49 protein-coding genes and 2 pseudogenes (2 of these 51 only partly in view) are annotated in these 57,133 nt (G+C 62.0%); 19 read left to right on the forward strand and 32 right to left on the reverse strand.

All coding sequences use genetic code 11. From position 1 onward, the window contains the following. From IFT44_RS03680 to IFT44_RS03725, 10 genes are all read right to left on the reverse strand, one after another. A protein-coding gene (locus tag IFT44_RS03680) for an ABC transporter ATP-binding protein (RefSeq protein WP_244652075.1) crosses the window boundary here: on the reverse strand, positions 1 to 653 show its 5' portion. The gene continues 1,171 nt to the left of window position 1, outside the view; only the first 653 of its 1,824 coding nucleotides appear in the window; the start codon lies at positions 651 to 653; its stop codon lies beyond the left edge, outside the window. A 261-nt stretch (positions 654 to 914) separates the two neighbouring features. Then, positions 915 to 2,573: a dipeptide ABC transporter ATP-binding protein gene (locus IFT44_RS03685; RefSeq protein ID WP_192059762.1), complete on the reverse strand. Its 1,659-nt coding sequence runs from the start codon at positions 2,571 to 2,573 to the stop codon at positions 915 to 917. Then, positions 2,570 to 3,460 (reverse strand): ABC transporter permease, encoded by an 891-nt coding sequence (locus IFT44_RS03690; protein WP_192059764.1) that lies wholly within the window; start codon positions 3,458 to 3,460, stop codon positions 2,570 to 2,572. The genes IFT44_RS03685 and IFT44_RS03690 overlap by 4 nt, the downstream gene beginning before the upstream one ends. 27 nt (positions 3,461 to 3,487) lie before the next feature. Then, positions 3,488 to 4,540 (reverse strand): NADP(H)-dependent aldo-keto reductase, encoded by a 1,053-nt coding sequence (locus IFT44_RS03695; RefSeq protein WP_122799810.1) that lies wholly within the window; start codon positions 4,538 to 4,540, stop codon positions 3,488 to 3,490. A gap of 33 nt (positions 4,541 to 4,573) precedes the next feature. Then, complete coding sequence (locus tag IFT44_RS03700; protein WP_122477628.1) at positions 4,574 to 5,905, reverse strand: LLM class flavin-dependent oxidoreductase; 1,332 nt, start codon at positions 5,903 to 5,905, stop codon at positions 4,574 to 4,576. A 20-nt stretch (positions 5,906 to 5,925) separates the two neighbouring features. Continuing rightward, a complete protein-coding gene (locus IFT44_RS03705; protein ID WP_192175425.1) occupies positions 5,926 to 7,212 on the reverse strand; it encodes an acyl-CoA dehydrogenase family protein in 1,287 nt (428 codons plus the stop codon). 49 nt (positions 7,213 to 7,261) lie between these two features. Continuing rightward, positions 7,262 to 8,197, reverse strand: a complete 936-nt coding sequence (locus IFT44_RS03710) for an ABC transporter permease (RefSeq protein ID WP_122477624.1) — start codon at positions 8,195 to 8,197, stop codon at positions 7,262 to 7,264. Next, positions 8,194 to 9,912, reverse strand: coding sequence for an ABC transporter substrate-binding protein (locus tag IFT44_RS03715; RefSeq protein WP_192175426.1), 1,719 nt, complete (start codon positions 9,910 to 9,912; stop codon positions 8,194 to 8,196). The genes IFT44_RS03710 and IFT44_RS03715 overlap by 4 nt, the downstream gene beginning before the upstream one ends. A gap of 14 nt (positions 9,913 to 9,926) precedes the next feature. Beyond that, positions 9,927 to 12,074, reverse strand: a complete 2,148-nt coding sequence (locus IFT44_RS03720; protein WP_244652076.1) for a TonB-dependent receptor family protein — start codon at positions 12,072 to 12,074, stop codon at positions 9,927 to 9,929. A gap of 429 nt (positions 12,075 to 12,503) precedes the next feature. Beyond that, positions 12,504 to 14,699 (reverse strand): TonB-dependent receptor family protein, encoded by a 2,196-nt coding sequence (locus IFT44_RS03725; protein WP_192175428.1) that lies wholly within the window; start codon positions 14,697 to 14,699, stop codon positions 12,504 to 12,506. Positions 14,700 to 15,298: 599 nt separating this feature from the next. Between IFT44_RS03725 and IFT44_RS03730 the strand changes: the two genes are divergently transcribed. Continuing rightward, positions 15,299 to 15,973 carry an MgtC/SapB family protein gene (locus tag IFT44_RS03730; protein WP_043190299.1) on the forward strand — a complete coding sequence of 225 codons (675 nt, stop codon included), beginning with the start codon at positions 15,299 to 15,301 and terminating at the stop codon, positions 15,971 to 15,973. Between the two features lie 111 nt (positions 15,974 to 16,084). Here IFT44_RS03730 and IFT44_RS03735 read toward each other — a convergent pair whose 3' ends face one another. The 5 genes and pseudogenes from IFT44_RS03735 to IFT44_RS03755 form a co-directional block, all read right to left on the reverse strand. Further along, positions 16,085 to 16,612, reverse strand: a complete 528-nt coding sequence (locus IFT44_RS03735) for a GNAT family N-acetyltransferase (RefSeq protein WP_240998783.1) — start codon at positions 16,610 to 16,612, stop codon at positions 16,085 to 16,087. Positions 16,613 to 16,684: 72 nt separating this feature from the next. Further along, positions 16,685 to 17,638, reverse strand: a pseudogene (locus IFT44_RS03740) (GNAT family N-acetyltransferase); the annotation flags it as partial. Between the two features lie 18 nt (positions 17,639 to 17,656). After that, a pseudogene (locus IFT44_RS03745) lies at positions 17,657 to 18,094 on the reverse strand (NUDIX hydrolase); the annotation flags it as partial. Positions 18,095 to 18,167: 73 nt separating this feature from the next. Then, complete coding sequence (locus IFT44_RS03750) at positions 18,168 to 18,581, reverse strand: NUDIX hydrolase (protein WP_192055403.1); 414 nt, start codon at positions 18,579 to 18,581, stop codon at positions 18,168 to 18,170. A gap of 35 nt (positions 18,582 to 18,616) precedes the next feature. Next, on the reverse strand, positions 18,617 to 20,656 hold the full coding sequence (locus tag IFT44_RS03755) for a TonB-dependent receptor family protein (RefSeq protein WP_342214253.1): 2,040 nt from the start codon (positions 20,654 to 20,656) through the stop codon (positions 18,617 to 18,619). Between the two features lie 345 nt (positions 20,657 to 21,001). On the opposite strand from IFT44_RS03755, the gene IFT44_RS03760 reads away from it, so the two are divergent. Further along, positions 21,002 to 21,301 (forward strand): type II toxin-antitoxin system HigB family toxin, encoded by a 300-nt coding sequence (locus IFT44_RS03760; protein WP_185793154.1) that lies wholly within the window; start codon positions 21,002 to 21,004, stop codon positions 21,299 to 21,301. Beyond that, positions 21,301 to 21,651, forward strand: coding sequence for a helix-turn-helix domain-containing protein (locus IFT44_RS03765; RefSeq protein WP_122477607.1), 351 nt, complete (start codon positions 21,301 to 21,303; stop codon positions 21,649 to 21,651). Before IFT44_RS03760 ends, IFT44_RS03765 begins: the two co-directional genes overlap by 1 nt. Before the next feature lie 116 nt (positions 21,652 to 21,767). Here the strand turns inward: IFT44_RS03765 and IFT44_RS03770 are convergent, their stop codons facing one another. Continuing rightward, positions 21,768 to 22,796 (reverse strand): hypothetical protein, encoded by a 1,029-nt coding sequence (locus tag IFT44_RS03770; protein WP_122715619.1) that lies wholly within the window; start codon positions 22,794 to 22,796, stop codon positions 21,768 to 21,770. A 214-nt stretch (positions 22,797 to 23,010) separates the two neighbouring features. Here IFT44_RS03770 and IFT44_RS03775 point away from each other — a divergent pair, with 214 nt between their 5' ends. Then, complete coding sequence (locus tag IFT44_RS03775) at positions 23,011 to 24,165, forward strand: MalY/PatB family protein (protein WP_192175430.1); 1,155 nt, start codon at positions 23,011 to 23,013, stop codon at positions 24,163 to 24,165. 1,025 nt (positions 24,166 to 25,190) lie between these two features. On the opposite strand, the gene IFT44_RS03780 is transcribed toward IFT44_RS03775, so the two are convergent. Then, positions 25,191 to 25,934, reverse strand: a complete 744-nt coding sequence (locus tag IFT44_RS03780) for a DUF72 domain-containing protein (RefSeq protein ID WP_192175431.1) — start codon at positions 25,932 to 25,934, stop codon at positions 25,191 to 25,193. Continuing rightward, positions 25,931 to 26,356: a DNA methylase gene (locus tag IFT44_RS03785; protein WP_192175432.1), complete on the reverse strand. Its 426-nt coding sequence runs from the start codon at positions 26,354 to 26,356 to the stop codon at positions 25,931 to 25,933. The genes IFT44_RS03780 and IFT44_RS03785 overlap by 4 nt, the downstream gene beginning before the upstream one ends. A gap of 195 nt (positions 26,357 to 26,551) precedes the next feature. On the opposite strand from IFT44_RS03785, the gene IFT44_RS03790 reads away from it, so the two are divergent. Then, on the forward strand, positions 26,552 to 28,549 hold the full coding sequence (locus tag IFT44_RS03790) for a peptidase U32 family protein (protein ID WP_192175433.1): 1,998 nt from the start codon (positions 26,552 to 26,554) through the stop codon (positions 28,547 to 28,549). A 2-nt stretch (positions 28,550 to 28,551) separates the two neighbouring features. Further along, positions 28,552 to 29,670, forward strand: a complete 1,119-nt coding sequence (locus IFT44_RS03795) for an HPP family protein (RefSeq protein ID WP_342214257.1) — start codon at positions 28,552 to 28,554, stop codon at positions 29,668 to 29,670. Here the strand turns inward: IFT44_RS03795 and IFT44_RS03800 are convergent. Further along, positions 29,667 to 29,903 (reverse strand): hypothetical protein, encoded by a 237-nt coding sequence (locus IFT44_RS03800; RefSeq protein ID WP_192103346.1) that lies wholly within the window; start codon positions 29,901 to 29,903, stop codon positions 29,667 to 29,669. The two genes, IFT44_RS03795 and IFT44_RS03800, sit on opposite strands and share 4 nt — an antisense overlap. 214 nt (positions 29,904 to 30,117) lie before the next feature. On the opposite strand from IFT44_RS03800, the gene IFT44_RS03805 reads away from it, so the two are divergent. From IFT44_RS03805 to IFT44_RS03820, 4 genes are all read left to right on the forward strand, one after another. Further along, positions 30,118 to 30,810 (forward strand): type 1 glutamine amidotransferase domain-containing protein, encoded by a 693-nt coding sequence (locus tag IFT44_RS03805; RefSeq protein WP_192103345.1) that lies wholly within the window; start codon positions 30,118 to 30,120, stop codon positions 30,808 to 30,810. 228 nt (positions 30,811 to 31,038) lie between these two features. Further along, positions 31,039 to 32,244, forward strand: coding sequence for a DUF1624 domain-containing protein (locus tag IFT44_RS03810; RefSeq protein WP_446730935.1), 1,206 nt, complete (start codon positions 31,039 to 31,041; stop codon positions 32,242 to 32,244). Between the two features lie 214 nt (positions 32,245 to 32,458). Then, on the forward strand, positions 32,459 to 34,702 hold the full coding sequence (locus IFT44_RS03815) for a putative bifunctional diguanylate cyclase/phosphodiesterase (protein WP_122477592.1): 2,244 nt from the start codon (positions 32,459 to 32,461) through the stop codon (positions 34,700 to 34,702). Positions 34,703 to 34,817: 115 nt separating this feature from the next. After that, positions 34,818 to 35,036, forward strand: a complete 219-nt coding sequence (locus IFT44_RS03820; protein WP_192175435.1) for a hypothetical protein — start codon at positions 34,818 to 34,820, stop codon at positions 35,034 to 35,036. A 19-nt stretch (positions 35,037 to 35,055) separates the two neighbouring features. Here IFT44_RS03820 and IFT44_RS03825 read toward each other — a convergent pair whose 3' ends face one another. Genes IFT44_RS03825 through IFT44_RS03840 form a run of 4 tightly spaced genes read right to left on the reverse strand, consistent with a single transcriptional unit; the run spans position 35,056 to position 37,991 of the window. Next, a complete protein-coding gene (locus IFT44_RS03825) occupies positions 35,056 to 35,931 on the reverse strand; it encodes a transporter substrate-binding domain-containing protein (protein ID WP_192103338.1) in 876 nt (291 codons plus the stop codon). Beyond that, entirely contained in the window at positions 35,928 to 36,689 is a 762-nt protein-coding gene (locus IFT44_RS03830; protein ID WP_122477586.1) for an amino acid ABC transporter ATP-binding protein, read from the reverse strand. The genes IFT44_RS03825 and IFT44_RS03830 overlap by 4 nt, the downstream gene beginning before the upstream one ends. After that, positions 36,686 to 37,345, reverse strand: coding sequence for an amino acid ABC transporter permease (locus IFT44_RS03835; protein ID WP_122477585.1), 660 nt, complete (start codon positions 37,343 to 37,345; stop codon positions 36,686 to 36,688). The genes IFT44_RS03830 and IFT44_RS03835 overlap by 4 nt, the downstream gene beginning before the upstream one ends. Then, positions 37,326 to 37,991: an amino acid ABC transporter permease gene (locus tag IFT44_RS03840; protein ID WP_122477583.1), complete on the reverse strand. Its 666-nt coding sequence runs from the start codon at positions 37,989 to 37,991 to the stop codon at positions 37,326 to 37,328. Before IFT44_RS03840 ends, IFT44_RS03835 begins: the two co-directional genes overlap by 20 nt. A gap of 394 nt (positions 37,992 to 38,385) precedes the next feature. Here IFT44_RS03840 and IFT44_RS03845 point away from each other — a divergent pair, with 394 nt between their 5' ends. The 3 genes from IFT44_RS03845 (at position 38,386) to tal (ending at position 43,147) form a co-directional block, all read left to right on the forward strand. Further along, complete coding sequence (locus IFT44_RS03845; RefSeq protein WP_192175436.1) at positions 38,386 to 40,557, forward strand: TonB-dependent siderophore receptor; 2,172 nt, start codon at positions 38,386 to 38,388, stop codon at positions 40,555 to 40,557. A 469-nt stretch (positions 40,558 to 41,026) separates the two neighbouring features. After that, complete coding sequence (dusA, locus tag IFT44_RS03850) at positions 41,027 to 42,037, forward strand: tRNA dihydrouridine(20/20a) synthase DusA (RefSeq protein ID WP_192175437.1); 1,011 nt, start codon at positions 41,027 to 41,029, stop codon at positions 42,035 to 42,037. Positions 42,038 to 42,217: 180 nt separating this feature from the next. After that, positions 42,218 to 43,147 carry a transaldolase gene (gene tal / locus IFT44_RS03855; RefSeq protein WP_192059795.1) on the forward strand — a complete coding sequence of 310 codons (930 nt, stop codon included), beginning with the start codon at positions 42,218 to 42,220 and terminating at the stop codon, positions 43,145 to 43,147. A 76-nt stretch (positions 43,148 to 43,223) separates the two neighbouring features. Here tal and rssC read toward each other — a convergent pair whose 3' ends face one another. Both rssC and rssB read right to left on the reverse strand, forming a co-directional pair. After that, positions 43,224 to 43,706 (reverse strand): anti-sigma factor antagonist RssC, encoded by a 483-nt coding sequence (gene rssC, locus IFT44_RS03860; RefSeq protein WP_122477478.1) that lies wholly within the window; start codon positions 43,704 to 43,706, stop codon positions 43,224 to 43,226. Beyond that, positions 43,703 to 44,887, reverse strand: a complete 1,185-nt coding sequence (rssB, locus tag IFT44_RS03865; protein WP_122477476.1) for a two-component system response regulator RssB — start codon at positions 44,885 to 44,887, stop codon at positions 43,703 to 43,705. The genes rssC and rssB overlap by 4 nt, the downstream gene beginning before the upstream one ends. Before the next feature lie 287 nt (positions 44,888 to 45,174). On the opposite strand from rssB, the gene IFT44_RS03870 reads away from it, so the two are divergent. Further along, positions 45,175 to 45,477 (forward strand): PilZ domain-containing protein, encoded by a 303-nt coding sequence (locus IFT44_RS03870; protein WP_122477474.1) that lies wholly within the window; start codon positions 45,175 to 45,177, stop codon positions 45,475 to 45,477. Positions 45,478 to 45,533: 56 nt separating this feature from the next. Here the strand turns inward: IFT44_RS03870 and IFT44_RS03875 are convergent, their stop codons facing one another. Continuing rightward, positions 45,534 to 46,235, reverse strand: coding sequence for an MlaA family lipoprotein (locus tag IFT44_RS03875; protein WP_122477473.1), 702 nt, complete (start codon positions 46,233 to 46,235; stop codon positions 45,534 to 45,536). A gap of 270 nt (positions 46,236 to 46,505) precedes the next feature. On the opposite strand from IFT44_RS03875, the gene IFT44_RS03880 reads away from it, so the two are divergent. Then, positions 46,506 to 46,769, forward strand: coding sequence for a DUF4404 family protein (locus IFT44_RS03880; RefSeq protein ID WP_122477471.1), 264 nt, complete (start codon positions 46,506 to 46,508; stop codon positions 46,767 to 46,769). Between the two features lie 48 nt (positions 46,770 to 46,817). Here IFT44_RS03880 and queF read toward each other — a convergent pair whose 3' ends face one another. The 4 genes from queF to IFT44_RS03900 all read right to left on the reverse strand — a co-directional run bounded on the left by queF (position 46,818) and on the right by IFT44_RS03900 (position 50,967). Further along, on the reverse strand, positions 46,818 to 47,648 hold the full coding sequence (gene queF, locus IFT44_RS03885; protein ID WP_192059797.1) for an NADPH-dependent 7-cyano-7-deazaguanine reductase QueF: 831 nt from the start codon (positions 47,646 to 47,648) through the stop codon (positions 46,818 to 46,820). Between the two features lie 103 nt (positions 47,649 to 47,751). Then, the gene (locus tag IFT44_RS03890) at positions 47,752 to 48,996 is read right to left on the reverse strand and encodes a lipoprotein-releasing ABC transporter permease subunit (protein ID WP_192175438.1); all 1,245 of its coding nucleotides are present in this window, start codon (positions 48,994 to 48,996) and stop codon (positions 47,752 to 47,754) included. A 29-nt stretch (positions 48,997 to 49,025) separates the two neighbouring features. Further along, positions 49,026 to 49,709 (reverse strand): lipoprotein-releasing ABC transporter ATP-binding protein LolD, encoded by a 684-nt coding sequence (gene lolD / locus IFT44_RS03895; RefSeq protein WP_192049034.1) that lies wholly within the window; start codon positions 49,707 to 49,709, stop codon positions 49,026 to 49,028. A 7-nt stretch (positions 49,710 to 49,716) separates the two neighbouring features. Then, complete coding sequence (locus tag IFT44_RS03900) at positions 49,717 to 50,967, reverse strand: lipoprotein-releasing ABC transporter permease subunit (RefSeq protein ID WP_122477464.1); 1,251 nt, start codon at positions 50,965 to 50,967, stop codon at positions 49,717 to 49,719. 95 nt (positions 50,968 to 51,062) lie between these two features. Here IFT44_RS03900 and IFT44_RS03905 point away from each other — a divergent pair, with 95 nt between their 5' ends. Then, positions 51,063 to 51,650, forward strand: coding sequence for a PilZ domain-containing protein (locus IFT44_RS03905; protein WP_192055508.1), 588 nt, complete (start codon positions 51,063 to 51,065; stop codon positions 51,648 to 51,650). A gap of 27 nt (positions 51,651 to 51,677) precedes the next feature. Then, positions 51,678 to 52,400 (forward strand): glycerophosphodiester phosphodiesterase family protein, encoded by a 723-nt coding sequence (locus IFT44_RS03910; protein WP_122477461.1) that lies wholly within the window; start codon positions 51,678 to 51,680, stop codon positions 52,398 to 52,400. 42 nt (positions 52,401 to 52,442) lie between these two features. On the opposite strand, the gene sthA is transcribed toward IFT44_RS03910, so the two are convergent. Together sthA and ptrR are read right to left on the reverse strand one after the other, a co-directional pair. Beyond that, on the reverse strand, positions 52,443 to 53,837 hold the full coding sequence (gene sthA, locus IFT44_RS03915; protein WP_049859964.1) for a Si-specific NAD(P)(+) transhydrogenase: 1,395 nt from the start codon (positions 53,835 to 53,837) through the stop codon (positions 52,443 to 52,445). Between the two features lie 245 nt (positions 53,838 to 54,082). Further along, positions 54,083 to 54,970 (reverse strand): putrescine utilization regulator PtrR, encoded by an 888-nt coding sequence (gene ptrR, locus IFT44_RS03920; protein ID WP_192175439.1) that lies wholly within the window; start codon positions 54,968 to 54,970, stop codon positions 54,083 to 54,085. Between the two features lie 100 nt (positions 54,971 to 55,070). Between ptrR and IFT44_RS03925 the strand changes: the two genes are divergently transcribed. Both IFT44_RS03925 and IFT44_RS03930 read left to right on the forward strand, forming a co-directional pair. Further along, positions 55,071 to 56,444 carry an aldehyde dehydrogenase family protein gene (locus IFT44_RS03925; protein WP_192175440.1) on the forward strand — a complete coding sequence of 458 codons (1,374 nt, stop codon included), beginning with the start codon at positions 55,071 to 55,073 and terminating at the stop codon, positions 56,442 to 56,444. A 68-nt stretch (positions 56,445 to 56,512) separates the two neighbouring features. After that, positions 56,513 to 57,133: the 5' portion of a pirin family protein gene (locus IFT44_RS03930; RefSeq protein ID WP_192175441.1), read on the forward strand. 246 nt of this gene lie beyond the right edge of the window; the window shows 621 of its 867 coding nt (coding positions 1-621); it begins with the start codon at positions 56,513 to 56,515; the stop codon falls past the right edge of the window.

Here is a 57,133-nt window from a genome sequence, read left to right on the forward strand (position 1 = left end):
GTACTGCGCGCCGCCGAGTATTGCTGGGACAACGGATGGCTGCGCTTGGCCAGGAAATAGCACACGGCAATGAACGACACCGACCAGCCGAACATGAACAGCGCCAGCCAGACCGAGGCCGTGGCCAGTACCGCCACGGCGAGCGTCAGGGTGACCAGCAACGGAATCAGGTCGAACAGCAACAGCGCCAGCGCCTGGCCTACGCCCATGGAGACTTCGGAGATCTTGTGCGCCAGGGCGCCGGCGAATTCGCTGCTGACGAAGCGATGGGAGTGACGCTGCAGGTAAGCGTAAACCGCATGGGTCACGGTGCGTCGCTGCAGCGGCAGCACCCGGATGTGCGCACCGGTGGCGCCACGGGTGCACAGCATTTCCAGCAGCAACAGGCCGGCGAACAGCAGCAGAGGTTGGCTCAATGTCTGCCAGTCGAGGGTCGCCGCGCTGGCGTGGCTCACCACCCGGGTAATCTGCCCCAGCACCCAGGGCACCAGCACCGTGCAGGTGACCGCCACGACCTGCAAAAGGAGAATCGCCAGGTACCAACCGCGGAAATGGCCGACGAAGAAGCGGGCAAAGGCAAAGGGCGTGTCCGGCAGCGACTGGATGTTCCAGCTGCGCAGGGCGTGTTGACGATCCTTGTACGAGGGTTTCAAACGATAGTCTCCAAGTGTCAGCGGCGCGAGCCGCGTTTGGGGTGTTACGTTTCTACTGGTGCACCGCGTATGCCGCCGACGCGGCTTGCGCCGCTGCTACAGAGGAACGCGTAAATCGTGTAGCAGCGGCGCGAGCCGCGTCCGGTGTGGCGAGCAAATCGTGTAGCAGCGGCGCGATCCGCGTCCGGTGTGGCGAGCAAATCGTGTAGCAGCGGCGCGAGCCGCGTCCGGTGTGGCGAGCGGACCGTGTAGGGGCTCGGCTCAGATCGCCAGGGGCAGATAGGTGAGCGCGCGCAAGGCGCCGGTCTGCAAGGTCGGTACGGCGCTGAGCAGGGCTTGGGTGTAAGGGTGTTGCGGCCGGTCGAGGACCTGGCGCACTGCGCCCGCCTCCACCACTTCGCCGTCCTTCATCACCAGCACATGGTCGCTAACGTGGTTGATCACCCCCAGATCATGGGAAATGAACAGGCACGCCAGCCCCAGCCGGTGTTTGAGATCGTCGAGCAATTGCAGAATCTGCGCCTGCACCGACACATCCAGCGCCGACACCGGCTCGTCGCACACCAGAATCTGTGGCTCGGCCGCCAGCGCGCGGGCGATCGCAACGCGTTGACGCTGCCCGCCGGACAATTCGATGGGCCGCCGATCGAGCACCGCAGCATCCATTTTCACCAGCGCCAGCAAGCGCTCGGCCCGAGCGTCCCAGGTCGCCCGTGGATGCCCCGCCACTTGCAGCGCTTCGAACAAGACCCGTTGCACGGTATAGCGCGGATCGAACGAGCCGAGTGGATCCTGGAACACCACCTGAATGCTGTGCCGGACCCGAGCTTGCTGGGCGTTGTCCAGATCGGACCAGCGCTGGCCGTCGATCCACACGTCGCCGCTGTCGGGACGCTCCAGCCCCAGGATCATCCGCGTCAGGGTGGTCTTGCCCGAACCGGACTCGCCGACGATACCCAGCGTACGACCGCGCTCCAGGCGCAGCGAAACATCCGCCACCACCGTGCGCACACGCCCGTCCGGGCCTTGGAAAGACTTGCTCAGGTGCTCGGCTCGCAGCAGGACTTCACCGGCTGCAGGCGTCGCAGCGGCCGCGGCCGAGTCGCCGTAGGCGCGGCGGAAATGCACCGCGGTACCGGCTGCCAACAGGCTCTGGGTATAGGGATGGCGAGGGTCGCGCAGAATCTGATCGACGCTACCCTGCTCCACGATCACCCCGCGGTACATCACTGCTATGCGCGTGGCCAGGCGCGCGACTACCGCCAGGTCATGGCTGACGATGAGCATGGCGGTGTCCTCGCCGCGCAGCGATTCGAGCAGGCTCATGACCTGCGCCTGAACGGTCGCGTCCAGCGCCGTGGTGGGTTCGTCGGCGATCAGCAAGCGGGGGTTGCAGGCGATGGCCGAGGCAATCAACGCGCGCTGGCGCAGCCCTCCCGACAACTGGCCCGGATGCTGGCGTGCGCGCAGTTCGGGCTCGGGAACGCCGACCGAACGCAACAGCTCGATGACACGCAACTCGCGCTGCCGGCGCTTCATCTCGGTGTGCAGGCGCAACGGCTCGGCGATTTCCTGACCGACTCGCCGCAGCGGGTCAAGCGCCCCCAACGCATCCTGCATGACGAAACCCAACTGGGCACCGCGCAACTGCAACCAGTCCTTTTCGCGAAACGTGCGCAGATCACGCCCGGCGAACGACAAGCGCCGGGCCTGCACTTCGGAATGCGCGCCGGTAAGTCCGGCCAAGGTACGCGAGGTGACGCTCTTGCCCGAGCCGGACTCGCCCACCAGCGCCAGGCACTCACCGGCGGCCAGCTGAAAACTGATGCCGCGGATCACCGGTTGCGCGTGGGCGCTGAACGCCACGTGCAGGTCTTGCACGTCGAGCAGCGGCTGCGGCGGATTGACGATGGCATTCATAAGCGCTTTCCTTCGCTGCGACGCAGCAGTTCACGGCCAATGGCGGTGATGGAGATGACGGTAAAGGTGATCGCCAGCGCCGGCCACGCCACCAGCCACCACGCGTTGGCGAGAAAGTTGCGGCCGATGGCGAGCATGGTGCCCCACTCCGGCGCGGGCGGCGGCGCGCCGAAACCCAGGAAGCTCAAGGCCGCCCCAGCGGTGATGTTGCCGCCGATGCCGATGGTGGCCAGGATCAGGATCGGCTTGATCGCATTGGGCAGCACGTGTCGCCAGATCACCGCCGCGCGACCCAGGCCCAGCGTCGTCGCCGCTTCCACGTAGCCAGCACCGCGCACCACCTGGGTTTGCGCACGCACCAGGCGGGCGTAGCGCGGCACGCTGGCGATCCCGACGGCAATGATCAGGTTCAACGTGCCCTGGCCGAAAAAGGTGATGATCACCAAGGCCAGCAACAGATCCGGAAACGCCAGCAGCACGTCCACCGCACGCATCACTGCGGCGTCGAGCCAGCGCGGCCCCAGGCCTGCAACCAGGCCAAGCAAGGTGCCCAGCGCCAAACCCATGGCCGTGGCCGCCAAGCCCAGCAGCAGCGACGGACGCACGCCATGGATCAGGCGGCTGAGGACGTCGCGGCCGTTTTCGTCGGTGCCCAACCAGTACACGGCGTCGGGCGCTCGGTACGCATGGCGTGCCACAGCGTCGAGTGGATCGACCGTGGTCAGCAGGCCTGGGGCGATGGCTGCCACGATCAGCAGCAGAACGAACGCGCCGGCCAGTACCAGTCCCGGCCGCAGCCGGGTGCGCGCCCGAGGGTGATCGATGCCTGCGTCCAGCGTGCCTGCGGGTACCGGACCCAGCACCGTGAGTGATGAGCTGATTGCCATGGCGATTCTCCGTAGGGCTGGTACCGATCAAGGCGCCGGGTTGGGGGTCGCGCGATGGATCTCGGCGATCTTGTCCAGCAGGGTCGGGGTGAACTCGATGTCCAGCGCACTGAAGTTGTCCTGCAACTGCGCTTCGCTGGTCTGCCCGGTCAGCACGCTGCTGACGAACGGCTGCCGGGCGACGAAGCCCAGCGCCAATTGCGCAGGGGTGTAGCCATAGTCATTGGCCAACTGCACGTAGGCAGTGATGGCGCGGCTGGCCGACTCGCTGTCGTAGCGGTTGAAGGTGCGATACACCGACGTCAGCCGCGAGCCCTGTGGTCGCGCGCCGTTCAGGTATTTGCCGGTAAGCGTGCCGAATGCCAGCGGCGAATAGGCCAGCAGCCCTACCCCTTCGCGATGGCTGAACTCCGACAGCCCGCCTTCGTACAGTCGGTTCAACAGGCTGTAGGGGTTCTGCACGCTGGCGATGCGCGGCAGCCCGCGCTGCTCGGCCTGCTGCAGAAAGCGCGCAACGCCCCAAGGGGTCTCGTTCGACACACCGATGTGACGGATCTTGCCGGCCTTGACCAGTTCACCGAGCACCTCCAGGGTCTCTTCGATGGCGACGCTGCCACTGTCGTCGACGTACGGGTATTCACGCTGGCCGAAGATGTTGGTGGTGCGATCGGGCCAATGCAGTTGGTAGAGGTCCAGATAATCGGTCTGCAGGCGCTTGAGACTGCCGTCCAGTGCTGCGGTGATGTTGGCGCGGTCGTGGCGGGTCAGGCCGTCACGGATATGCCCGCCGGTGCCCGGCTGGCGCGGTGGGCCGATGATCTTGCTGGCCAGCACGATGTCGGCGCGGCGCCCGCTGCGCTGCAGCCAGGTGCCGATGAAGCGCTCGGTGCTGCCCCAGGTTTCGGCATGGGTCGGGGTGGGGTACATCTCTGCGGTGTCGATCAGATTGACGCCGTGCGCCAGGGCCAGGTCCAGTTGCCGATGGGCGTCCTGCTCGCTGTTCTGATGCCCCCAGGTCATGGTGCCCAGGCCCAGCAGGCTGACGTTGAGATCGGTATTGCCAAGGGTGCGATATTTCATGGTTCGAATCGGTCCGTTGCGGGCATGAAAGGTTCAGGCGCTGCGTGCGTACTGGCTGGCCGGATACGGCAGGCCCAGGTGATCGCGCAGGGTGTGGCCGCTGTACTCGTGGCGGAAAACACCGCGCTGGCGCAGCAGCGGCACCACCTCATCGACGAAGATTTCGACGCCGGACGGAAACATGTCCGGCATGATGTTGAAGCCATCGGCAGCACCGGCCAGGAACCAATGCTCGAGGGTGTCGGCGACCTGCTCCGGGGTGCCGACCAGCAAGCGGTGGCCGACCAGAATGCGCCGCGACAATTGGCGAATGCTCAGGTTTTCCCGGCGCGCCAGGTTCAGCTGGGCTTCGAGAAACCCGTGCGAGCCGCGCTCGAAGGATGCCACCGGGCCGATCCTGTCCCAGGGCAACGGCGCATCGGGGTCCAGCTCGGCGACGCTCAACCCCACCCGCGCGGCCACCTGATACAGCAGCCCTTCTTCGCCGTAGAAATCGTTGAGGCGATCGAAACGTGCATGGGCTTCGGCCTCGGTGCTGCCGATCACCGTCGACAGCCCTGGCATGATCTTCAGGTGCGCCGGGTTGCGCCCCCATTGCCGGGCGCGGTGTTTCATCTCCTGATAGAAGCCCTGGCCGTCTTCCAGGGTGGTCTGGGTGGTGAAGATCGCATCGGCATAACGCGAGCCCAGCGCCTTGCCACCTTCGGACGAGCCGGCCTGCACCAGCACCGGCCGGCCCTGGGGCGAGCGCGGCAGGTTGAGCGGCCCCTTGACCGAAAAGTGTTTGCCGACGAAATCGGGCGTGTGTACCTTGGCCGGATCGGCGAAACGGCCGCTGACGGCATCGCCGATGATGGCGTCGTCCTCCCAGCTGTCCCACAGCTTGAGGGTGATGTCGATGAACTCGTCGGCGCGTGCATAGCGGTCCACGTGCAGCGGCGCACCGGCCAGGCCAAAGTTCTGCGCGGCGGCATCGCCAGCGTTGGTCACCACGTTCCACGCCGCTCGGCCGCCGCTGATATGGTCCAGCGAAGAGAAACGCCGGGCCAGGTTGAACGGGTCGTTATAGGTGCTCGATGCCGTGGCAATCACGCCGATGCGTTGCGTAGCCAGGGCCACGGCCGTCAGCAGTACCGTGGGCTCGAGGCGCCCAGCCGGGTGCTGCGCCACGTCGCCGCCCAATGCCGGACCGTCGGCGAGGAAGATCGCGTCCAGCGTGCCACGCTCGGAGATGCGCGCGATGTTGCAGTAGTACTCGGCATCCAGGTAGGCATTGGCCGGCACCTCGCCCATTCGCCAGGCGGCGGAGTGCGAGCCGAAGCCGAGGATGTTCATGCCGATGCTCATTTGCGGTTTGGGGCTCATGGCGGTTCCTTGAAGGCGGTTCAGACGGCGCTGGCTTCGTCGTGCAGAGCAGCGACCGGTTCGGATCGGGCGGCGGCGTGCTCGGCCTGCGAAGCGCGCCAGGCGGCATTCGGGCTGATGCCGTTGAGGTAGTAGTTGCCCAGCGCCCGTTCGCGGTAGATCGCCGGGTTGTGCGAGGCCAGCGTGCGCGCGTTGCGCCAGTGCCGGTCCAAGCGCCGCGACTGGCTGGTGGCCGATGCACCGCCCACCTCGAACAACAACGTGGTGGCTTCCAGTACCTGCTCCAGAACGATCTGCTGGGCTTGAAAGGCGCGCACCTCGGCCTCGGTGTAGTGGGCTTCACTGGCCTGCCCGGCGCGTTCGGCTTCGTGGACGTTCTGCAGCACCTGCGCCACCGCCAGTACCTGGGTCTGCGCGGCATAGGCCAGGCTCGACAGGCGGCCGACGACACGCTGCACCAGTGGATCGTCCTTGGGACTGGACTGGCCCGGCACACCGAAGGCACGAGTCCGGCCCTGGACGAACTCGCTGGCGTCGCGCAGCACCGCGCGGGCAATGCCGGCCAATGTCGCCAGGTGAAACAGCTGATAGAAGGCAGAAATATAGGACTCGGGACGCTGCTCGCCGGCTGCATAGCGACGCAACACGTACTCGGACGGCACCGGGACATTGTCGAAACGCGTGGTGCCGCTGCCCGACAGGCGCTGGCCGAAACCGTCCCAATCGTCGTCGCGGCTCACGCCTGGCGCGGTGGTGGGCACCGAGACGCTGACGAAGTCTTCACCCGTCAGCGCCGAAACGGCGATCCAGTCGGCGTACAGGGTGCCGGTGCAGTAGAACTTCTTGCCGTCCAGGCGCCAGCGCTGCTCACTTTCGGCCGTCAGGGTCACGCTCTGTTTGCTGGTGTCGGTGCGCTCGGCCATGGCCGCGCCCCACAGGTCACCGGCCACCACCTTGGCCAGCCAGTACGCCTGGGACTCCGCTTCATCGCGGGACAGGCGGCCTTCGACGAAGCCGAAATGCGCGCGCAGGATATGCGGCAGGTTGGAGTCCGCCTCGGCCAGCTCGATCAGCAGCTCGAACAACTGCGGCAGGGTGGCGCCCGCGCCGCCCTGCTCGCTTGGCACGCGCAAGGCACCAAAACCGGCCTCGCGCAGCCAGCTCACCGCTTCGAAGGCCAGTTCGCGCTGCTGTTCGCGGGCCAGTGCAGTCTCCTCGATGCGCGCGAAGATCGGCGCAAAAGGGGCACGCAGGCGGGCATAGTCCGGGGCCAACGGGAAACCGCCGGTACGTTGTTCAACACTCATGGTCTTTTCCTTGCGTCATCGGGCTGCCTGGCAGCTGTGAAAATTCGGGTCATGCGGGCTTCACTCGCGGGTCGATCCAGTGGTTCACCAGGTCCACCACCAGGTTCACCGCCACATAGATCGCCGCTGCCAACAGGGTGATGCCCAACACCATGGGCACGTCCTTGGCATTGGCGGCATCGAGCATCAGCCGGCCGATACCCTGGCGGGAGAACAGCAGCTCCACCACCACCGCCCCGCCGAGCAGGCTGGCGAAGACGAAACCGGCCAGGGTCACCAGCGGCACCAGGGCATGGCGCAGGGCGTGGCGCAGGCGCACACCGGTCTCGGACATGCCGCGGGCGCGGGCCATGGCAATGAAAGGCTGGTCGAGAATGTCTTCCAGCTCCTGGCGCAACACCTGGGTCAGTACGGCGGCAATCGGCAGGGCTAGCGCCAGGGTCGGCAGGATCAACGACTGCCAGCTGCCCGACCCCGAAGGTGGCAGCACGTGCCAGTGAAAGGCGAACACCAGCAGCAAGAGGATGCCGATGACGAACGAGGGCGCCGACGACAACACCAGCTCAGATCCCGATACCAGCGAGCGCACCCATGGGCTGCGCTTGGCCGTGGTGATCGCACTGATGACCGACAGGATCACGGCTACCAGCGCCGCGCAGATCGACAGCTGCACGGTGGCGCCGATCTGTGCGCCGATAGCCCGGGTGACCGGAATGCGCAGACGATAGGACTCGCCCAGATCGCCTTGAGCCAAGCGAGCGATATAGTGGCCGTACTGCACGATCAGCGGCTGATCGAGGCCGTATTCGGCGCGTACCCGCACGATCATCTCTGGGGTCGGCATGGATTCCGGACCGCCGAGAATGGCCAGTGCAGGGTCACCGGCACTCAGGTTGATGGCCAGAAAAGTCAGGGTCGCGGCTCCCCAGAGGACGCCGATACCAGCCAGCAGGCGCCAGAGCACCTTGCGCAGAGCAGTGTTCATTTCGCCTCCGTTTGCAGCCACAGGCTGGGCAGAAAGACCGTGTTGTGCGAGGTGTCGAAAATCACCCCGGCAAGGCGGTTCGAGTAGGCGACCAGCACATGGCTCTCGAACGAAGGCACCACCGGCACTTGTTCGGCCAGGCGCTGCTGGGCCTTGCTGTACAATCGTTCGAGACGAGCCGGGTCGTGGCTGCGTCGGGCTGCGGCCAACAGTCGATCCAGTTCGGCATCGCGAAAACGCCCGCCGTTCTGGCCGATGCGTTTTTCCGAAGTGATGGAATCGCTGTGGTACAGGATGTACAGACCGTCCGGGGTGTTGGTGTGCCAGTAACCACCGCCCATGACCTGGAAGTTGCCGGCATAACGGCGGTCGGTAACCTGGGCCAGCGGCAGCAGTTCGATGCGCAACTCGAAACCGAGCTTCTTCAGGTCCGCCTGAATCGCCACCGCAACACTGCTGGAGAAGCTCGCGCTTTCGGTTGCCAGCAGGGTCGCGCCCAGCCGCTCACCGTTGCGGGTGCGATAGCCCTGCTCGTCGCGCGCGGTCCAGCCGGCGTCGTCGAGCGAGGCGTTGGCGGCCTTGACGTCGTAGGCCAGCACATCCTTGTACATGGGGTCGTAGTAGCGCGTATTGGCGGCGAGAAAATCCGCCTTCACCCGGTATTCGCCGAACCCGATGATCCAGGCCAGGCCCTCGCGGTCGATGCCCTTGGCTACCGCGCGACGTACCCGCACGTCATCGAACGGCGCCTTTTCGACGTTGAACGTCAGGCTGCGAAACGGGTTGCCCTTGCGAATGCGGCTGCGCAGGGTCAGGTCGGTGGAGGCGCGAATGGCCTTGGCGTTCTGCGGCGGCGCGTCCAGCGTCAGGTCCGACTGCCCAGCCTGGAGTGAGGTAAAGCGGATCATCGCCTCGGGCACGAAGCTGAGCTCGATGCGATCCAGGTAGGCCTCGCCTCGATGGCGAGTCACCGGTGGCGACCAGTCGTAGCCGGGGCGACGGGTGAACACCGCACCCTGGTCGCGGGTATAGCTCTGCAGCACGAACGGCCCGGAGCCTACGGGGTGCTCGGCGATCGACTTGGGTGCTTCGAGGATCTGCTTCGGCGAAATCATCCCCAGCCAGGACTGCGCCAGCACGTCGAGAAACGGCGAATAGGGTTCGCGCAAAGTCGCCTGGAAGGTGTACTCGTCGATCACCCGACCCTGGTCATACGGTGCGATATAGGCTGCCGCCAAGGGCGACTTGGTCGCGGGATCGCGCATGTGTTCCAGGTTGATCTTCACCGCCTGGGCATTGAATTTCTCCCCGTCGCTGAAGGTCACGCCCTCGCGCAGGTGAAAGGTGTAGGTCCTGCCGTCTTCGGACACTTCCCAGGATTTCGCCAGCCAGGGCGAGACCCTGCCCTCCTCGTCCTGGTAAACCAGGCAGTCGTACAGCACTCGCCCCAACCACTGCACGTTGCCATGGGAAATCGCATGGACGTCGAAGGTGCCGGTGTCGGCGGCCGTGGTCACGCGCAGCGTCCCGCCGCGCTTGCCGGGTTCCTCTTCGTGGTAGTCGGAGGCGGGGTAGCTGATCAGATCGCCATTGACGATGCCGTCGGTGCTCGGTGCCTGCGCCACCGGGGTGGCTGGCGCATCGGCAGCGGGCGAACAGGCCGAGAGCGTGAACAGCACGCCGATCAAGGCGCAGCCGAAGAAGGTCGAGGTCATGGGTCGGGCAGCCATCAGAAATTGTAGGTCACGCCGGTGAACGCACCGAAGCCGTCCCCCGGATACAGCGCTGCAGTGTCCTGCCCCTGAGCGTTGTAGCCCGGTACGATGGCGGTCACGTAATCCTTGTCGCCGAGGTTTTTCAGGTCCACGTAGGCCTGCCACTTCTTGCTCGGCGCGTCGTATCCCAGCCGTGCGCCGAAGATCGTGTACGACGGTGCGTTGAACGTGTTGGCGTAGTCCACCGCCGTACTCGACGCGGAGCGCACGTTGACGCCGGCGTAGAAACCATTGGCGTACTGGTATTGCAGTTCGGCCTGGTAGATATGCTTGGGCAGGCCCGGTAACTCGTTCTTGCTGAAGGCAGGGTCGTGGCGGTAGTAAAAGTCGTTGAGGGTGTAGGCCTGGCGCCAGCTGAGTACATCACCGTTGCTGCCCTGCCAGAGCTTGGTGGTCAGGCCCGCTTCGATACCTTGGTGGATGGTCGGGGTGGCATTGGATGTCGAGACAATCGCCGCGCTGGTGCCGGTGGCGGCGGCAATCTGGGTGGTCAGCAACTCGTTCTTGACCCAGGAGCGGTACAGCACCAGGCTGCCGTCGAAACGCTCGGACTGGCCGCGGATACCGAATTCCACGGTGTTCGCGGTTTGTGGTACCAGCGGCTTGATGTAGTTGTTGGTCACCCCGGAGTTGGAGATCGACCACGAACTGGGCGGATCGACGGAGCGGCTGACGTTGCCGAACACTTGCAAGTTTGGGGTCAGTTCAAAACGCAGCCCCGCACGCGGTGCCAGGGACCAGTCGTCATAGTCGTAGCGCGTGGGAAAGCCGCTGGTGTTGGGCCGATCGCTGAAAGACACGTCGATGTCGCGCTTGATCTGGATCGCCGAGACGCCGGTGGTCAGGTACAACCGATCGGTCAGGCCCAGGTCGTTGCCGACGGTGAACACATGGTCGAAGGAGCCGTCGTACTTGACGTTTTTCTGCAGGAGCCCAAGGTCCTTGTCGCCGCGATAGGTCTTGGCGCCTGCGTTCAAGTGCTCGGTGCTGGTGAAGCCCAGGGTGGTGGTGCTGTCGAGGCCGAACAGTTGGTCGTAGCGGGTGTATTTGAGCGATGCGTTGATGTCGCTCCAGTCCCAGTAGTTGGGGTTGACCGTGCTGCGACGGTTCAAGATCTGCGGATAGTCGTGGTACCCAACGCCGAATTCCAGGGTGGCGTCGTCGTCGAAGGTGTAGGTGGTCTTGCTGGCTACCCAGGTAGAGCCGCGTTTGGTCGAGTCGCCGCGGCTGGCGCGCGTGGCCGCGTTGGTCTGGGTGCTGTCGTGCTTGAGCTGGGCGCGCGTCAGCGCACCGGCGTTCTCGTGAAATTCCTCGCGGTAGCGCACGATCAGACGCGTCTGAAGTTTCGGATTGAACCGGTAGCCGAAGTTACCCACGACTCCCTTGGACTTGCTGAAGGTGTAATCCTGATAACCATCGCGTCGAGCGTTGTCGACGCTGACGAAATAGTCTGCATCACCGACCACACCGCCGGTGCGAAGGGTCTGTTTCTGCCAACCGAAACTGCCACCTTCCAGTTTGATCTGGCTGCCCGGCGCGCTGTAGCCGGTATGGGTGATGAAATTGATGCCGCCACCCAGAGACAAGGCGCCGTACTCGAAGGCATTGGCGCCACGCAGGATCTCGGTGTACTGCAAGCCCTGCCCGTCCAGCAGCTCGTACGGAGTACCGCCGGCGCCGGTCAATGCCAATCCGTCGAAGAGGAACTTGGTGCCCTCGCGGAAGTAGCCCGGAGATGCGTTGGCGCCAGAGCCGCGGATGGAAATCTTGACCGCGTCGTTGCCACCGGCCGACTGCGCGTACACCCCTGGCTGGTAAGCCAGGGTGTCTTCGAGGCTGGCGGAGCGCCCTTTGTCGACCTCGGCCTGTTCGACCAGGCTGGTGCCCCCGGGCACTTCCTTGAGCTGCGCACGGGATTGCTCGACCGGTGTCGCCTTGGCGGCCTGCACAGTGACCGTTTGCAAGCGTTGCTCTGGTGTATCAGCGAAGGCAGGAGCGACAGTGAACAACAGGCAGGCACTCAGGCCTGAAGCGAATTCGGTATAGCGATAGGCGGTACTGCGCCGACTGTTCAACGACGGCGTATAGGCATGTAACTTCAAATGTGTTGCTCCCACCCAATGAATATAAGGCGAGCTTCTATTGGTATAGTCGGACTCGAGTGATGAGGTCTGCGACGTCATCGATAACGTTGTAGATTGCAGTGTTCGTGCCAATCGCCAAGTGCCCTGAACAGGGAATTTCATTGATATCAGGTAGCGGCTGGATGTTTGAAATGGCTGCAACTGCTTAATGACTGCTGTTCCAGCAACACTTATCACCGTTGTGGGAGCGGGCTCTGCCCGCGAAGAAGGTCCCGCAATACACCAGACACACCGCAGCGCCCTTTTCGCGGCCGATGACCGCTCCTACCGCGATAGGCAAATGACCCTGTAGGAGCGGTCCGTGGCCGCGAAGGGCGCGATTCGGTATGCCTGACACACCGCAGCGCCCTTTTCGCGGCCGATGACCGCTCCTGCGCAGGCATTGAATCACCGGAAACTGTACTGCACCCCGGCATATGCGCCGAACCCATCCCCTGGGATGATTGCCCGCACATCATTGCCGCCGGCATTGAACGCCGGACTGATGGACGCCGCATACTTCTCGTCCGTCAGGTTGCGCAGGTCCAGATAGACATTCCAATCCTTCTTCGGCGAGTCCCATCCCAGGATCGCGCCCCACAGATTGTAGGAGCCGGCATCCTTGGTATTGGCAAAGTCCATCGGCGTCTTGGAAGCGTAGTAGGTGTTCACCCCCACATACACGCCATTGCTGAAGTCATAACGCAGTTCAGCCTGATAGTTATGCTTGGGAATACCCGGCAACCGATTGCTGCCGAACTGCTCGTCGTCGCGATAGAAGAAGTCGCTGTAGGTATAGGACTGACGCAGGTGCAACGCATCGCCGTCGTTCTGGTACAGCAGAGAATCCAGACCCAGCTCCACACCCTGATGAATGGTCTTGCTGGCGTTGTATTCGGAGGTCAGTGCATCGGCGCTGGAAGTCGCCTCCCTGATGATCACCGAGAGCAGTTCATCCTGCACATGGGAGCGATAGAACGTCAGGTCCCAAGTGTTGTTGCCCAACTGCCCACGGGTACCGAACTCCAACGTATCGGCGATCTGCGGTTCGAGCTTCTGCCCACCGGAATTGAGCCCGGTGGCCGGCCCCGAAGTGAACACCTGCGCACCGGACACATAAGCCCACGACTGCTGCGCCTCGACCGTGCGACTGAGGTTACCGAACAGCTGCCAGTTGGGGTTGATCTGATAACGCACCCCCAGCCTGGGTGCAAACTCCCAGTCGTTCTTTTCAATGGGGTTGTTCGGGTTATCGGCCTCGCCACCCACCGGATACGACACCTTGGCCTTGCGCTGGAACTCCACGGCGGAAAGTCCTGCACTCAACCACAGTGTGTTGTCGATCCATTCGGTTTCATTGCTGGCGCTCAACACGGTATCGGAGCCTTCGTATTCGGCCTTGCGCACCAACGCCCCGGACGGCAGGTTGGCGGTGATACCGGAAGGAATCCGCACCTTGGTCTTGGCATAGGCATTCAAATGCTCGGTACGCAGCACGTTGAATCGGGTGATGCTGTTCTTGCCGAACAAAGTGTCCAGACGGTCGTATTTCAAACTGGCGGAGTAATCGCTGAAGCCCCAAGTCGTGCGGTTGACGCCCTGTCGCGCGTCGATTGGATAGTCGTGGTAGACCAATCCTACTTCCAGGTTGGAATCGTCATCGAAGGTGTACTGGGTCTTGCTCGCTACCCAGGTCGAACCTGGCTGTTTGCGATGGGCGCGCACGTTCACACTGGCCGGGTTGGCCTGCTCGGGATCGTCCTTGAGTTGCGCGCGAGTGATATAACCCGGCGTCTCGTTGTCGGTGGTTCGGTAGCGATAGTACAGACGGGATTTCAACTGCGGCGAAAACTGATAGCCGACGTTGCCGACAAACCCGGCGCTCTTGCCTTGGGTCTGATCCTGAAAGCCGTCCGACGCCGAGTCGGTGAGGCTGACGTAATAGTCGAGCGGACCCAGCACTTGCCCCGAACTGATCTGACGTTTTTGATAACCGTAACTACCGGCCTCATAGCGCACTTGCAAGGGCGCGGAATTGTAGCCGGTCTTGGTCACGTAGTTGATTGCACCCCCCAGATACAACGAGCCGATATCGAAAGCATTGCCGCCGCGCAGCACTTCGGTATGACTCAGGCCCAGCGGCTCGAACAGTTCGTAGGGGGTACCGCCGGGCCCGGACACCGGCAGGCCGTCGAACAGGTAGAAGATGCCGGCGCGGAAATAACCCACGCCCTTGTTGATACCCGACCCACGAATGGAAATCCGTGTGCCGTCGTTGCTGCCGCCGCCCTGGGTGGCGATTACACCGGGCTGCAGCGCGAAGATATCGGTACTGGTCGACACGCGCCCCTTTTCAACGGTCGCGGAATCGACATAGTTGACCCCGCCTGCCACTTCCTTCAAAGCCGTTTCGGCGCGTTGGTTCTCGTCCAGTCTGGCACCCTGAACAACTACGGTACTCAGTTGACTGGTCGGCTTCTGCTCGGCCGATTCGCTGACTGGTGCGGCATGCAGTTGGCCGATAAACAGCAATGTCGCCCCAGCGCCCAGCGCCGACGGCAAGCGACTGCGTGCCGTGGTTGTTGCAATGACTTCCCCGTTCATTCCCTGCTCCTGCTTGACTCATATAACACCGCCCTGAAAAAAGGCGGTGCTTATTTATTGGCAACAGGGTGATAGCAGAGAGCGTGCCAGCTATTGGGCGGCTGAAACTCGTTAAAACCGTACATTAGAGCGGCCAAGTGGCCGCCAGCACACACTTGGTGATGAACGACTGCCTCGATTCGAACACTTGAAACTTCACTACAGCCCTGTCAACAAACACCTGATATCAATCATCCGTGGGAGCGGTCATCGGCCGCGAAGGCTTTACCGCAACTTGCCTGACACACCGCAGCGATCCTTTCGCGGCCGCGGACCGCTCCTACAAAAAATACAATCGTACTCATCCGTGGGAGCGGTCATCAGCCGCGAAGGCTTTACCGCAACTTACCTGACATACCGCAGCGATCCTTTCGCGGCCGGGGACCGCTCCTACAAAAAAAATACAATCGCACTCATCCGTGGGCGTGATCATCGTCCGCGAAGAATTCTTCACCTATTTATCGTGAACAATAAGCGCCTGGAGTCGTCAGCATGCCTATCGTCAATTTGGAACCCGACGCCATCGACGGCGGGCTTCACCCTTATCCAGGAGGTCAACCATGCTCACCGATTGGGAAATGTGTATCCGCCTGCTGTTGGCTGCTCTGCTCGGCAGCCTGATCGGACTCGAACGCGAGCGGCTGCTGTGGGCCGCAGGCCTGCGTACTCACATGCTGGTGTGCGTGGGCTCGTGCCTGCTCATGATCGTATCGTCGTTCGGCTTTCAGGATGCCCTGGCCATGGCGCACACCGAACTCGACCCCTCGCGGGTGGCGGCGCAGGTGGTTTCAGGTATCGGTTTCCTGGGCGCCGGCTCGATCCTGCTGCGCGGCGAAGTGATTCGCGGACTCACCACGGCGGCCAGCCTCTGGACGGTCGCCGCCATCGGCCTGTCGGTAGGCGGTGGGCTGTACGTGGTCAGCACCGCCGCCACCTTTATCATTCTGGTGATCCTGATCGCCATAAAACCCATGGAACGGGTCTACCGCAACCGCGTGCAAGTCCACGTCATTAAACTCATCGCGCCATCGCAGACCCTGTCCCTGAAAAAGGTCAACGAGGTGATGGGCAACCGCGCGGGCAAGGTCAGGCAGTTCATCGTCGAAAAAGGCAACCGTGACGACACCGACAGCATCACCATCGAACTCAAACGCACTTCAGGCGCGCAGGCCAAGCAGATACTGGAGCAACTGCTGACCATTGATGGGGTTCAGGAGGATGCTTCCAGCCAGTGATGTTCCTGGTCGTCAAGTTGCAACGGCGTGTACTCCATACCGATGCTCGGCATTGGCCTATGTTTCGCCATGACGAACGACATACAACTGCATGAAACCTACCTCGCTCAGTCAAAGACGGCCGCTGTACCGGACTTCTTGCAATTTCGTCCCGCCGCGTTCGAGCGTTCGTCGTGTTTCCGGCTCCTCTGCAAGTCCAGCAGCTTGATAAAACCTGATCGCCCGTACGTTTTCGACCAGTACCCACAGCGTGACTTTTTCATAGCCCTGCTCGGCCAGCCAGGCCAGGGCTGCCAGCCATAACCGCCGCCCCACTCCTGAGCCCCAATGCTCGGCGAGCACATACAAGGCCATCACTTCGCCTACCTGTTGAGGGTCTGCATCGTGGTCGCGGCTGGGCCCGAACGATATCCAGCCAACGACAGCGTCCGCCAACGAGGCGACCTGCACTTGCGAATCGTGCCCCGTGATGCTCTGTTCCCAGTTTGCCTGTCTCTGCAGCAAGGTCTGGTCCAGTCCGTGCAGATAAGCTTGATCCATCAAACTACGATACGCCTGCTGCCAACTGCGGATATGCACATCGGCGATCTGCGCCGCATCTTCGAATGCTGCAGGCCGCACTACGGGCCAGTTGAACACCAGCGTGTCACACACCCCGAAGACATCCGATCGACGATCACCGACCAGGGTGCGAACCAGGCGAAACCCGGCCGACTCCGCGAGCCGGCGGCTGGCGGCGTTGGCTGAAGACGTCGTCAGGTACACACGTGTTCCAGGCAACTGGGCAATCAGTGCCGTCAATGCTTCGCGCATCAAACCCCGGCCCTGAAATGATTGGTTCGCCCAATAGCCTATTTCGTGGGAGCCATCGGCCTTGGGGGTGAAGCCGATACACCCCACCAGTTGCTGCGGGTGCTCGCGAGTCAGCAGGAAGAACTTTTTCTCCGCATCGTGGCGGACGAAATCGCTCTGCGCTCGCTGCAGGGTGTCCAGCGTATCCGTCAGCTCCCAGCGGGGCCGGCTCCAAACCAGAAACAGACGATGGGTTTCGTAACTCGCGTTCAAGGCATCCGCCAAGAGCTGTGCCAGGGCAACATTCGGGGCGACTATTTCAAGACGTGGCGTCAGCAGCGGCGTCTGCACCAGAGGCGGGATCAACTGGGTGCGATAACGCACCAGTGACAGGGATTCCCCATCCTCAACCACCGTTCGCTCGCTGCCAGGTTCGCGGACGAACCCAATGGCCTGATAGAACCCGATTGCCCGCTCGTTCCCCGCCAATACCCACGCGGTCACGTCGGTGTAGCCGTCGCGCGTGAGGTTTTCCTGGATGACCTCCCACAACTGGCGACCCAGACCTTGCGACCAGACCTCGGGCAGCAGATTGATAGCGCGCAGTTCGGCCGTAGCCGAACCCGCCTCAGCATCCCTGCTGGGCCCGAAAGAGGCCCAACCCAGGACTTGCCCGCTTCGCTCGATCACCCACAACGACATTGTCCGCTGAACGATCGCCTCGCGTAGCACGTTTGCCCGCTGCTCCAGCTTGTCTTCAAGCGCCAGCAGGTAGGACGGTGAAAGAAGGTCTTGGTAGGCCGCCTGCCAGGCGGCCAGATGAACGCTGGATAAGGCGCGCGCATCCGTGCTGGCGGCAACGCGAATCACCACGGGCGAGGCAGCGCTGTCGGACTTCGAAAGCAACTCTTTCAGGTTCTCGGGCCACACGGTTTCTTGCGTAGACTGGAGTTCGTCAGCAGACCACCAGCGACACTCGGCGACGACTTCGACTTCCTGCGGGGTCCACCCTTCACGAGACAGCTCCTGCAGTAGGACGCGTACGGCAAAATACTGCTCCAAGCCAAGTACATATTCTCCATCAGGCATCTGCATCACAAAATCCCGCTCGGCGACAACAGGACCTGCCGTCACAACGTGAATTCCGGTTTCCTCGTGTAGCTCCCGTATTGCCGCCGACGCGAAGGATTCACCTTCCTCGACGCCACCGCCTGGCGTGGCCCAATAGTCCTGCCCCGCCAACGGTCCGGCCGTATGGTGAAACCTGAAAAGAAGAACCCTCCCTTCTGGATCTATCACCAACCAGCGCGCTGCCTTGCGCTCTCGCATGTCATCCTCTCTCTCTGCTGTAACTGCGTTAAATCCTGCAGACGGTGTGTGCTGAGCCTACAGATCCCAGAAATCATTCGCGACTGGTTTCGACCGCCAACCGGCTACGCAAGAAATGCAGTGCGTCTCTGAAAGTCTTATGCCATCGCTCATCGGGCTGGCTGGCAAGCCGGTGCCAGAAAAAACGAAAACGATGTCCTTGGTCGTCCTGACAATAATGCACCCAGTGATCCGCAAGTTCACCAATGGCTTCGCATTGATGAAACATCCATATCTCACCGGTGCCTGTGTACTGCCAAGTACCCAAATCAAGCACCACCCTTGCTCGAATGCCCGCCTCTTCGAACAATTCGCGACCAGCCGCCGCGGCCGAAGTCTCACCCTCCTCTACGGTCCCTTTCACCAACTGCAGCCCTGCTAGAGGGTGCTCGAAGGCGAGAACCTCCAAGCCTTCTCTATAGCGGATGACCACCGGGCAAGCCTTCATTCGAGTCCCTCATGCATCGTCAAAGCAGGGCCCTATCAAAACCGAAACGCAACGCCAGTCGTGACGTTGAACGCATCGCCCGGATAGAAGTTGGCGGAATCCTGCCCGCGGGCGTCGTAGCTGGTGTTGGCTGCGGTGGCGTAGCGTTCGTCGGTCAGGTTGCGCATGTCCAGGAACACGTCCCAGCGTTTGCTCGGGGCTTCGAAGCCTACGCGGGCGCCGAGAATGGTGTAGGACGGTGCGCTGAAACTGTTAGCGTAGTCGACGAAGTAACTGGAGGCCGAACGCAGGTTGAGCTGGGCGTAAAAGCCTCCGGCCTGTTGGTACTGAAGCTCGGCCTGGTACACGTGGCGTGGCAGGCTGGGCAGCTCGTTGCCGCCGAAGGTGTTGTCGTGGCGATAGTAGAAATCGTTGAAGGTGTAGGCTTGGCGCAGGTTTAGCGTATCGCCGTTGTCGCCTTCCCACAGCAGTGCATTCAAGCCCGCCTCGACGCCTTGGTGAATGGTCGGGCTGGCGTTGGACGAAGCCACCAGTTGGTCTTGACTGGCCGAGGCCTGACGCACCACCACGGACAGAATCTCGTCATCGATCCACGAGCGATAGAACGTCAGGCTGCCATCGAAAATCCCGGCGCTGGCGCGCACGCCCAGCTCGGCGGTGGTGGCTTTCTGTGGTTTGACGTCGCGCACGAACGGCGAGCCGGTGCTGCCCAGCTGCCAGGTCACGGGCGGGTCGATGGAGCGGCTGACGTTGCCGAACAGCTGGATGTCTGGAGTCAGTTCATACCGCAGCCCCAGCCGCGGCGCGGTGTCCCATTCGGAGTAGTTCACGCCATCGGGAAACTCGCTGGTGTTCACCCCGGTGGTGTATTCGATCTCGGCCTTGCGCTTGATGTTGATGAACGAAAGCCCCGTGGACAGCCAGGTTCTGTCGTTGAGCTGCAACTCGTTGCCCAGCGCCAGCACGCTGTCGCGCGAGCCGGTGTACTTTGTGTACTGCAACAGTTGCCCGGTGCTGCGGCTGTGGGATTTGACATCGCCCAGGTAGGCCAGGGTATTGCTGAAGGTGATGCTGCTGTCGCTGGGCAGGCCGAACAGCTCATCATGGGCGCGGCGATAGCGCAGCACTACGCTGGTGTCCTTCGAGCGCCAGTCCTGCGGCGAGACCGAATACCGCCAGCCGTTGAGCAACGGGTAGTCGTTGTAACCCAGGCCCACTTCCAGGGTCGAGTCGTCGTCGAACCTGTAGGTGGTGTTGCTGCCCAGCAAAGTCGTGCCATCCTTCTTGCGACCAGTGGGGACGTCATTGCTGCGCGGATCGTGCTTGAGCTGGGCTCGGGTCAGGGTGTTGCCATTGGTGAGCTGTTCTTCGCGGTAGCGCAGGAAGAAACGCGTTTCCAGTTTGGGGCTGAACACATGGCCGAAGTTGGCGATCAGGTCGCGGCCCTTGTTGGCCGTATTGTCTTGATAGCCGTCGCGTTCGTTGTGCAGCACGCTCACGTAGTAATCGCTATCGCCTACCACGCCACCGGTGCTCAGTTGCTGTTTGCGGTAGCCGAAACTGCCGACTTCGAACCGTGCGTAGTTGCCTGGGGACGTGCGTCCGGTGCGGCTGACGAAGTTGATCGCGCCACCCAGCGACAGCGCCGTGTGCTTGAAGGCGTTGGCGCCGTACAGCACTTCGGTGTGATCGACTGCGGCCATGTTCAGCAGGTCTTCCTGAGTCCCGCCCGGTCCGGTGATCGGCAGTCCGTCGTAGAGGAATTTGATGCCCAGGGCATAGCCTTGATAGAAGGTATTCAAACCCGAACCGCGAATCGAAATCTTGTTGGCACCGGTGCCACTGGTGGCCTGCGCGAACACGCCCGGTTGTAGCGCAAGTACGTCTTCGGCGTTGGAAGCGCGGCCTTTCTCAACTTCTTTCATGTCGACGACTGCGGTGGTACCGGGGGTTTTGTCCAGCTCGACCTTGGCCTTTTGCGCCTCGCTGCGCGCCGCGCCCGTCACCACCACCGTGGACAGCTGAGTATCCTCCGCATGGGCCAAGCCCAAACTGGTGGCTGTGAACAATGCCACGCTGCTCGATACAAAAGCGCGATATGAACCACTGGGCTTGCGACCCGATGTTGAACCCATGGATGAAGCTCCTGAACGCTACGAAAAGAGAAGGAGCCTCTATTCGTATAGTCGCGCTCGCAGGGGGCTTCAGCAGCTATCGTGCCAAAGGTAAAACCCCATAGGCTGGGCTCGCGATAGCAGCGCAGCGATCGTTATCGTGCAACCTGTCCTTCTGCTGTTGGCTCAGCGACAGTACCGGCGGTGCAAAGGGATCGGTCGGGACACATGCGGCACCAGAACAACACTTGACCCTCATGCAATTGATCCAGAAAATCCTCCCAAAAAGGGAGATCCGCATTTATCATGAGAGTCATTGCCAAGCGAACATTGCGGGAATTCTGGGAGCGGAGCGGACACGGTGACGCGCAACGGCCGTTGATTGAGTGGCACAATCTCATGATCAACGCCAACTGGCTTACCCCTCAGGCGCTAAAAGCTGAGATCGGCACAGCGAGCATCATCAAAGCAGGCAGGGTCGTTTTCAACATAGCAGGCAACAAATATCGCTTGGTCGTAGCGATCGACTACAACCACCAGATTGCATGGTTAAAGTTCGTTGGCACTCATGCCCAGTATGACCAGATCGACGTGGAGACCATCTGATGAATCTGAAACCCATCCGTAACGAGACAGACCTTCAGAAGGCATTTGTTCGCATGGAGGAGCTGTGGGGTGCGCAGCCCGGTACTGCTAGTGCCGACGAATTGGAAGTCCTCGCGATACTTATCGAGAAATACGAGGACCAGCATTACCCTATCGGCCCGTCCAATCCTATCGAAGCGATAAAATTTCGAATGGACCAGCAAGGCCTGAGTATGCGCGATCTGGAGCCCTTCATCGGCTCGAGTGGGCGTGTGTCTGAGGTATTGAACGCCAAACGCTCCTTGAGTCTTGCGATGATCAAGCGCCTGCATGTCGGGATGAACATTCCCTACGAAAGCCTACTGGGCTAGCCTTTCTTCAGTCGAATGTTACTGGCTTCGAATCGCATATTCGTAGCCCAAGAAAAAGCCCGCGATGACCAGGTCAGCGCGGGCTTTTCTATAACCGTGGTATTGCGGGCGGTTGATTAGACCGCAGCAACAACCTTGGCAGGTGGCTGAGTGCGACGACCCAGTACACCGGCACCGGCCGATACCAGACCCGAGATCACCAAGGTGATCAGCAGGATCCAGGCGCCTTGCGAAACACGCTTGGCAGCCACTTCGGCAGCTTCACGGGCTTTCTGCTCGGCCTGAGCCTTCAGCTCTTGATACTTGGCGTAAGCCTGACGATAGCTGGCCTGAGCCTGATCGACGATCTGGTTGGCTTCGGCGTCGGTCTTGTTGCCACGAGCCTTGATCAGGTTGACCAGTGCTTGACGGTCGGCAGCATCCCAAGCCTGGTCACCCTTGGCCTTGATGCGGTCCATCAGACCACCCAACTGGTTGTCGGCTTGCTGAGGATTCTCGGCGCTGCGCTGAGCAGTGTTCTGAGCATCCTGCTGAGTAGCCTGAGCTTCCTGCTTGACGTTGTCCGGGTTCAGTTCGGCTTTGCCGGTCTGACGCATGGCCAACTCGATTTCACCCTGGATATCGTCCAGGTTGAAGTCGATGCCCTGTGCGCGCAGCTGATCCTGGATCTTGTCGCCCAGCGCTGGAGCTACTTGGGCGATACCGCTGCCCAGCGCCGACATGCCGCTGCCGGCCAGGTTCAGGCCGCCACGGACGACACCGGTGACTGCACTGGACACCAGGTAGACGGTGATCAGCGAAACGCTTGCCCATACCAGCAGACCGTGAAACGCGCCTTCGCGCTGTGCCAGACGACCCGCAGCCCAACCACCTACGAACAGCGAAATGACGGCGCTGACTACCACCCAGATGCCGGCACCGGTACCGATCCCGGACAGCGGATTGGCTTCCTGCATCGGATCAATGGTGGCCGTACCGATGGCCGTGCCCAGCAGGTTCAACAACAGCGAAACAACCATGGCCAGTACCACACCGGCCAGAATGGCACTCCACGAAATTCGCTTGAGCAACGGCGCGGTCGTGGCGTGGTCATGGTAGACCGGGGTGGTGTAGCCGTCTGGAGCGATACGGTCATCGCGGATCATGATGGTAGTCCTTGGGGTCAATGGCAGAGCGGGTACGAGCACCCGCTTACTGCAATGACCCAGGCGCAAGTGAAAAAGTTTGAAAAAAACCCTGAATATCTTTTTACGTACGAATGTGCCATATCCTCCGCCATCGGTAGCCTGCCACCTTTGCGCTGAGTACTATGCCGCCACAAGCCCTTCAATTTTCACGTATTGCAGCCCCGAGCACATGATGAGCACAGACCTGGACACGCTGTTCGACCGTACCGGCACCAGCAGCACCAAATGGAGCCGCTACCCGGAAGACGTACTGCCCATGTGGGTGGCGGACATGGATTTCGCTGCGCCACCGGCAGTCATCGAACGGCTGCAGGCGCGGCTGGCGCACCCTGTCCTGGGTTACAGCATGCCGTCCGAAGCGCTGCGTCAGGTGCTGGTCGATTACCTGCGCGATCACTATGACTGGCAGGTGCAGACGCAGGACATCGTGGTCCTGCCCGGCGTGGTTCCGGGGGTCAACATGGCCCTGCATGGTCTGGTGGCCGAAGGCGCCGGCGTGGTGGTGCATACGCCAAACTACCCGCCGCTGCGCGAAGCGGCCGGGCACTGGAAGATGCGCAGCATCGAAGTCCCGCTGACCGCCGATGCGCAAGGTGAATGGTCCTGCGACCCGCACCGCCTGCAACAGTCGCTGGGCGACAGCGCAGCGTTCATTCTCAGCAATCCACACAATCCGCTGGGCAAGACTTATTCGCGCGACGAACTCCAGGCCATCGCCGACACCTGTGTAGCGCAGAATGTGCTGATCATCAGCGACGAGATCCATGCCGACCTGCAGTTCGACGGCCGCCGCCATGTCCCGATTGCCTCGCTGTCGCCTGAGGTCGCCCAGCGCACCATCACCCTCATGTCAGCCAGCAAGACGTATAACGTCGCTGGGTTGAAGACGGCCTTCGCAGTGATTCAGAATGCTGAATTGCGCGCGCGCTTCGATGCTGCGCGGGTGGGCATGGTTGACAGCGTCAACCCGCTGGGCATGGAGGCTACCCACGCCGCGTATGCGCAGCCAGGCGAGTGGCTGCAGCAGCTGAAAACCTACCTGCAGGGTAACCGCGACTATCTGCTGGAAACGATTCGCGCGCGCCTGCCGGGCATCGTCGTCCATGCGCCGCAAAGTACCTACCTGGCCTGGCTGGACTGCTCGGCCCTGGGCCTGGACAACCCGCAGCGCTTTTTCCTTCAGCAGGCGCGCGTGGGGTTGAGCGCCGGCACGGATTTCGGTGCAGGCCTGGAACAGTTCGTGCGGCTCAATTTCGGCTGCCCGCGCTCGCTGCTGACCGAAGGCCTCGCCCGCATCGAACGCAGCCTGCAAAACCGCCCCCTGTAGCAGCGGCGCAAGCCGCGTCCGGCTTCAACGCGTTTACCCAGACACACCGCAGGCACCGCCGACGCGGCTCGCGCCGCTGCTACACGCACAGCAGCCGCATCCGCACCCGACGCACCCCCTGTAGCAGCGGCGCAAGCCGCGTCCGGCCTCGACGCGTTCACCCAGACACACCGCAGGTACCGCCGACGCGGCTCGCGCCGCTGCTACACGCACAGCAGCCGCATCCGCACCCGACGCACCCCCTGTAGCAGCGGCGCAAGCCGCGTCCGGCCTCGACGCGTTCACCCAGACACACCGCAGGCACCGCCGACGCGGCTCGCGCCGCAGCTACACGCACAGCAGCCGCATCCGCACCCGACGCACCCCCTGTAGCAGCGGCGCGAGCCGCGTCCGGCCTCGACGCGTTCACCCAGACACACCGCAGGTACCGCCGACGCGGCTCGCGCCGCTGCTACACGCACAGCAGCCGCATCCGCACCCGACGCACCCCCTGTAGCAGCGGCGCGAGCCGCGTCCGGCCTCGACGCGTTCACCCAGACACACCGCAGGTACCGCCGACGCGGCTCGCGCCGCTGCTACACGCACAGCAGCCGCATCCGCACCCGACGCACCCCCTGTAGCAGCGGCGCGAGCCGCGTCCGGCCTCGACGCGTTCACCCAGACACACCGCAGGTACCGCCGACGCGGCTCGCGCCGCTGCTACACGCACAGCAGCCGCATCCGCACCCGACGCACCCCCTGTAGCAGCGGCGCGAGCCGCGTCCGGCCTCGACGCGTTCACCCAGACACACCGCAGGTACCGCCGACGCGGCTCGCGCCGCTGCTACACGCACAGCAGCCGCATCCGCACCCGACGCACCCCCTGTAGCAGCGGCGCAAGCCGCGTCCGGCTTCAACCCATTCACCCAGACACCCCGCAGGTACCGCCGACGCGGCTCGCGCCGCTGCTACACGCACAGCAGCCGCATCCGCACCCGACGCACCCCCTGTAGCAGCGGCGCAAGCCGCGTCCGGCTTCAACGCGTTTACCCAGACACACCGCAGCACCGCCGGGGCGGATACCGTATATCCAATGCATTGGCGAGCGCGGCGCCCGAGGCGGTGTTGTCGAACACACACCAGACCTCGGCGTCTGCGGTGGCCTCAGCCAGAATCACGCGCAAGCGTGAGAGATACTCGGCGTCGTACGCGTCGTGGTAGATGCGCGGCGAGCCATGCAGCCGCCAATATCGGAAGCCACGCCAGCCACCGGGGGTGGGATCGGTGGCTATACGGGAAGGATCGACAGCCGCCTGCGCAATACGCTGCGCCTGCAGCAGCGTCTCGGCCTCGACCCAGGAAGGATGACGAGGCTCGACCACCACCGGCCCGACAAATCGCTCGCGCAGGCAACTGAAAAAGTCCTCGGCAACCTGAGCGTCGAACACCAGCGAAGGCGGCAACTGCACCAGCAGGCAACCGAGTTTGTCGCCAAGCTGTCCGCACTGCGCCTGGAATTCGTCCAAGGCCACGGCGCACTCTTCAAGCCGCTGAACATGAGTGATCTGTTTGGGTACCTTGACCGAGAAACTGAAATCATCGGGCACCGAAGCCGCCCATCGCGCATAGGTCTGCGGCCGATGCGGACGGTAGAACGAGCTGTTGATCTCGACACAGCTCAACTTCGACGCGTAGCGCTGCAGATGGGTACCGTCAGCCGCGAAGCGCTCGGCATGTTCGCGTGACAGGCTCCAGCCGGCGCAGCCTACCCGTATGGAGTGACTGTTCAAAACAGCACCCCGCCCGCCTCGCGCATGAAAATCTCGACGGTTTTGGGCCCGACACCCTCGAACGCTTCCAGCTTGCGTTCGAAGTCACGGCGATCCGTGCTTGCTGCGCGCATCCCACCGATCGTACCGTCATACTCGGCTTGCAGTTTTTTCGCAAAGGCGCTCAAGCGCGTTGCGGTACTTTCGTCATAGCGCACGTAATGCGCCTCGCCCAGCATGGCCACCAATTCGCGGTGCGTGCAATTGCTCAGCTTGCGGGGCGTGTCGCGGTTATGTTTGTCGACCAGCACCCGATAGGCCTCCACGGCAATGTCCGCCTGGATCCGCTTGCCCATCAGAAAGCTGGCCAACAACCATTTGAACAGGCCGTGTTGCTCGTTGATGTCGATACCCAGTTCATGGGCGGTAACGTGCTTGCTCATCGGCTGGGTCCCCCATCGGCGTCATGCAGGTAAGGTTAGGTAGACGCTGGCCACGGCCGACAGGTTCGATCCGCCTGCATGCCAGTCGACCCCAGCCAGCGCCCGCGAACGGCGCCGCGACGCGCGGACCGTGCCGTCCCGCTCATTCGACGCTACAATGGCGGCCTTGACCGTGATGACTCAGACCAGAAAAACATGTCCCTGCCCAAGCACCACCTCGAACTGCTCAGCCCTGCACGCGACGTCGCCATCGCCCGCGAAGCCATCCTGCACGGCGCCGATGCCATCTACATAGGCGGCCCCAGCTTCGGCGCGCGTCACAACGCCAGCAACGAGCTGAGCGACATCGCCGAGTTGGTGACCTTCGCTCGCCGCTATCATGCGCGGGTGTTCACCACGCTCAACACCATCCTGCACGACAACGAACTGGAGCCGGCCCGCAAGCTGATCCACCAGTTGTATGACGCCGGCGTGGACGCCTTGATCGTGCAGGACCTGGGCGTCATGGAACTGGACATTCCGCCGATCGAGCTGCACGCGAGCACCCAGACCGACATCCGCACCCTGGCTCGGGCCAGGTTTCTCGACCAGGCCGGGTTCTCCCAACTGGTGCTGGCGCGCGAACTGGACCTGAGCGAGATCCGCGCGATTGCCGCGGAAACCGACGCGGCCATCGAGTTCTTCATTCACGGTGCCCTGTGCGTGGCCTTCTCTGGTCAATGCAACATCTCCCATGCACACACCGGGCGCAGCGCCAACCGTGGCGACTGCTCCCAGGCCTGCCGCCTGCCCTACACCCTCAAGGATGACCAGGGTCGCGTGGTGGCCTACGAGAAACACCTGCTGTCCATGAAAGACAACAACCAGAGCGCCAACATTCGTGCGCTGGTCGACGCCGGCGTGCGTTCGTTCAAGATAGAGGGCCGCTACAAGGACATGGGCTATGTGAAGAACATCACTGCCTACTACCGCCAGCGCATGGACGACGTATTGGAAGACCGCCCGGACCTGGCACGCGCCTCCAGCGGCCGCACTGCGCACTTTTTCGTACCAGACCCGGACAAGACTTTTCACCGCGGCAGCACCGATTATTTCGTCAGCGAACGCAAGATCGACATCGGCGCGTTCGACTCGCCGACCTTCACCGGCCTGCCGGTGGGGCTGGTGGAGAAAGTTGGCAAGCGCGACATGCTGGTGGTCAGCGAGCAGCCACTGTCCAACGGCGACGGTCTGAACGTGCTGGTCAAGCGCGAAGTCGTGGGCTTTCGCGCCAACATCGCCGAGCTCAAGGGCGAGTTCGAAGAGGACGGCCACAAGCGCTACCGCTATCGCGTCGAACCCAACGAAATGCCTGCAGGGCTGTTCCAGCTACGGCCCAACCACCCGCTCAACCGCAACCTGGACCACAACTGGCAGCAGGCGCTGCAGAAGACGTCCGCCGAGCGGCGCGTCGGTCTGGCCTGGCTCGCTCAGCTGACCGAGCAGCGCCTGCAACTGACCGCTACCAGCGAGGAAGGTGCGCGCGTGGACGTTGCGCTGGAAGGCCCGTTCGGCCCGGCCAACAAACCCGAGCAGGCCCTGGAGCAGCTGCATGACCTGCTGGGTCAACTGGGCACCACCCAGTACCATGCGACGGCCATCGAACTGGATGCGCCGCAGGCGTTCTTCATTCCCAACTCGCAGCTCAAGGCGTTGCGCCGCGAGGCCATCGAGGCGCTGACGGCCGCGCGTGTCCAGGCCCATCCACGTGGCAGCCGCAAGGCCGAAACGACGCCGCCGCCGGTTTATCCGGAATCGCACCTGTCGTTCCTGGCCAACGTGTACAACCAGAAGGCCCGCGACTTTTACCTTCGGCACGGGGTCGAGCTGATCGATGCCGCGTACGAGGCCCATGAAGAGCTGGGCGAAGTGCCGGTGATGATCACCAAGCACTGCCTGCGCTTCTCCTTCAACCTGTGCCCCAAACAGGCCAAGGGGGTGACAGGCGTGAAAACCAAGGTCGCGCCCATGCAGCTGATTCACGGCGACGAAGTGTTGACGCTCAAGTTCGACTGCAAGCCGTGCGAGATGCACGTGATCGGCAAGATGAAGGGGCATATCCTCGACCTGCCGTTGCCGGGTAGCGGAGTCCACGTGGTCGGTCAGATCAGCCCGCAGGACTTGATGAAGACCATCCGCCGCGCCCCGCATTGACAGTGCTTCGACTGCGCGCACTCTGGCCCAGCCGCCAACCGATCAACGCTCGAGAAAAATGGCGCGCCTGCATTGGCGCGGCACTGGGCGTGCTGGTGGTCTGCACCTTAGCGGCGCTGGGCCTGCAAGGACACTGGGCTGCCGAACACGGCGCACTGGGACTGGCCATCGTGGCGCCCATCGGCGCCAGCGCGGTGCTGGTGTTTGCCCTTCCCGCAAGCCCGCTGGCACAGCCTTGGTCGGTGGCGGGCGGCAACACCCTGAGCGCGCTGGTGGGCGTTGCTTGCGTCAAGTGGATCCCCGATCCCACGTTCGCTGCGGCCCTTGCAGTCGGCCTGGCGATCGCACTGATGCTCGCGGCCCGCTGCCTGCATCCACCCGGCGGCGCGGCGGCGCTGCTCATGGTGGTGATGGGCTGCGAGCAGTTCACCTACGCGGTGAATCCGGTGCTGATCGATTCGCTTCTGCTGGTCGCCGCCGGGCTGATCTACAACAACCTGACACGTCGGCCATGGCCCCATGTACCCGCCACCAGCACGCCGTCCAACCCTAGCCGTTTCAGCCATGCCGACCTCGACGCCGCACTGGTGCACTACAACCAGGTGCTGGACGTTGATCGCAAAGATCTGCAGGCACTGCTCGAGCACGCCGAGGCATCAGCGTACCAGCGCAACATGGGTGAGCTGCGCTGCGCCGAAGTCATGAGTCGCGAACCGATCACCGCACGCCAGGAAATGCCGCTGCGCGATGCCTGGGCGCTGATGCGCAAACACAAGATCAAGGCACTGCCGGTCATCGACCGACAGCGTCATCTGCTGGGCATTGTCACAGTGGCCGATTTCATGCAACAACTGGATCTGGATGCCCATGACGGAGTGGCCTGGCACCTGCGTGCCCTCCTGCGGCCCCGCCGGAACCAGCCGACGACGAACCTCGTCGGGCAGATCATGACGCGTTCAGTACGCGTAGCCAGCGCGGACCGCCTGCTGACCGAGCTGGTGCCGGTGTTCTCGGAAAATGGCCATCGGCACATCCCCATCATCGACACCGAACGCCATCTGGTCGGCATCATCACCCAATCCGATCTGATCCGCGCTCTGTATCGGGCCGTGAGGGCCTAGCGCACGACGCCTTCGGTCACTTCGATGTCGGTCAGCCCCATGCGCGCCGCCTGCTCGAGAACCTGCTCGTCGGTGTCCTCTGCAGTGGGCATCACCAAGCTGTTTTCGCCGTCGCCGAAATGCAATTGGAGCAGATGCATCACGATACTGTGAAGACTCTGTTCGACCTCGGCCGGTGGGGTCCAGCTGCGCGGGGCGCCGTTGAACAGGTATCGCACGGTTGCAGTTGCCATTGGCCAAATCCTCTCGATGGTGGACGCGAGCCCGTTCTGGAAGGCCGCAAAGGGTCGGTCCTGAAGGAAATGACTGGGGTGATGCGCCAGCGTTCCATCCGACCCAAAGCGTACCAGACGCGGATTGTCTTGAACGTCTGCGGCCAAGTGCTTTCAGAAAACAGAACCGGGCAATGCGATGCGTTGCGTCCCTATACCTGCTGGAGAAGTTTGCATGAAGATCTTGATGGTTCTGACGTCCCACGATCAACTGGGCGATACCGGCAAGAAAACCGGCTTCTGGCTGGAAGAATTCGCCGCACCCTACTATGCCTTCGTCGATGCAGGTGCCGAAGTGACCCTGGTCTCGCCCAAGGGTGGCCAGCCACCGCTGGACCCCAAGAGCGACGAGCCGGATGCGCAGACCGACGCCACCCGCCGCTTCGCCCAGGATACGCAGGCTCAAAAGATGTTGGCTGATACCTTTCCCCTTGGCGAGGCCGACCCTTACGACTTCGATGCCGTGTTCTACCCAGGCGGCCACGGGCCACTGTGGGACCTGGCCGAAGACACCGATTCGAAAACCATCATCGAAGCCTTCTACGCCGCCAACAAACCCGTTGCAGCTGTGTGCCATGCGCCTGGGGTGTTCAAGAACGTCAAGTCGCCGGACGGCGATTCCATCGTCAAGGGCAAGAAGGTCACCGGCTTCACCAACTCCGAGGAAGAGGCGGTCGGGCTGACGGATGTGGTGCCGTTTCTGGTCGAAGATATGCTCAAGGCCAATGGCGGCGAGTACTCCAAAGGTCCGGACTGGGGCAGCTATGTGGTCGAAGACGGTCACCTGATCACTGGCCAGAACCCTGCGTCTTCCGAAGCCGCCGCCCAGGCGCTGATCAAGCGCCTGCAACAGGAAGAAAGCGCCTGATTGGAGCATTCTCGATACCCAGCGTTGTTCTTTTCGCGGGCAGAGCCCGCTCCCACACATGGGCTCATCCCCTGTGGGAGCGGGCTCTGCCCGCGAAGCTTTATACGGTCTATCTAACGCACCGCTGCGCCTTACTTGCAGCTGGGGCGGTTAGACGCGTCATGCCATAACGATTTCCAATCCTCACGTTATATCGTAACATTAGCATCCCGATTTATTTTTGGATGCATGCCCATGGCCGATGCCGCCGCTTCACCACCCTTCCCCGGCTCGCTTTCCACTGCCTCGACCCAGGCGGTGTCACGCACCCGCATGCTCGCGATCGACGCATTGCGTGGACTGGTCATGCTTTTCATGCTCGTCGACCATGTCCGGGAAACCTTCTTCCTCCACGTGCAAGTCAGCGACCCCATGGATCCGCTGAATACCCCGCCCGAGTTGTTCTTCACCCGTATCAGCAGCATGGTCTGCGCGCCTGTGTTCGTCTTCCTCACCGGCCTCTCTGCCTGGCTGTACGGGCAGTCTCACAGCCCTCGGGAAGTGTCGATTTTCCTGTTGAAACGCGGCCTGTTCCTGGTTTTCCTCGAACTCACCCTGGTCAACTTTGCATGGAACGCGACACTGGTTCCGACCACCCTGTGGCTGCAAGTGATCTGGGCCATCGGCCTGAGCATGATCGCACTGGCGGCACTCATTCACATGCCGCGCACCGCCCTGGCGATCGTGGGCGCGGTCATCGTCGCCGGACACAATCTGCTGGACGGCATCGTCCTGACCGCCGACTCGCCGTTCTTCGAGATCTGGTCGATCCTGCACCAGCGCGCGTTCCTGGAAATCACCGAATACACCCGCGCCCGCACCACCTACCCGATCCTGCCGTGGATCGGCTTGATCGCCCTGGGCTACTGCGCCGGCCCTTGGTTCGCCCGCGGCGCAGACCCGGCACGACGCCAGCGCCTGCTACTCAATTGGGGGATTGGCCTGATCCTGGGCTTCATCGCCATTCGCTATCTCAATGGCTACGGCGAAAAACCCTGGAGCGTGCTGGACGACAACGTGCGTACTTTCATGAGCTTCATGTCGCTGACCAAATACCCGCCGTCGCTGCTGTACCTGATGCCGACCATGGGCGCAGGCTTGCTGCTGCTTGCATTGTTCCAGCGCCTCGAAGGCCGGAAAGTGCTCGAGGTGCTGTCGCGCTACGGTGGCGCACCGATGTTTTTCTACGTGCTGCACTTGTTGGTGCTCAAGGCGATGTACCTGCTCGCCGTGCAGATCTGGGGTTTGAACCAGGGCAAGTACTACGGCTTCGACAGCCTGAGCGGAATCTGGCTGTGGACTGCGGTGCTGGCCATTGCCTTGTACTTTCCCACTCGTTGGTTCGCGCAGCTCAAACAGCGTCGGCGCGACATCGGCTGGCTGAAGTACTTCTGAGCGCGTTCGAGTCGCGCCTGCGTTACCGCTTGAACCGGGTAGACGACCGCTGATCGCCACCCTGCTCTCTTGCGCCGATATTTGAACGCATGGATGCACTTTAACGACTCTGGAGCAGTCCGACGGGAAGGCGTGGTATCACTATCACAATGATGTCAAAATGACATCGAGTGACAGGAGGTCGCCGTTTCTCGTCCTTGTCTGGGTCCTTCACATGCTCGCAGCTGTCCCTGAAAAAGATTCAAAGCACACCGCTCTTCAAGGTCTGGTTCAGGCGGCAGCGGCCATCACACACTGTTGCGGCGCCCTGCTCATCGAAGGCGCACCCGGCGCCTGGCACGTGACTGCCGCCTGCGGCACGACGCGCGAAGTGCCGGTCGATGCCGCCACCGAGTCCTGGCTGCGCATGCTGATGTCCTACGGCGACGTGGTCGACATCGGCGACGGCTCGCCTTTCATCCATTCGATCCCGGATTTTCTCGGTTCGCTGGCGGACACCTACCGCGTGTGCATCGCCGTCAAAGACCACAGCGACGCGCTCGTCGGCATCGTTCTGTTGGCGCTGACGCCACCGTTCAAGTTGCTCAGCGCCGCCCAGATCTACGCACTCAAGACTCACTCCGTTGCTCTCTACCACTCGGCGCCGTCCCTGCCGGTGGCCGCCAGTACCGGTCCTGCCGGAGTGATCGAGCGTCTGCGCCTGCTCGAATCGGTGGTCGTTCATGCCAAAGATGCGATCCTGATCACCGAGGCCGAGCCGATCGACCAGCCCGGCCCGCGGATCGTCTACTGCAACCCGGCCTTCCTGGCCACCACCGGGTTCAGCCTGAAAGAAATCGTCGGCAAGACGCCGCGTATCCTGCAGTGCGAGGAAACCGATCGCGGCACCCTGGATCAGATCCGCAGCGCCCTGTCCACGTGGCAGCCGATCGAAGTCGAACTGATCAACACGCGCCGTGACGGTACCCGCTTCTGGGTGCAGCTGAGCATCGTGCCGGTGGCCAACGAAAAAGGCTGGTTCACCCATTGGGTGTCCGTGCAGCGTGACATCACCGAGCGCAAGGAAGCCGAAGAAAGCCTCAAGCAGGCGCAGATCGACCGCGAGGAACAGGTAGCGCTGCGCTCGCGCCTGGTGGAGCGTGAACGAATCCAGGAAGAGCTGACCTATGCCGCCTTCCATGACGACCTGACCCGGCTGAAGAACCGCGCCTACTTCATGGCCAAGATTCAGGAAGTGTTCAACCTTGACCATGCCGAGCGCGAAGCGGCAGTGCTGTACATGGACCTGGATCGCTTCAAATACATCAACGACGGCATGGGCCACCGTGCCGGTGACATCCTCTTGCAGATCGTGGCGCAGCGGCTGGAGTCCTGCCTGAACGGCAACGCCGTGCTGGCGCGCATCGGCGGTGACGAGTTCGCCATCCTCCACACCGGCAATGACTCCAAGCACGCTGCGATAGAGACCGCGCAACGGGTCATCCAGGCGCTTGGAGTTGCCGTCGACGTCGAGGGCCAGGCGATCTTCACCTCCTGCAGCGTCGGCATCGTCACACTCGACGCCGCTCACACCAGCGCCGAAGACCTCGTCCGCGATGCCGACGTCGCCATGTACGCGGCAAAGAAACAAGGCCAAGGCAAATGGACCTTGTTCGACCTGTCCATGCGCCAGGCGGCGGTCGATTTGCTGCTGATGCGCAACGCGCTCAAGCACGCCTTGGCGCGAGAAGAGTTCTACCTGGTCTACCAGCCAATTTTTGCCGCCCGCTCGCGCCGCATCGAAGGCGTGGAAGCGCTGGTCCGCTGGCAGCACCCCGTGCTCGGCAACGTGCCGCCCGACGTGTTCATCGCAGTGGCGGAAGACATCGGCATCATTCATGAAATGGGCCGCTGGGTCATGCAGACCGCCTGTGCCGAGCTCAAGCGCTGGAACGCCAATGCGGCCTGCACACTGAAGCTCAACGTCAACGTCTCGGGTGCCGAGCTCAACCATGTCGGGTTCGTGGCAAAGGTCGCGGAAATACTGAAGGACACCTCCTTCAGCGCCCACAACCTGCAGATCGAAATCACTGAATCGGTCTTCCTCAACGAACCGGAAACCGTGGCGATCGCCCTCGCCGACCTGCGCGAGCTGGGCGTACACATCGCGTTGGATGACTTCGGTACCGGCTACAGCTCGCTGGGCTACATCGACCGCTACCCGATCGACTCGATCAAGATCGACCGCTCGTTCGTCACGCGCATGATGACCCACAGACGCACCATCGCCATCGTCACCAGCATCCTGTCGCTGGGCAGCGCCTTGGATGTCGACATCGTCGCCGAAGGCGTGGAAACCCAGGACCAGCTGGACCGGCTGCAGGCATTGGGCTGCCCGTTCGTCCAGGGTTACCTGCTCAGCCCACCGCTGCGCGGCGAGGAAATGAAGCAGCTGATGGCAGCGCGCAACGATACCTGAAAGCTACCGCGCGCCTGATCACATCAGGCGCGCGGCGGTGGAGGCATGTTCGCAGGTGGATAGCTTTTGAAAACGGATCGAGGCTAAGCTGCGCGCTCTACGGAAGGAGTCTGGAATGAAAACACTGTCTGCACTATTGATCTTGGGCGTACTGAGCGGCTGTGCCTCCTACAGCGACCAAGGCACCGGCGAAGGCGGTCGCGAGATCGGCAGCAAGGGCTACACGGTGCGCTGTGACGCCACGCCCGCCAATCAACCTGGCTGCTATTCTCCGCCGCCCTCCTCTTCGTGGAATTTCATGAAGAATTTCCATCTCAAGCTTGGGCAGAACTGATCCGCAAGATCGGCCGCCTTCACGGCTTCAAGCGACCTCCCTCCACGATGACCAGATTAGGGTCGGTGTCCGCTGGCAAGTCCTTGCGCACGTACTGGTCATAAAGCTTGAGCAGGGCTTTCTCTTCACCCAGCTTGGCCAATTCGTCGTTCACCCAATCGCGCAGCTCGGTGTTGCCTTTCTTCACGGCCGGTGCGATAGGCGCCTCATCGCCCAGCTTCTGGGCGAGTACGCGGTAACCGGGGTTCTGTTTGGCCCAGTTGAACAGCACGAGGTTGTCCTGGGCATAGGCGTCGCCGCGGCCGCTGGCCAGGGCTTGCAGTGATTCGGAGTTCTTTTCGAACTTGAGCAGCTTCCAGTCAGGGTGATTCTTGGTCAACCACAGATCGGCCGTGGTGCCGGTGGTGACGATGGTGGTCTTGTCGGCCAGGTCATCGAGCTTCTGTACGCTGCTGCCGTCCGCCACCAACGCCTGCACGGCGACACGCAGGTTCGGGTTGGTGAAGTCCACCGCCTGGCTACGCTCGGGTGTCACGGTCATGTTGGCCAGGATCAGGTCGACCTTGTCGCTCTGCAGAAACGGGATGCGGCTGGCCGGCTCGACGCTGACGAACTCGATTTTCTTCTCGTCACCCAGCAGGTCCTTGGCGAAGCGCTTGCCCAGGTCGGTGTCGAACCCGACGTATTCGCCCTGCTCATTGACGAAACCAAAGGGCGGTTTGTCGCTGAACACCCCGACGATCAGCTTGTCGCGGGCCTTGATGGTTTCCAGGTAGCTGGTGGTAGGTTTCGCCGTCGCGGCTGGGGTGGCGGCCTTGGGTTCGGCCGGTTTATCGCAACCGGCCAGCAATCCAAGAGCGAGTACGGGTAGAACCAGGGCAGTTTTGAAGTTCACGATGCTTTCCTTTTCGGCATGTTTTCTACGTAGGAAAACCTTTCCAGGAACTGCTGCGCGCGTGCGGTCTGCGGGGCGCTGAAGAAGGTTTCGGGATCGTTCTGTTCCGCGATACGGCCGCGGTCCATGAACAAAATGCGGTCGGCCACCGCGCGGGCGAAGGCCATTTCGTGGGTAACGATGAGCATGGTCATGCCGCCCTGCGCCAGGTCGAGGATCACCTCGAGGACTTCCTTGACCATTTCCGGATCCAGCGCAGCGGTGACTTCGTCGAACAGCATGACCTTGGGGTTCATGCACAGTGCCCGCACAATGGCGATCCGTTGCTGCTGGCCGCCCGACAGCTCGCGGGGGTAGGCGTTGGCGCGTTCGGCCAGGCCAACCCGAGCCAGCAGCGCCTCGGCCTGCTGCCGCGCTTCCTGGGCATCGCGCTTCTGCACTTGCAGCGGCCCCAGCAGCACGTTCTGCAGCACGGTCATGTGAGGAAACAGGTGATAGCTCTGAAACACCATGCCGATCTGCTGACGCACGCGGCGCCAGTCGGCATTGGCAGGCAGCAACTGCCCATCGAAAGTGAAGGTACCGCTGTGGCCCAGTTCCAGGCCGTTCAGGCAGCGCAGCAATGTGCTCTTGCCGCAGCCGCTGGGGCCCAGGATCACCACCACCTCGCCTTCGGTCACCCGCAGATCGATGTCAGTCAGCACCGGTGTATCGGCGAATTTCTTGCTGAAGCTTGCGAGTTCGATCAATGCGCTCATGCGTGATTCCAGCGCCGTTCAAGCACGCGGGAAGCGGCCGACAGCGGATAGCAGACGATAAAAAAGAAGACAAACAGGAAGCCGTAGATCAGCACCGACTCGTAGGTGCGCTCGATGATCTGCTGGCCCACCTTGGTGATGTCGACAACGCCGATCAGCACCGCCAGCGAACTGGTTTTGAGCAAACGGGTGCAGACGTTGATGACCGGCGGCGTAAGGCGCTTGAGCGCCTGAGGCAGCAATACCCGACCGTACAACTGGCCCAGGCCCAGGCCGATGGCCAGTCCTGCCTCGCGCTGCCCGCGGGGTATGGAGCGCAGCGCGCCACGCACGACTTCGCCAATCTCGCTGGCGCCCCACAGCGACAACACCAGCACCGCGCACCAGAACGCAGGCAGGCTGACGCCGAAGAAGATTGGCAGGCCAAAGAAGAACAGGTACAACCAGACCAGTACCGGAATGGCGCGAAACAGCTCCAGGTAGACCCTCAGCGGCACGTCCAGCCAGCGCTTGCCCAGGCTGCGCAGCACGCCATAGAACAGGCCGCCGACACTGCTGAACACGATCGCAAGCGCGGAAATACCCAAGGTGCGACCGGCCCCGGTCAGCAGTTGAGGTGCCGATACCCAGAGCAGCTCAAGACCCGAACTGGCCATGTTGGAGCCTCCTTTCCAGCAGGCCCAGCAGCAACGACAGCGGCAAGAACAACAGCACGCACAACCCGGTCATCACTGCCAGCATCTCGTAGGTCTTGTAATACAGAGCGATGTAACTCTTGGTGGTGTAGAGAATTTCCGGCACGGCAACGGCCGACACCACCGTGGTCTCCTTGAGCAGGAACACGAAGTTGGCGAACAGCGCAGGCAAGCTGAGAATGCCTGCCTGGGGCAGCACTACATGGCGCAACAGCTGCCAGCGCGACAGACCGATGGACAGGCCAGACTCGATCTGCGACTTGGGCACCGCTTCGATGCCCGCGCGCAGTATTTCGGTCAGGTACGCACCTCCCATGAACGTCATGGCAATGACCGCCGCTGCGAAACCGGAAATCCGCACGCCCAGAGCGGGTAAGGCGAAGTAGATGAAGAACAGCTGAATCAGCAGCGGCGTATTCCGCGCAAGCTCGACGTATAGCGGCACGAGCCGATGCAGCACCGGGACCCGAAACGTGGCGATGGCCGCGTTGAGCACCGCGACGGCAAGTGAGCTCAGGATTGCGATCAAGCCGACTTGCAAAGTGACCCCCACGGCGCGCGCAAAAGCGGGAAGCGTGGACAACGCGAACGCGTAGTCGAAGGTCATCGGTTGACCTCCAGACGTGTTGAAATAGATAAAGCGAACATCGGAAAGCGCCTGCGTCTGGCTTGCGGTCGCTGAGTGTAATCGACCGTTTTCAATCCAATTAATACTGAATAAACATAAGCTTAGACAGTGATCGTCAGGCCCCTCTTGCGTGGCGGACTTGACGGTCATGATCGCCACTAGCGCTTGTAGTGACAGTGAAAGAGGGCAATGCGAGGCGCCCTGCCCTCGGGTCGAGCATCTAAGGGGTGTAGCTTTCCAACAGATATTCGCAACAAAATATGAATAATAACCATTCCTATTTGTTACAGTTCTGCTTGTGCTGATCGTCGAGACGGAGGCGCGGCCTGATTTCGTCCCTCAGGCAAACAACGTTTAACGCACAGGAGTCCCCATGCCGGCAAAAAAAATCTTTGCCTATCACCCGCTGACACTGGCGATGCTACTCAGTGGCCCGCCACTGAGCACGGCCTACGCCGCCGAAAGCGCCAGCGCTGCCATATCCAACGCCACCCTGGAGCTGCAGGAAACCACCATCGATGCCCAGGCCCTGGAAAACCCGAATGGCCAGATCCGTGGACCTGTGGCGACTCGCAGCACCAGCGCAAGCAAGACCGACTCGGCGATCAAGGATATTCCTCAGTCGATTTCGGTCATCACCCGCGACGAGATGGACAACCGCAAGACCGACACCTTGGCCGAGGCCTTGAGCTACACGCCAGGCGTGATCGCGCAGCCAGGCGGGTTCAGCCGTGTAGCCGACGACTTCGTGATCCGTGGCTTCAACGTCGGCTCAGGCACCGGCGGCATCCTGCGCGACGGGATGAAACTGCAAGGCAGCGTGTATGACGGAGGCATCGAGCCCTACGGCCTGGAGCGCGTGGAAGTGGTCAAGGGTGCTTCTTCTGTGTTGTACGGCCAACTGTCGCCAGGCGGTCTGCTCAACACCATCACCAAGCGCCCGACCGACACGCCCCTGCATGAAGTCAATGTCGAATACGGCAGCCATGCGCGCAAACAGTACAGCTTCGACCTGGGCGGCCCGATCGACGACGCCGGACAGTTCTCCTATCGCCTGACCGGCCTTTGGCGCGACAGTGGCACCCAGACCACCGATACCGACGACGACCGCCGCTACATCGCACCCGCCTTCACCTGGCGCCCGAACGAGAGCACCTCGCTGACGGTCCTGGCCAACTACCAGGAAACCCGTACCGGCTTTGCACCACCGCTGGATTTCGACCTGACCACCTCGTCCAGCACTCGCTACCCCAAGGTCGACCGCGACCTGTTCACCGGCGAGCGCGGCTTCGATCACTACAACAACTACTCGACCAGTCTGGGCTACCTGTTCGAACACGATTTCACACCCGACTTGAAAATCCGCCATTCGCTACGCCACTTCGAGGCGGACCTGAGCTGGGACTACATGCAGATCGCTGATACCGGCAGCGCCGCCCTGCGCAACCGAGGCCAGCTGGCGCGCCGAGCTAGCATCCGCCGCGAGCGCTCAGAAGGCTGGACCAGCGACAACAACATGCAATGGACCCTCGACAGCGGCCGCTGGCAGCACACCCTGCTGGCGGGCGTGGACTACTACCACAAGACCTACGACTCTCATCGCTTCGCTGGCGCCAACTCCATGTTCAGCCCGGCCAATCCGGTGTACGGCGCTGCGACCAACGTCACAACCGCCAACACCGGCTCGGACCTGCACAGCGCTCAGACCGGCGTCTACCTGCAAGACCAGATCAAGTTCGACGACAAGTGGATTCTACTGCTGGGCGGTCGTCAGGATTGGGCCGAAAGCCGAACCTACAGCTTCGCCACTGGCGCTCGCACGCCGCGCGATGACAAGAAAGCCACCGGTCGTATCGGCCTGGTCTACCAGGCGGACAACGGGCTGGCGCCTTATGTCAGCTGGAGCCAGTCGTTCCTGCCGGCCAACGTCTTCAACGCCAACGCCAACACCTCGTTCGATCCGACCGAGGGCGAGCAGTACGAGATCGGCGTACGTTACACCCCGCCCGGTACCACAGCGCTGCTGAGCGCCGCGGTCTACGACCTCAAGCAGAAAAACTCCCTAAGCACCGACCTCACCGGCAACAGCGTGCAGTTCGGTGAAACCCGCTCACGCGGTGTGGAGCTTGAGGCGAAAGCGGAGATCACCGCGAACCTGAGCGCCACTGCGTCGTACACCTACACCGACGCGAAGATCACCGACGATGCGGTGTCGACCCGCATAGGTACGCGCATCGACGGCGTGCCGTATCACATGGCCAACCTGTGGGCCGACTACCGCTTGACTGCCTTGGGCCTGCCTCAGGTCATGGTCGGCGGCGGCGCCCGGTACATGGGCACCAGCCGTACGTCCAGCTCGGACGCCAACGAGAAGGTCGCCGCCTACACCCTGTTCGACGCGAAAGTCACCTATGAAGTCGACAAGAACTGGACCGTGGCCATGAAGGCGCAAAACGTCGCCAACGAGAAGTACCTGTTCTGCAACGTCTCGTGCCGCTACGGCGACGAGCGAGCGCTGATCGGTTCGGTCAACTATCGCTGGTAAGGGCTGATCATTGACACGTCGACCAGCCTCTTTGGTTAGTATCAGGTTCGCCTGGTAGATTGGGCTTTGTATCTGTCACGCACTGGAAACGAAGAACACAGGTGTACGGCACACATGCCTATTTGAACCGGGCGTTCATTTCTTCCAGGCTCAAGGTCAAGTCAGTGTCTATGCCAGACAGACGTTCGATGGCCAGGCGTTCAGAACGCAGATACTCAAGGTCATCCTGCAGCGCTTGATAAGCGACCTGTTTTCGCACCAACGACCGAGTGTCTTGGTAGACTTGTCTCCCGTCACGTTTCGTACGGAGCCGACCTGCATAGCAAACACCTCGCCAGCCCTTTTTCGTCCTCGAATAACGGCCCCGGCGAAAGTGGTTAAGGTCATTCTCACAGTGGTACAACTTACCACTCACCCCACGAAAACGTCCGAAAACGCCCGAAAACTGGTACAAAACGCGCAGAGTAAAATGGTACAGAATGTAGCTGAAACGCCCGCCACGCCTGGCCTGGAGCCCTCCCGCCGCTTTAGCGTGGCGCCTATGATGGATTGGACCGACCGCCACTGTCGCTACTTCCTGCGCCTGCTCTCGCGGCACACCTTGCTCTACACCGAAATGGTCACCACCGGCGCTTTGCTCAATGGCGATCACGAGCGCTTTCTGCGCTACGACGATGCCGAGCACCCCATCGCGCTGCAGTTGGGTGGAAGCACGCCGGCGGATCTGGCCGCTTGCGCGCGCATGGCGCAGGCGCACGGTTACGACGAGGTCAATCTCAATGTGGGTTGTCCCAGCGATCGTGTGCAGAACAACATGATCGGCGCCTGCCTTATGGCGCACCCTGCGCTCGTGGCCGATTGCGTCAAGGCAATGCGCGATGCGGTGTCGATTCCGGTCACGGTCAAGCACCGCATCGGTATCAATGGCCGCGACAGCTATGAGGCGCTGTGCGATTTCGTCGGACAGGTACGCGAGGCGGGCTGCCGCAGTTTTACCGTGCACGCACGCATCGCCATTCTTGAGGGCTTGTCGCCCAAGGAGAACCGTGACATTCCTCTACTGCGCTATGACATTGCCGCGCGCTTGAAGGCGGATTTCCCGGACCTTGAAGTGATACTCAACGGCGGCATCAAGACGCTGGAAGCCTGCGCCGAGCATCTGCAGACCTTCGATGGTGTGATGCTGGGACGCGAGGCCTATCACAACCCATACCTGCTGGCGCAGGTCGACCAACAGTTGTTCGGCAGCGACACGCCGGTGATCAGCCGTTTCGACGCGCTGCGGCAGATGCGGCCGTACATCGCCGCGCATATCGCCTCAGGCGGCGCCATGCACCACGTTACGCGGCACATGCTCGGCTTGGGTACGGGCTTTCCCGGCGCGCGCAAGTTCCGTCAACTGCTGTCGGTGGATATCCACAAGGCCGATGACCCGCTGGCGCTGCTCGATCAGGCCGGGGCATTGCTCGAAGGGCGCTGATCGCCCAACGATGCATCATTGACCCGATAGGAGCGCATACTCGATCCATTGAACCGTCGCGCGGCGCGACACTCGAACGTAGGTCTTTCCGCCGCCCTCCCCCTGCTGCACGCCCTTGGCCCTTGAGCCGGACGCAGCGCTCGGGTAACGTCATTCATTCGCACAGGACAGAGCACGCTCATGACTTCCAAGCTGGAACAACTCAAGCAAATGACCACCGTGGTCGCCGATACCGGCGACTTCGACGCCATCTCCAAGCTCAAGCCGGTCGACGCCACCACCAACCCGTCGCTGCTGCTCAAGGCTGCCTCGCTGGAAGCCTACAAGGACATGCTGCGCAAGACCATCAGCGACAGCAACGGTGATGTCGGTCTGGCGTCGGACACTTTCGCGGTCGCCGTGGGTACCGGGATCCTCAAGGCCATCCCCGGCCGCATCTCCACCGAAGTCGACGCGCGCCTCTCTTTCGACGAGCAGGCCCTGCTGGCCAAGGCCAGCCAGATCATCGACCTGTACGAAAAGGCCGGTGTCGGTCGCGAGCGTGTGCTGATCAAGCTGGCCTCCACCTGGGAAGGTATCCGCGCCGCCGAGAAGCTGGAAAAGGCAGGCATTCAGTGCAACCTGACCTTGCTGTTCTCCTTCGCCCAGGCACAGGCGTGCGCCGATGCTGGTGTGTTCCTGATCTCGCCGTTCGTGGGTCGCATCTACGACTGGTACAAGAAATCCACCGGCCAGGAATACACCGGTTCCGACGATCCAGGCGTGCAGTCGGTAACGCGCATCTACAACTACTACAAAGCCAACGACTACAAGACCGTGGTCATGGGCGCCAGCTTCCGCAACATCAACCAGATCGAGCAGTTGGCCGGTTGTGATCGCCTGACCATCAGCCCGGAACTGCTGCACAAGCTGGCCGAAGATGGAGGCACGCTGGAGCAGAAGCTCAAGCCAGGCAATGCCGGTGAACCCAAGCAGATTTTGACCGAGGCGCAGTTCCGCTGGGCGTCGAACGAAGACGCGATGGCCACGGAAAAACTGGCTGAAGGCATTCGTCAATTCGCTCGCGATCAGGAAAAACTCGAAACCCTGCTGACTGCCAAAGTTTCCTGATTCCAGTTTGCCGCATACGAAAAAGGCGACCGCAAGGTCGCCTTTTTTCTTAGCCGAGCGAGTCACCCGAAGGTACTCAGCTGCGTTCCAGCGCGTTCACCAGATCGTGGAAGGCTTCGCGGTTGGACTCGTTCAGGCCCATGAGAATCTTGTGCGCTTCCAGCACCTTGGCCCTAACCACATCCTCGGACAGATCCTGCGAAGGCAGGTCGGTCAGGCAGTCGGGGCAAGGAATCGGGCGACCGACGATGTTGAACACCTGATCGAAACCCATGGACTGCAGCAGGCGCGTGATGTCCTCGTGAGTCGTCACCACCGTTGGCAGCAATCCGACTTTTTGACGAGACATGATCGACAACTTGGCCAGCAGGCCCAAGGTGGTGCTGTCGATGCTGCGGGTTTCGGTCAAATCGATCACGATGGCTGAAAAATCGAGGGCGGTGAAGATCCGCTCGATCGTCGCATCCAGCGCCGAGCAGAGCGTCAGGCGCACCTCACCCACGAATTTCAACACGAACGTTCCGCTTTGTTCAGCAAACTGGATTCTACCAGTACTCATGCAAGGTTCCTGCTCAGCACCATCAGGGCGATATCATCCGGCATCTCCCCGAGTGTGGCCAGTCCAAACTTTTGCCGCAAGCCATCCAGGCTGCCGCCCGCTGCACTGACGATCTCAGGCAATGCAGCTTCTTTTTCCTTAAGCGTTTCGCCTGGCAGCAAGTCCAGTATCCCATCGGAAAGCAGGGTAAGGCTGAACTGCTCCGGCAACGCCATGACGTGATCGGTATACGTGGCTTCGTTGAACAGACCCACCGGCAGGCCGCGTCCCTGCAGGTACTGCGTTTGCTCGGGGGTGTACAGCACCGGAAGCGGCAAATGCCCGCCGATGCTGTAGGTCAACAGCCCGGTGTGCTCGTCGATCACCCCGCCGACCATGGTGACATGCTTGCCCAAACGCGTGTTGATCAAACCCCGGTTGATATGGCCCAGCACGTCGGACGGTTTGAATTCGGGCATCGCACCACCCCGCCTTGATTCGAACATGAGGCGGGTGGTCATGAATTTCAACAGCACCGTGACGAATGCCGATGAAGCGCCATGACCGGATACGTCGGCCAGATAGAACGCCACGCGGTGCTCGTCGACCCGGAAATAGTCGACGAAGTCGCCCGACAGGTACAGCGACGGGATGATCTGGTGTTCGAAACTGAATCCGTCGGTGCTCCAGGGACTCTGCGGCAGCATGTTCATCTGCACTTGCCGGCCGGCAGTCTGGTCTTCCTGCAGCAGATGCAGGCTGGCTTCCAGTTCACGATTGGCCGTTTCCAGCTTCTCGCGGTAGCGACGATTCTCCAGCAGCAGCCGCGAGCGATCCAGGGCCCGGCGAACCGAGTGCTCAAGCACGGCCAGATCTTCAAGAGGCTTTATCAGGTAATCGGCGGCACCCAAGCGCAATGCTTCGACTGCGTCATTCATCACACCGGCACCGGACAGCACGATCACTGGAATATCGGGAGAACGCTCGGTCACCTGGCGAATCAATTCAAGGCCGCCCACCTGCGGCATGCGCAGGTCGCAGATGACGAGATCGGGCTGTTGTTGCTCGAAGACCTGGAGGCCCTGCAGGCCATTGTTCGCCTGCAGCACGCTGAAGCTGCTGTCTTCGAGGTAGGCCGCAAGGCTTGCGCGCACCACATCGTCGTCATCGATGATCAGCAGGGTTGCACTGGTTTTCTGCATGTGGGCAAACGGCGCCAGAAATTGGTTGTCGTAAGTAGGTCAGCAATGTAAAAACTGGCGATGCAAGCAATGGGTCGCCTACCTTTACTTCTAGCCTCTCGCAGAGGCGAATACAAGCGCTGGGTGCCCTGAGCATTCGGATGCAGAGGTGCCTTGTAAGGCGCAGACGGTACTCCCATCCGGCAAGCGTTTCAAGGGTGTTGCGACACGGGCCAGGGCGGGCCGATTGGCCTATTACCTTGGGTTATAAGAACGTTAACAATAGCAACCAGATCGAAGGACAAACCATGAGCCACAGTGATCGTGACTACAGTGAGAAACGTGATTTCATCCGCATGACTGTGGATGCAAAGGTCGACCTCAGGGTCGGCGACGTTGTCGTTCCCGCCGTATGCAAGGATCTTTCGAGCACCGGTATGCAGCTGGAAGCCCAGACTCAATTGAGTGTAGGAGATCAGGTTGGCGTCCATTTGCCTTCCAACCATCCCACGCTCAGCGATCTGGACATCCAGGCGGAAGTGATACGCGTAGAAAGCTCGAAGCAAGATGGTATGCAGATCATAGGCCTGCACACATTGAGCATGGACTGAACGCCGCGCATGAAAAAAGGCGACCCTCGGGTCGCCTTTTTCATGCCTGGTTACAATTAAAAATCGTCTTCCACTTGGCCATCTTTGACCCGGAATTCACGGTTCTGCAAGTAAGCGTTACGCAAGAAGATGTACTTGTCGCCGTTGATCAGCTTTTCAGCCGACAGCAAGCTTGCGCGCGTATCCACCAGATTCACGCCCAGCGTGGTATTGCGGGTCGGCACGTGGTCGATGTAGCGATACGGTGAGGTATAGGTATCGGGATACTTGGCGAATGCATCGCGCACGGTGCTTGGGCCCATCAGCGGCAGGACCACGTAAGGCCCACTGCTTACACCCCAGTAGCCCAGGGTCTGGCCGAAATCCTCGTCGCTGCGCTGCAGGCCCATCTTGGTGCCCACATCGAAGAAGCCGAACAGGCCGAAGGTGGTGTTGAAGATCAGCCGCGCAGTGTCGGTACCGGCAGCGGCAGGCTTGAGCTGCATGACGTTGTTGGCCAGGTTGCCGACGTCGCCGATGTTGCTGAACACGTTATGAATGCCGTCTTCCAGGAACTGCGGGGTGATCCACTGGTAGCCTTGGGCAATAGGCTTGAGCGCATAGGTATCCAAGGTATCGTTGACCCGGAAGATCGCACGGTTGACCGGCTCCCATGGATCCTCTTCGGCGGCCTGTGCTACCACGGGCGCCACGGCAAGCCCCAGGAGCAGACAGGCTCCAGCCACTCGATCGATGACAGCTGAACCGGTCAGACGCATACGTGTTACTCCTTGAGATACGATTGGGTCGCATGCGACCGCCAACAAAATGTGGCCCAGTATAAAGTGTCCAGGCCGGATTAGGCAGTGCGCTGGCGAACGCAGCGCTGCCGATCAATCTGAACGTACCCATGCCAGACTTCAGGCCCGCCCTCAAGTTCATTCGCGCAGCCGTCTGGAACGGCATGGAATTCCAATGATGCGAGCCGACACGGACCTTTGCGCACGGGGCGCGGTCCATGTAAGTGCCTATCACTCAAGGAGAACGTCATGCCAGCCCGCGAATTGCAGGAACAACTCGATGAACTGCGCGAGCAACTGGAAAAGAACCAGACGCTGTCGCTCGAGGAGCGTGAAGACATGCGCGTCCTGATGGAGCAGATCAAGGCGCGCATGGAGCTGGAAAATGCCACGGCGGACCCGTCCGTCGCCGACAGCGTGAACCTGGCCGTCGAGCGCTTTGAGGTGGACCACCCTGGCGTGGCCGGCGCACTGCGCAATATCGTGCAGACGCTCGGCAACATCGGTATCTGAAGACGGTACAACTGCAGCCGCCTGCCCAAGCGGCTGCTGGATGCACCCTTACTGGCGAACCAGCCGGCCATTGGCCGCGGGCAGCGTGTCAGTGCTGCGGTAGGGGTTGATGTCCAGGCCGCCGCGGCGTACGTAGCGGGCGAACACAGTCAGTCTTTCTGGCTGCAGAAGTCGCTGCAGATCGGTAAAAATCCGCTCGACACATTGCTCGTGGAAATCCGAATGCTGACGGAAGCTGACCAGGTAGGCCAGCACGCTGGCGTGGTCCAGCGCCGGACCGCTGTAGGCAATACACACACTGCCCCAGTCCGGCTGGCTGGTGACTGGGCAATTGGACCGCAACAGATGGCTATGGATGGTTTCTTCCACGAGGGAACTCGGGTCGCAACGCAGCAGCTCCGGCTGTGGGTGATCGTAGCTGCTGACCGTGATGTCCAACTCGTCGATGCACACCCCAGGCAGTTGAACCACGCCCTCCGCCTGCACATCTTCCAAGCGGCGCACCTTGACGCCCACCGGCTTACCGGCAGCCCCGGAAAGGTCCGCCACCAGCACGGCCTGCAGGTCATTGATCGACGCAAACGCCGTCTGGTTGAGCGAGTTCAGGTACAGCTTGAACGACTTGGATTCGATGATGTTCGGTGAATCCGCAGGAATGGTGAATTCACCAATGGCTACGACCGGCTTTCCCGAAGGCAGCAACCAGGAAAGCTCGAAGCAATTCCACACGTCCACACCTGTATAGGGCAGGGTTTCCGCGCTCAAGCCCAACTCGGCCCACTTTGCTGCGCGGGGAATGGGAAACAGCAACGAGGGGGTGTAGGTGGAAACGTACTCGCTGGACTTGCCCAGGGGAGAATGTTCGGCTGCGGGATGCATGAAATAAACCTGACTGAATGAACGACGGCAGTTTAGCGAATTTGCCGCGTTGCTGCATGGCGACGACGGCGCGGCCCCAAGGCCGCACCGCAGTCGTCATGGATCACTCGTAGCGCAGGGCGTGCGCCGGTTCGATCTGTGAAGCCCGATAGGCAGGGTAGATAGTCGCAAGGAAGCTCAGCACCAGCCCTGCCCCGCAGATCAGCATGACATCCCCACCCTGCAGCTCGGAGGGCAGATTGCTGATGAAATACACGTCCGAAGTGAAGATGTGCTGGCCGCTGATGCGCTCCACCCAGCCGACGATGGCGCTGACGTTGATTGCGGCGATTACGCCCAGCACACCCCCGATTACGGTGCCGGCCACGCCGATGACCGTACCCTGGACCATGAAGATCCCCATGATCTGCCTCGGCGTAGCGCCGATGGTACGCAGGATGGCGATATCCGCGCCTTTGTCGTTCACCACCATGATCAGGGTGGCAATGATGTTGAACGCCGCTACCGCAACGATCATCAGCAGCAGCAGGCCAATCATGGTCTTTTCCATTTTCATGGCACTGAACAGACTGCCCTGGGTATGGGTCCAGTCGTCGGCCTTGTAGGCTGTGCCGAGGTCCTTGACGATGGCGGCACTGACCTCGGGCGCCGTGTACAAATCCTTCAGCTTGAGCCGTACGCTTTGCACCTGCCCCGGCTGCCAACGCTGCATTTCCGCCGCATCTGCCGCGTTGATCAGACCCATGGAACCATCGAGTTCGGCGCCGACCTTGAACACGCCGACCACGCTGAGACGCTGCATGCGCGGGGTGATGCCACCCGGCGCAGTGCTGACTTCCGGAACGATAAGGGTGATCTTGTCGCCCACGTTCAAGCGGAAGCGCCTGGCGGTGATTTCACCGACGACGACGCCGAATTCACCTGGTTTGAGATCGTCCAGACGTCCCTGGACGATGTGGTCGGCAACGATCGACACCTCGCCCTCGCGGGCCGGATCGACACCGCTGATCTGGATCGGCTGCATCATGCCCTTGTACGAGAGCATGCCGTCGAGCTCGGTGAACGGCACGGCCGCCAGCACCTCGGGGTTTTTCATGGCGGCGGCAGCGACGGGACGCCAATCGTCCAGCGGCTTCACGCCCTGGATCATGGCGTGGGGCACCATGCCCAGGATGCGCGAGCTCATTTCGCGCTGGAAGCCGTTCATCACCGACAGCACCACGATCATCGCCAGCACGCCCAGAGCAAGGCCGATCATCGAGGTCATGGAGATGAACGAAATGAAGTTCTTGCGCCGCTTGGCGCGGGTGTAGCGCAAGCCGATGAAAATTGACAAGGGTCTGAACATGCAGAGGTAACCCGTTAGAAAAGAAAAAGCTAGATCGGCACCAGACGCCCGTCTTCCAGACGCAGTACGCGGTCCATCTGTCGGGCCAGGCTCAGATCATGGGTGACCACCAGAAACGCGGTGCGCAGCGAAACGCTGAGCTCGAGCATCAAGTCCTGAATGCCTTGCGCGGTGTGGTTGTCGAGGTTGCCTGTGGGCTCGTCGAGCATCACCAGCCCCGGCGTGTTTACCAAGGCCCGGGCAATGGCCACGCGCTGACGCTCACCGCCCGACAGTTCGGCCGGCTTGTGTTGCAGTCGATGGCCCAGGCCCACGCGCTCCAGCAATGCAGTGGCGCGCTGTTTCGCCTCGGGGATGGCGGTCTTGCCGATCAGCAGCGGCATGCAGACGTTTTCCAGCGCAGTGAATTCGGGCAACAGGTGGTGAAACTGATAGACGAAGCCCAGGGCACGATTGCGCAGCAGCCCGCGCGCCCGCTCGTTCAGCGCCGAAAGCTCTTCACCCGCCAACCACACGCTGCCGCGGCTGGGCGTATCGAGCCCGCCAAGCATGTTGAGCAAGGTGCTCTTGCCCGAACCGGAGCTGCCGACGATAGCCACGCGCTCACCGGCGTGCAGCTCCAGTTGCAGGTTGTCCAGCACGACCACGGATTCAGGGCCTTCCTCGTAGGATTTACCCAGGTTGCGACAACTCAGTACTGCTTGTTCACTCATGCCCGACTCACTCATAACGTAACGCCTCCGCCGGCTGGGTACGCGCAGCACGCCAGGCCGGATACAGGGTGGCGAGGAAACTCAGGACCAATGCCGCGCCGCAGACCATGAACACATCGTTGGCCATGAGCTGCGAAGGCAGGTAGTCGATGAAGTAGACATCGGCATTGAGAAACTTGTGGCCGATGGCTTTTTCCAGCAGGGCAATGGCAGCGCTGACGTTCAAGGCCGCCAGAATGCCGACCACGGCGCCGATCAAGGTGCCGACCACGCCGATCACCGTGCCCTGCACCATGAAAATGCGCATGATCTGCCCGGGCGTCGAGCCCAGGGTGCGCAGAATGGCGATATCGCCCTTCTTGTCGTTGACCACCATCACCAGCGTGGAAATGATGTTGAACGCGGCCACGGCCACGATCAGCAGCAACAGCAGGCCGATCATGGCTTTCTCCATGCCGATGGCCTGGTAGAGATTGCCGTGGGTACGGGTCCAGTCGCGCGCATAGTAGGTCTGGTCCCCCAACTGCTTGGCGATCTGCCAGGACACTCGCGGAGCCTGGAACAGATCTTCGAACTTCAAGCGCAGCCCCTGAACTTCGCCCGCTTTCCAGCGGTGAAGCTTGCCCAGGTCTTCGAGGTTGGCCAGGCCCAGGTAGCCGTCGAGCTCGCCGGCGCCGACGTGAAAGATGCCGGTCACGGTGAAGCGCTTCATGCGCGGGAACATGCCGGCCGGGGTGACCGTGACTTCAGGTGCGACGAAGGTGACCTTATCGCCCACACCCACACCCAGCTTGGTCGCGGCCTTGTCGCCGATCATCAGGCCGAACTCGCCGGCCTTGAGGTCATCGACCCTGCCCTGCTTGACGAAGGCGTCGATGATCGAGACGTTGTGTTCCTGCGCAGGATCGATGCCATTGAGCAGGATTTTCTGCACCTGGCCGGCGTGGGTCAGCAAACCCTGCATCTGGGTGAACGGCGCGACTGCCGCCACCTGCGGGTTCTGCCGAACCTGAGCCGCCAGTGCCGGCCAGTCGGCGATGGGCTGGCCGGATTCGACGGTGGCGTGGGGCACCATGCCCAGCACGCGGGTGCGCATCTCGTGATCGAAGCCGTTCATCACCGACAGCACCACGATCATCACGACCACGCCCAGGGCGAGGCCGATCATCGAGGTGAGGGAGATGAACGACACGAAATGATTGCGCCGCTTGGCACGGGTGTAACGCGCGCCAATGAAAACGAAAAGAGGTCTGAACATGTCGGGGCTTGTTCGGGTGAAAGAGGAGACGTCCTGCTGGCAGGGCGTGACGAGCAGCTTTACACTCGGACCATCGCCTCTACCCTGGGTTCGTCATGTCGACATCAGATGAAGAAGATCGCCGCGAATACTATCGCATCGATGACCGCATCGCACTGGAAATCACCATACTCCCGGCCAGCGAGACGGCGGGTGAAGACATGTTGCAGGATGCGTCGCCGCTGTTCGACCTGCTTGGCGAGATGCACCTGGCCGAGTTCGAAACCCAGCATCTGCTGCGCCAGCTCGGCGAAGCCGACCGTGCCGTGGAAGCCGTGCTCAAGGCCCAGAACAAGCGTATCGACCTGCTTGGCCAAGTGGTTGCGCAGACGCTTGTCGAGCGTATCGGCGAGGCCCGGCCAGTGGTGCTGTCCGAGGGCGGCCTGGCGTTCTTCCAGCAACAGCCGATGGAAGAAAATACGCGCCTGGCGTTGCGGATCGCGCTGATGCCCCAGGCGCTGGGGCTATCGCTCAAGGCAAGCGTCACCAACTGCATCGCAGTGGGTAACGACCAGTTCGAGATCGGCACCCAGTTCGTCGACATCAGCGATGCCCAGCGTCAGCTGCTCGCCCGTTACATTCTGCACAAGCAGCAGGTTCGACGACGTCAGGCGCGCGAGCGGCAAGACGCGACCACCGATTGATCCACTACTCTCATTCAAGGAGCGAACGTGACGCTTATCTATGGCCATCGCGGTGCCAAGGGCGAAGCCCCGGAAAACACTCTCGCAAGCTTCAAGCAATGCCTGGAACACGGTGTGCGCCGGTGCGAGCTGGATCTGCATCTGTCCAGGGACGGCGAGCTGATGGTCATCCATGACCCGACCCTCAAGCGCACCACTGGCCGTGGCGGCAAGGTCGTCGAGCACGACGCCCAGGCGCTGACCCGCTACGACGCGCGCAAGGGTGGGCCGGGATGGGTGTCGCCCTGCCCCATTCCACGCCTCGAGGAACTGTTCGAGCAATGCGCCTTCGAGCACTGGCAACTGGAAGTGAAGAGCGCATCGCGCACGCGCGCCGCCAGCACTGTGCTGGCAATCCGCGAACTGGCACAGCGCATGAATCTGCTGGACAAGATCACCATTACCTCCAGCTCACGGGAAGTGCTGCGCGCCGCTTTGGAGTTGACCCCGGACGTCGCCCGCGGTCTGGTGGCCGAATACGCCTGGCTGGACCCGATCAAGGTTGCCCAGGGCTACGGCTGCGAGATGCTCGCCTTGAACTGGACGCTGTGCACACCCGAGCGCCTGCTCAAGGCCCAGCGCCAGGGTCTGCATGTGTCGGTATGGACGGTCAACGAGCCTGCACTGATGCGCAGGCTCGCCGACTTCGGCGTGGACAGCCTGATTACAGACTTTCCCGGTTTGGCCAGCGCCACCCTCGAGAATCGCTGAAATCGGTCTCCCCGGCCGGCTCAGGCCACCGGCCGGAGCCGCTCAAAAAAGCCGGTTGAGGCCGTCGTAGGCTGCAACCCGATAGGCTTCGGCCATGGTCGGGTAGTTGAAGGTGGTGTTGACGAAGTACTTCAGGGTATTGAGTTCGCCGGGCTGGTTCATGATCGCCTGGCCGATGTGCACGATCTCCGAGGCCTGGTCGCCGAAGCAATGCACGCCCAGCACCTGCAGGGTTTCGCGATGGAAGAGGATCTTCAGCATGCCCACCGGCTCGCCGGAAATCTGCGCGCGGGCCATGCCCTTGAAGAATGCCTTGCCCACCTCGTATGGCACCTTGGCCTGGGTCAGTTCGTGCTCGTTCTTGCCGATCGAGCTGATCTCGGGAATGGTGTAGATCCCGGTCGGCACGTCGTTGACGAAGCGCCAGCTGCCGTTGTCGACCACACTGCCGGCTGCGGAGCGGCCCTGGTCGTGGGCAGCACTGGCCAGGCTCGGCCAGCCGATCACATCGCCTGCCCCATAGATCGTCGGCACCGAGGTGCGGTAGGCCTCGTCGACGCTGATCTGGCCCCGGCCATTGACTTTGATGCCAATGTTTTCCAGGCCCAGGCGATCGGTGTTGCCGGTACGGCCGTTGCACCAGAGCAAGGCATCGGCCTTGATCTTCTTGCCAGACTTGAGGTGCAGCACGACCCCGTTCTCGAGGCCTTCGACTTTCTCGTATTCCTCATTGTGCCTGACCATCACGTTGTTGTTGCTGAAGTGATAGCTCAAGCCCTGGGAAATTTCCGCGTCGAGGAAGCTGAGCAACTGCTCGCGGTTGTCGATCAGCTCGACCAGCACGCCCAGGCCGCTGAAAATCGACGCGTACTCGCAACCGATGACGCCGGCGCCGTAGATGATCAGTTTGCGTGGAGTATGGGTGATGCTCAGCACGGTATCGCTGTCGTAGATGCGCGAATGGCTGAAGTCGATGTCGGCGGGCCGGTAAGGCCGCGAACCGGTGGCAATGATGACGCTCTTGGCGATGAGTTTTTCTTGCGCACCATTGGCGCAGATCACTTCGACGGTTTGCTCGTCGGAGAAACTGCCGGTGCCGAAGAACACGTCGACGCGGTTGCGCGCGTAGTAGCTGGTGCGCGAGGCCACCTGTTTGGCGATCACCCGCTCGGCGCTCTTGAGCACGTCCGGGAACGAGAACCAGCGTGGCTCGCCAATGGCACGAAACATCGGGTTGGTGTTGAACTGGATGATCTGCTTGACCGAATGGCGCAGCGCCTTGGAAGGAATGGTACCCAGATGGGTGCAGTTGCCGCCGACCTGGCGCCGACTGTCGACCATGGCCACCTTGCGCCCGGCCTTGGCGGCGTTCATCGCCGCCCCTTCTCCGGCGGGGCCGGAACCCAGCACCACTACGTCGTAGTTGTAGACAGCCATGCGTACTCCTTCAAATCTGGCCGGGCGCCACGACGGCGCCAGCGGCTGGCGTGCCCTCATCAGGCATCGAAAAACTTGCGGTGCATTCTATAGCAAGCGCAGGCACCGCGAACATTTACCCTGGGTCGGCGCGTAGCCTATTTTCCGTGGCCGGCAACGTCAACGTTTGCCTGCGACATTTCGCCACCCTGGGCCGTCGAAAACCCCTGCGCGTTGCGCGACCAGACCTGTGGAATGAGAGGTACCTAGGCCCTGGCGACGGTAGAGGTCGCCAGGGCGCTGTCGTCGAGCAATTCGAGCATCGCCGCCAGGTTTGCCGAGCCCGCGCCTCGACGCCAGATCAGCCAAGTGTGCAGCCAGCGAAAATCTTCGGCCAGGGTCCAGACACTGACGTTGCTGCTGCCGGGCATGCTCTCCAGCATGCTGCGCGGCATCAAGGCCAGGCCGGCGCCGGCACTGACGCAGGCGAGCATGCCGTGATAGGACTCCATTTCGAAGATCTTGCCAGGCGCGGCGCCGTCGGCGACGAACCAGTTCTCGAAATGCCGCCGGTAGGAACAGTTGGCGCGAAAGGCATAAATGGTTTCGCCATTGACGTCCTGGGCTCGGGACACCGGCGCATGACTGCGCGCACTGACCAGAACCATTTCCTCGTCGTACACCACCCGGCCATCGAGCAATGGATGACGCAGCGGGCCGTCGACGAAAGCGGCGGCCAAGCGCCCGCCGAGCACGCTGTCGAGCATGTCGCCCGACGGCCCGGTGGAGAGGTCCAGCTCGACCTTGGGATAACGATGATGGTATGCCGCCAGCAACGGAGGAATGCGCACGGCCGCCGTGCTTTCCAGCGAGCCCAGTGCGAACGAGCCCTGCGGTTCGGTGCCGGAGACCGCCTGGCGCGCTTCCTCGACCAGATCGAGGATGCGGCGCGTGTAGTCAAGAAAACTCCAGCCATTGGGCGACAGGCGCAAGCGCAGCTTTTCGCGGATGAACAGGTCGACCCCCAGCTCGCTCTCCAGTTGTTTGATCCGCGTCGTGAGGTTGGAAGGCACTCGATGCACCCGCTGAGCGGCGGCGGCAATGCTGCCCTCTTCGGCCACCGCGCGAAACAGCTCCAGTTGGGTGAGGTCCATACATTCTCCAAACGAGATGGTTTCGATGATTATTATTCAGTTTTCATGATTTAACCATGCCCGTATTGTGGCTGACATATTCCTTCGACAGGTAAACGCCATGACGCATGCCATTTCCATGAATCCCGCCACCGGCGCCGAGCTGCGACGCTACCCCTTCGACAGCGAGGCGCAACTCGAGGACACCCTCGCCGGCAGTTTTGCCGCCTTCGAACAATGGCGCTACGTTGAGCTCGGTGAGCGCGCTGCAGCCATTGCACGCATGGCAGACGTGCTGCGCGAAATGAGTGAGCCGCTGGCGCAGATGATCACTCGGGAGATGGGCAAGCCCATCACCCAGGCGCGCGCCGAAGTCGAGAAATGCGCCGGACTGTGCCAGTGGTACGCCGAACACGGCCCGGCGATGCTCGCCGCCGAGGCCACCCAGGTGCCCGGCCAGAAAGCGCGCATCGAATACCGTCCGTTGGGCCCGGTGCTGGCGGTGATGCCGTGGAATTTCCCGCTTTGGCAGGTATTGCGCGGCGCCATTCCGGTGATCCTGGCCGGCAATGGCTATTTGCTCAAGCACGCGCCGAACGTGATGGGCAGCGCCACACTGCTGCGGGAGGCGTTCGACCAGGCGGGCCTGCCCCAAGGCCTGTTCGCTGTGCTCAACGTCGAGCCCGCTGGTGTATCGCGGGCCATTGCCGACCCGAGGGTAGCTGCCGTGACCGTGACTGGCAGCGTCGGTGCAGGCTCTGCAATTGCCGCACAAGCCGGCGCGGCGCTGAAGAAGTGCGTACTGGAACTGGGCGGCTGCGACCCGTTCATCGTTCTGGCCGATGCCGACCTGGACGAAGCGGTCAACGCTGCCCTGCTCGGCCGCTTCCAGAACACCGGCCAGGTCTGCGCCGCCGCCAAGCGCCTGATCGTCGAGTCGAGCATCCTGCCGGCCTTCACCGAACGCTTCGTGGCCGCAACGCGCGCCCTCAAGGTGGGCGACCCGCAGCTCGACGACACCTATATCGGCCCCATGGCTCGCTTCGATCTGCGCGACGAGCTGGATGGCCAGGTACAGGCTTCCATCGAGCAAGGCGCCCAGTTGCTGCTGGGCGGACACAAGCTGGTCGGCGACGGCAATTATTACGCGCCCACCGTGCTTGCCAACGTGCAGCCGGGCATGACCGCCTTCGATCAGGAGCTGTTCGGCCCCGTGGCCTCCATCGTCGAGGCGCGCGATGCGCACCACGCGCTGGCACTGGCCAACGACAGTGATTTCGGGCTGTCGGCAACGGTGTGGACCGGGGATGTGGAGATGATCGAATATTTCACCGAGCGCCTGGAAACCGGTGCGATCTTCATCAACGGCTACGGTGCCTCGGATGCCCGCGTGGGCTTCGGTGGCATCAAGAAAAGCGGCTTCGGACGCGAGCTGTCGCACTTCGGTTTGCGCGAGTTCTGCAACGCGCAGACCGTGTGGCTGGATCGCCGCTGAGCTGTTCAGGCAACGGGCTTGTGCGGCATAGTCATGCACCGCAGTGACTCTCCGCACCCCGAGGCCCCATGACCCGAACCGTCCTCCAGCAGTTTCCCGCGCAGCGTGACGACATCGGTGACCTGATCACCCGTCGCCCGCTGCCTGGCCCCGGCATCGAGCAGCTCGATCCGTTCCTGTTTCTCAATCACCACGGTCCGCAGACCTACCCTCCCAACAACCAGGGGCTGCCGTTCGGGCCGCATCCCCATCGTGGCTTCGAGACGGTCACGTTCATCCTCAAGGGCGAGCTGTCGCACCTGGACAGCGGCGGCCATGAAAGCATCATCGGTGCCGGCGGCGTGCAGTGGATGACGGCGGGTTCCGGGCTGGTGCATGCCGAGTTGTCGCCGCAGTCGTTCAAGCGCGAAGGCGGCCCGCTGGAGATCCTCCAGCTGTGGGTCAACCTGCCAGGGCGTTTGAAAATGACGCCTCCGGCCTATGTCGGCCTGCAAGGCGCGGACATCCCCACGATCACCGAGCCTCTGGCCGAGGTTCGCCTGATTTCCGGGGACTATGTTTCCCCTGGGCATGGCGCCAGGCGCGGACCGATCGAGTCCTTGACCGGCCTGTGCCTGATGACCGTACACGTGCAACCCGGCGCCCGACTCTCGCTGCCAGCACCTTTGGGCGAAAACGTCTTTCTATAC

Origin of the sequence: Pseudomonas sp. CFBP 13710, from assembly GCF_014842235.1 — a bacterium.
In the GTDB taxonomy this organism is placed as follows: Bacteria; Pseudomonadota; Gammaproteobacteria; order Pseudomonadales; family Pseudomonadaceae; genus Aquipseudomonas; species Aquipseudomonas baltica.

What these genes read in the sequence shown, in the direction of transcription:
- IFT44_RS03690 (WP_192059764.1), bottom strand. Translation starts at nt 3,460, where the DNA reads ATGGCAATCAGCTCATCACTCACGGTGCTGGGTCCGGTACCCGCAGGC.
- IFT44_RS03820 (WP_192175435.1), top strand. Translation starts at nt 34,818, where the DNA reads ATGAAAACACTGTCTGCACTATTGATCTTGGGCGTACTGAGCGGCTGT.
- IFT44_RS03805 (WP_192103345.1), top strand. Translation starts at nt 30,118, where the DNA reads ATGAAGATCTTGATGGTTCTGACGTCCCACGATCAACTGGGCGATACC.
- IFT44_RS03770 (WP_122715619.1), bottom strand. Translation starts at nt 22,796, where the DNA reads ATGATCCGCGATGACCGTATCGCTCCAGACGGCTACACCACCCCGGTC.
- IFT44_RS03785 (WP_192175432.1), bottom strand. Translation starts at nt 26,356, where the DNA reads ATGAGCAAGCACGTTACCGCCCATGAACTGGGTATCGACATCAACGAG.
- IFT44_RS03775 (WP_192175430.1), top strand. Translation starts at nt 23,011, where the DNA reads ATGAGCACAGACCTGGACACGCTGTTCGACCGTACCGGCACCAGCAGC.
- rssB (WP_122477476.1), bottom strand. Translation starts at nt 44,887, where the DNA reads ATGCAGAAAACCAGTGCAACCCTGCTGATCATCGATGACGACGATGTG.
- IFT44_RS03880 (WP_122477471.1), top strand. Translation starts at nt 46,506, where the DNA reads ATGCCAGCCCGCGAATTGCAGGAACAACTCGATGAACTGCGCGAGCAA.
- IFT44_RS03715 (WP_192175426.1), bottom strand. Translation starts at nt 9,912, where the DNA reads ATGACCTCGACCTTCTTCGGCTGCGCCTTGATCGGCGTGCTGTTCACG.
- rssC (WP_122477478.1), bottom strand. Translation starts at nt 43,706, where the DNA reads ATGAGTACTGGTAGAATCCAGTTTGCTGAACAAAGCGGAACGTTCGTG.
- IFT44_RS03835 (WP_122477585.1), bottom strand. Translation starts at nt 37,345, where the DNA reads ATGGCCAGTTCGGGTCTTGAGCTGCTCTGGGTATCGGCACCTCAACTG.
- dusA (WP_192175437.1), top strand. Translation starts at nt 41,027, where the DNA reads ATGGTACAGAATGTAGCTGAAACGCCCGCCACGCCTGGCCTGGAGCCC.
- IFT44_RS03750 (WP_192055403.1), bottom strand. Translation starts at nt 18,581, where the DNA reads ATGAAGGCTTGCCCGGTGGTCATCCGCTATAGAGAAGGCTTGGAGGTT.
- IFT44_RS03790 (WP_192175433.1), top strand. Translation starts at nt 26,552, where the DNA reads ATGTCCCTGCCCAAGCACCACCTCGAACTGCTCAGCCCTGCACGCGAC.
- tal (WP_192059795.1), top strand. Translation starts at nt 42,218, where the DNA reads ATGACTTCCAAGCTGGAACAACTCAAGCAAATGACCACCGTGGTCGCC.
- IFT44_RS03810 (WP_446730935.1), top strand. Translation starts at nt 31,039, where the DNA reads ATGCCCATGGCCGATGCCGCCGCTTCACCACCCTTCCCCGGCTCGCTT.
- IFT44_RS03705 (WP_192175425.1), bottom strand. Translation starts at nt 7,212, where the DNA reads ATGAGTGTTGAACAACGTACCGGCGGTTTCCCGTTGGCCCCGGACTAT.
- IFT44_RS03710 (WP_122477624.1), bottom strand. Translation starts at nt 8,197, where the DNA reads ATGAACACTGCTCTGCGCAAGGTGCTCTGGCGCCTGCTGGCTGGTATC.
- ptrR (WP_192175439.1), bottom strand. Translation starts at nt 54,970, where the DNA reads ATGGACCTCACCCAACTGGAGCTGTTTCGCGCGGTGGCCGAAGAGGGC.
- IFT44_RS03890 (WP_192175438.1), bottom strand. Translation starts at nt 48,996, where the DNA reads ATGTTCAGACCCTTGTCAATTTTCATCGGCTTGCGCTACACCCGCGCC.
- IFT44_RS03870 (WP_122477474.1), top strand. Translation starts at nt 45,175, where the DNA reads ATGAGCCACAGTGATCGTGACTACAGTGAGAAACGTGATTTCATCCGC.
- IFT44_RS03765 (WP_122477607.1), top strand. Translation starts at nt 21,301, where the DNA reads ATGAATCTGAAACCCATCCGTAACGAGACAGACCTTCAGAAGGCATTT.
- IFT44_RS03695 (WP_122799810.1), bottom strand. Translation starts at nt 4,540, where the DNA reads ATGAAATATCGCACCCTTGGCAATACCGATCTCAACGTCAGCCTGCTG.
- IFT44_RS03800 (WP_192103346.1), bottom strand. Translation starts at nt 29,903, where the DNA reads ATGGCAACTGCAACCGTGCGATACCTGTTCAACGGCGCCCCGCGCAGC.
- IFT44_RS03845 (WP_192175436.1), top strand. Translation starts at nt 38,386, where the DNA reads ATGCCGGCAAAAAAAATCTTTGCCTATCACCCGCTGACACTGGCGATG.
- IFT44_RS03925 (WP_192175440.1), top strand. Translation starts at nt 55,071, where the DNA reads ATGACGCATGCCATTTCCATGAATCCCGCCACCGGCGCCGAGCTGCGA.
- IFT44_RS03875 (WP_122477473.1), bottom strand. Translation starts at nt 46,235, where the DNA reads ATGCGTCTGACCGGTTCAGCTGTCATCGATCGAGTGGCTGGAGCCTGT.
- sthA (WP_049859964.1), bottom strand. Translation starts at nt 53,837, where the DNA reads ATGGCTGTCTACAACTACGACGTAGTGGTGCTGGGTTCCGGCCCCGCC.
- IFT44_RS03830 (WP_122477586.1), bottom strand. Translation starts at nt 36,689, where the DNA reads ATGAGCGCATTGATCGAACTCGCAAGCTTCAGCAAGAAATTCGCCGAT.
- IFT44_RS03900 (WP_122477464.1), bottom strand. Translation starts at nt 50,967, where the DNA reads ATGTTCAGACCTCTTTTCGTTTTCATTGGCGCGCGTTACACCCGTGCC.
- queF (WP_192059797.1), bottom strand. Translation starts at nt 47,648, where the DNA reads ATGCATCCCGCAGCCGAACATTCTCCCCTGGGCAAGTCCAGCGAGTAC.
- lolD (WP_192049034.1), bottom strand. Translation starts at nt 49,709, where the DNA reads ATGAGTGAACAAGCAGTACTGAGTTGTCGCAACCTGGGTAAATCCTAC.
- IFT44_RS03840 (WP_122477583.1), bottom strand. Translation starts at nt 37,991, where the DNA reads ATGACCTTCGACTACGCGTTCGCGTTGTCCACGCTTCCCGCTTTTGCG.
- IFT44_RS03760 (WP_185793154.1), top strand. Translation starts at nt 21,002, where the DNA reads ATGAGAGTCATTGCCAAGCGAACATTGCGGGAATTCTGGGAGCGGAGC.
- IFT44_RS03905 (WP_192055508.1), top strand. Translation starts at nt 51,063, where the DNA reads ATGTCGACATCAGATGAAGAAGATCGCCGCGAATACTATCGCATCGAT.
- IFT44_RS03685 (WP_192059762.1), bottom strand. Translation starts at nt 2,573, where the DNA reads ATGAATGCCATCGTCAATCCGCCGCAGCCGCTGCTCGACGTGCAAGAC.
- IFT44_RS03730 (WP_043190299.1), top strand. Translation starts at nt 15,299, where the DNA reads ATGCTCACCGATTGGGAAATGTGTATCCGCCTGCTGTTGGCTGCTCTG.
- IFT44_RS03700 (WP_122477628.1), bottom strand. Translation starts at nt 5,905, where the DNA reads ATGAGCCCCAAACCGCAAATGAGCATCGGCATGAACATCCTCGGCTTC.
- IFT44_RS03815 (WP_122477592.1), top strand. Translation starts at nt 32,459, where the DNA reads ATGCTCGCAGCTGTCCCTGAAAAAGATTCAAAGCACACCGCTCTTCAA.
- IFT44_RS03725 (WP_192175428.1), bottom strand. Translation starts at nt 14,699, where the DNA reads ATGAACGGGGAAGTCATTGCAACAACCACGGCACGCAGTCGCTTGCCG.